59 protein-coding genes (1 of these 59 cut by a window edge) are annotated in these 54,773 nt (G+C 68.7%); 33 read left to right on the plus strand and 26 right to left on the minus strand.

What is annotated here, in order from left to right:
* Window positions 1-80 precede the first annotated feature (80 nt).
* The gene (locus ACFVM3_RS19790; RefSeq protein ID WP_378440513.1) at window positions 81-1,265 is read right to left on the minus strand and encodes an FAD-dependent monooxygenase; all 1,185 of its coding nucleotides are present in this window, start codon (window positions 1,263-1,265) and stop codon (window positions 81-83) included.
* Window positions 1,266-1,425: 160 nt separating this feature from the next.
* Between ACFVM3_RS19790 and ACFVM3_RS19795 the strand changes: the two genes are divergently transcribed.
* The 3 genes from ACFVM3_RS19795 (at window position 1,426) to ACFVM3_RS19805 (ending at window position 3,797) form a co-directional block, all read left to right on the plus strand.
* Window positions 1,426-2,328, plus strand: a complete 903-nt coding sequence (locus ACFVM3_RS19795; RefSeq protein ID WP_378440515.1) for a TetR/AcrR family transcriptional regulator C-terminal domain-containing protein — start codon at window positions 1,426-1,428, stop codon at window positions 2,326-2,328.
* 10 nt (window positions 2,329-2,338) lie between these two features.
* Window positions 2,339-3,526, plus strand: a complete 1,188-nt coding sequence (locus ACFVM3_RS19800; RefSeq protein WP_378440517.1) for a pyridoxal phosphate-dependent aminotransferase — start codon at window positions 2,339-2,341, stop codon at window positions 3,524-3,526.
* A gap of 85 nt (window positions 3,527-3,611) precedes the next feature.
* Window positions 3,612-3,797, plus strand: a complete 186-nt coding sequence (locus ACFVM3_RS19805; RefSeq protein WP_007032516.1) for a hypothetical protein — start codon at window positions 3,612-3,614, stop codon at window positions 3,795-3,797.
* Between the two features lie 10 nt (window positions 3,798-3,807).
* Here ACFVM3_RS19805 and ACFVM3_RS19810 read toward each other — a convergent pair whose 3' ends face one another.
* The 3 genes from ACFVM3_RS19810 to ACFVM3_RS19820 all read right to left on the minus strand — a co-directional run bounded on the left by ACFVM3_RS19810 (window position 3,808) and on the right by ACFVM3_RS19820 (window position 6,340).
* The gene (locus ACFVM3_RS19810) at window positions 3,808-4,629 is read right to left on the minus strand and encodes an SAM-dependent methyltransferase (protein ID WP_378440519.1); all 822 of its coding nucleotides are present in this window, start codon (window positions 4,627-4,629) and stop codon (window positions 3,808-3,810) included.
* 89 nt (window positions 4,630-4,718) lie between these two features.
* Entirely contained in the window at window positions 4,719-5,309 is a 591-nt protein-coding gene (locus ACFVM3_RS19815; protein ID WP_378440521.1) for an HAD family hydrolase, read from the minus strand.
* Window positions 5,310-5,311: 2 nt separating this feature from the next.
* Entirely contained in the window at window positions 5,312-6,340 is a 1,029-nt protein-coding gene (locus tag ACFVM3_RS19820; RefSeq protein ID WP_378440523.1) for a threonine aldolase family protein, read from the minus strand.
* A 135-nt stretch (window positions 6,341-6,475) separates the two neighbouring features.
* Here ACFVM3_RS19820 and ACFVM3_RS19825 point away from each other — a divergent pair, with 135 nt between their 5' ends.
* From ACFVM3_RS19825 to ACFVM3_RS19870, 10 genes are all read left to right on the plus strand, one after another.
* Entirely contained in the window at window positions 6,476-6,994 is a 519-nt protein-coding gene (locus ACFVM3_RS19825) for a SigE family RNA polymerase sigma factor (RefSeq protein ID WP_005152531.1), read from the plus strand.
* Window positions 6,981-7,685, plus strand: a complete 705-nt coding sequence (locus ACFVM3_RS19830; protein ID WP_378440525.1) for a hypothetical protein — start codon at window positions 6,981-6,983, stop codon at window positions 7,683-7,685. Before ACFVM3_RS19825 ends, ACFVM3_RS19830 begins: the two co-directional genes overlap by 14 nt.
* Window positions 7,686-7,708: 23 nt before the next feature.
* Window positions 7,709-8,302: a TetR/AcrR family transcriptional regulator gene (locus ACFVM3_RS19835; RefSeq protein ID WP_378440527.1), complete on the plus strand. Its 594-nt coding sequence runs from the start codon at window positions 7,709-7,711 to the stop codon at window positions 8,300-8,302.
* A 93-nt stretch (window positions 8,303-8,395) separates the two neighbouring features.
* The gene (gene purB / locus ACFVM3_RS19840; RefSeq protein WP_378440529.1) at window positions 8,396-9,826 is read left to right on the plus strand and encodes an adenylosuccinate lyase; all 1,431 of its coding nucleotides are present in this window, start codon (window positions 8,396-8,398) and stop codon (window positions 9,824-9,826) included.
* A 162-nt stretch (window positions 9,827-9,988) separates the two neighbouring features.
* Window positions 9,989-10,816, plus strand: coding sequence for a substrate-binding periplasmic protein (locus ACFVM3_RS19845; protein WP_378440531.1), 828 nt, complete (start codon window positions 9,989-9,991; stop codon window positions 10,814-10,816).
* 5 nt (window positions 10,817-10,821) lie between these two features.
* Complete coding sequence (locus ACFVM3_RS19850; RefSeq protein WP_378440533.1) at window positions 10,822-11,595, plus strand: ABC transporter substrate-binding protein; 774 nt, start codon at window positions 10,822-10,824, stop codon at window positions 11,593-11,595.
* Between the two features lie 8 nt (window positions 11,596-11,603).
* Window positions 11,604-12,386, plus strand: a complete 783-nt coding sequence (locus ACFVM3_RS19855) for an ABC transporter substrate-binding protein (RefSeq protein WP_378440535.1) — start codon at window positions 11,604-11,606, stop codon at window positions 12,384-12,386.
* Window positions 12,387-13,145 carry an amino acid ABC transporter permease gene (locus ACFVM3_RS19860; protein WP_378440537.1) on the plus strand — a complete coding sequence of 253 codons (759 nt, stop codon included), beginning with the start codon at window positions 12,387-12,389 and terminating at the stop codon, window positions 13,143-13,145. It abuts the gene before it with no gap.
* Window positions 13,142-13,882 carry an amino acid ABC transporter ATP-binding protein gene (locus ACFVM3_RS19865; RefSeq protein ID WP_037334665.1) on the plus strand — a complete coding sequence of 247 codons (741 nt, stop codon included), beginning with the start codon at window positions 13,142-13,144 and terminating at the stop codon, window positions 13,880-13,882. Before ACFVM3_RS19860 ends, ACFVM3_RS19865 begins: the two co-directional genes overlap by 4 nt.
* Window positions 13,883-14,013: 131 nt before the next feature.
* Window positions 14,014-14,901 (plus strand): MOSC domain-containing protein, encoded by an 888-nt coding sequence (locus ACFVM3_RS19870; RefSeq protein WP_378440539.1) that lies wholly within the window; start codon window positions 14,014-14,016, stop codon window positions 14,899-14,901.
* On the opposite strand, the gene ACFVM3_RS19875 is transcribed toward ACFVM3_RS19870, so the two are convergent.
* A complete protein-coding gene (locus ACFVM3_RS19875; protein WP_378440541.1) occupies window positions 14,784-15,590 on the minus strand; it encodes an S-adenosyl-l-methionine hydroxide adenosyltransferase family protein in 807 nt (268 codons plus the stop codon). The genes ACFVM3_RS19870 and ACFVM3_RS19875 overlap by 118 nt on opposite strands.
* Window positions 15,591-15,625: 35 nt before the next feature.
* Between ACFVM3_RS19875 and ACFVM3_RS19880 the strand changes: the two genes are divergently transcribed.
* The 4 genes from ACFVM3_RS19880 to ACFVM3_RS19895 all read left to right on the plus strand — a co-directional run bounded on the left by ACFVM3_RS19880 (window position 15,626) and on the right by ACFVM3_RS19895 (window position 19,239).
* Entirely contained in the window at window positions 15,626-16,507 is an 882-nt protein-coding gene (locus ACFVM3_RS19880; protein ID WP_378440543.1) for a phosphoribosylaminoimidazolesuccinocarboxamide synthase, read from the plus strand.
* A 58-nt stretch (window positions 16,508-16,565) separates the two neighbouring features.
* Window positions 16,566-17,273, plus strand: a complete 708-nt coding sequence (locus ACFVM3_RS19885; RefSeq protein WP_378440545.1) for a DUF2334 domain-containing protein — start codon at window positions 16,566-16,568, stop codon at window positions 17,271-17,273.
* Complete coding sequence (locus tag ACFVM3_RS19890) at window positions 17,270-18,007, plus strand: TetR/AcrR family transcriptional regulator (RefSeq protein ID WP_378440547.1); 738 nt, start codon at window positions 17,270-17,272, stop codon at window positions 18,005-18,007. Before ACFVM3_RS19885 ends, ACFVM3_RS19890 begins: the two co-directional genes overlap by 4 nt.
* Window positions 18,008-18,087: 80 nt before the next feature.
* A complete protein-coding gene (locus ACFVM3_RS19895) occupies window positions 18,088-19,239 on the plus strand; it encodes a DUF418 domain-containing protein (protein ID WP_378440548.1) in 1,152 nt (383 codons plus the stop codon).
* Here the strand turns inward: ACFVM3_RS19895 and ACFVM3_RS19900 are convergent.
* Both ACFVM3_RS19900 and ACFVM3_RS19905 read right to left on the minus strand, forming a co-directional pair.
* On the minus strand, window positions 19,236-19,871 hold the full coding sequence (locus ACFVM3_RS19900) for an MBL fold metallo-hydrolase (RefSeq protein ID WP_378440550.1): 636 nt from the start codon (window positions 19,869-19,871) through the stop codon (window positions 19,236-19,238). The two genes, ACFVM3_RS19895 and ACFVM3_RS19900, sit on opposite strands and share 4 nt — an antisense overlap.
* A gap of 33 nt (window positions 19,872-19,904) precedes the next feature.
* Window positions 19,905-20,849, minus strand: coding sequence for a DUF5937 family protein (locus tag ACFVM3_RS19905; RefSeq protein WP_378440552.1), 945 nt, complete (start codon window positions 20,847-20,849; stop codon window positions 19,905-19,907).
* A 61-nt stretch (window positions 20,850-20,910) separates the two neighbouring features.
* On the opposite strand from ACFVM3_RS19905, the gene ACFVM3_RS19910 reads away from it, so the two are divergent.
* Together ACFVM3_RS19910 and ACFVM3_RS19915 are read left to right on the plus strand one after the other, a co-directional pair.
* A complete protein-coding gene (locus ACFVM3_RS19910; RefSeq protein ID WP_378440554.1) occupies window positions 20,911-22,053 on the plus strand; it encodes an MFS transporter in 1,143 nt (380 codons plus the stop codon).
* Window positions 22,054-22,086: 33 nt separating this feature from the next.
* The gene (locus ACFVM3_RS19915; protein ID WP_378440556.1) at window positions 22,087-23,589 is read left to right on the plus strand and encodes an aldehyde dehydrogenase family protein; all 1,503 of its coding nucleotides are present in this window, start codon (window positions 22,087-22,089) and stop codon (window positions 23,587-23,589) included.
* A gap of 74 nt (window positions 23,590-23,663) precedes the next feature.
* On the opposite strand, the gene ACFVM3_RS19920 is transcribed toward ACFVM3_RS19915, so the two are convergent.
* Window positions 23,664-25,247 carry a GMC family oxidoreductase gene (locus tag ACFVM3_RS19920; RefSeq protein WP_378440558.1) on the minus strand — a complete coding sequence of 528 codons (1,584 nt, stop codon included), beginning with the start codon at window positions 25,245-25,247 and terminating at the stop codon, window positions 23,664-23,666.
* 102 nt (window positions 25,248-25,349) lie between these two features.
* Window positions 25,350-26,123 (minus strand): hypothetical protein, encoded by a 774-nt coding sequence (locus tag ACFVM3_RS19925; protein WP_378440560.1) that lies wholly within the window; start codon window positions 26,121-26,123, stop codon window positions 25,350-25,352.
* Window positions 26,124-26,189: 66 nt separating this feature from the next.
* On the opposite strand from ACFVM3_RS19925, the gene purS reads away from it, so the two are divergent.
* Together purS and purQ are read left to right on the plus strand one after the other, a co-directional pair.
* Window positions 26,190-26,429, plus strand: a complete 240-nt coding sequence (purS, locus tag ACFVM3_RS19930) for a phosphoribosylformylglycinamidine synthase subunit PurS (protein ID WP_007032538.1) — start codon at window positions 26,190-26,192, stop codon at window positions 26,427-26,429.
* Entirely contained in the window at window positions 26,426-27,103 is a 678-nt protein-coding gene (purQ, locus tag ACFVM3_RS19935; protein WP_007032539.1) for a phosphoribosylformylglycinamidine synthase subunit PurQ, read from the plus strand. The genes purS and purQ overlap by 4 nt, the downstream gene beginning before the upstream one ends.
* 54 nt (window positions 27,104-27,157) lie before the next feature.
* Here purQ and ACFVM3_RS19940 read toward each other — a convergent pair whose 3' ends face one another.
* Entirely contained in the window at window positions 27,158-28,885 is a 1,728-nt protein-coding gene (locus ACFVM3_RS19940; protein ID WP_378440563.1) for an ABC transporter ATP-binding protein, read from the minus strand.
* Window positions 28,882-30,507, minus strand: a complete 1,626-nt coding sequence (locus ACFVM3_RS19945) for an ABC transporter ATP-binding protein (protein WP_378440565.1) — start codon at window positions 30,505-30,507, stop codon at window positions 28,882-28,884. The genes ACFVM3_RS19940 and ACFVM3_RS19945 overlap by 4 nt, the downstream gene beginning before the upstream one ends.
* A gap of 119 nt (window positions 30,508-30,626) precedes the next feature.
* Between ACFVM3_RS19945 and purL the strand changes: the two genes are divergently transcribed.
* The gene (purL, locus tag ACFVM3_RS19950; RefSeq protein ID WP_378440567.1) at window positions 30,627-32,909 is read left to right on the plus strand and encodes a phosphoribosylformylglycinamidine synthase subunit PurL; all 2,283 of its coding nucleotides are present in this window, start codon (window positions 30,627-30,629) and stop codon (window positions 32,907-32,909) included.
* Between the two features lie 74 nt (window positions 32,910-32,983).
* On the opposite strand, the gene ACFVM3_RS19955 is transcribed toward purL, so the two are convergent.
* From ACFVM3_RS19955 to ACFVM3_RS19980, 6 genes are all read right to left on the minus strand, one after another.
* Window positions 32,984-33,814 carry a hypothetical protein gene (locus ACFVM3_RS19955; protein WP_378440569.1) on the minus strand — a complete coding sequence of 277 codons (831 nt, stop codon included), beginning with the start codon at window positions 33,812-33,814 and terminating at the stop codon, window positions 32,984-32,986.
* A complete protein-coding gene (locus ACFVM3_RS19960) occupies window positions 33,814-34,920 on the minus strand; it encodes a pentapeptide repeat-containing protein (protein ID WP_378440571.1) in 1,107 nt (368 codons plus the stop codon). The genes ACFVM3_RS19955 and ACFVM3_RS19960 overlap by 1 nt, the downstream gene beginning before the upstream one ends.
* A gap of 4 nt (window positions 34,921-34,924) precedes the next feature.
* Window positions 34,925-35,734, minus strand: a complete 810-nt coding sequence (locus ACFVM3_RS19965; RefSeq protein ID WP_378440573.1) for a Twin-arginine translocation protein TatA — start codon at window positions 35,732-35,734, stop codon at window positions 34,925-34,927.
* 187 nt (window positions 35,735-35,921) lie between these two features.
* Entirely contained in the window at window positions 35,922-36,767 is an 846-nt protein-coding gene (locus tag ACFVM3_RS19970; protein WP_378440575.1) for a lysozyme, read from the minus strand.
* A gap of 192 nt (window positions 36,768-36,959) precedes the next feature.
* On the minus strand, window positions 36,960-37,775 hold the full coding sequence (locus tag ACFVM3_RS19975) for a lysozyme (RefSeq protein ID WP_378440622.1): 816 nt from the start codon (window positions 37,773-37,775) through the stop codon (window positions 36,960-36,962).
* Between the two features lie 104 nt (window positions 37,776-37,879).
* Window positions 37,880-38,515 carry a type VII secretion system-associated protein gene (locus ACFVM3_RS19980; protein WP_378440624.1) on the minus strand — a complete coding sequence of 212 codons (636 nt, stop codon included), beginning with the start codon at window positions 38,513-38,515 and terminating at the stop codon, window positions 37,880-37,882.
* 53 nt (window positions 38,516-38,568) lie between these two features.
* Here ACFVM3_RS19980 and ACFVM3_RS19985 point away from each other — a divergent pair, with 53 nt between their 5' ends.
* Window positions 38,569-38,949, plus strand: coding sequence for a sterol carrier family protein (locus tag ACFVM3_RS19985; protein ID WP_034312575.1), 381 nt, complete (start codon window positions 38,569-38,571; stop codon window positions 38,947-38,949).
* 84 nt (window positions 38,950-39,033) lie between these two features.
* On the opposite strand, the gene ACFVM3_RS19990 is transcribed toward ACFVM3_RS19985, so the two are convergent.
* Window positions 39,034-39,831, minus strand: a complete 798-nt coding sequence (locus ACFVM3_RS19990) for an SAM-dependent methyltransferase (RefSeq protein WP_378440626.1) — start codon at window positions 39,829-39,831, stop codon at window positions 39,034-39,036.
* A gap of 202 nt (window positions 39,832-40,033) precedes the next feature.
* On the opposite strand from ACFVM3_RS19990, the gene ACFVM3_RS19995 reads away from it, so the two are divergent.
* The 6 genes from ACFVM3_RS19995 to arfB all read left to right on the plus strand — a co-directional run bounded on the left by ACFVM3_RS19995 (window position 40,034) and on the right by arfB (window position 45,193).
* The gene (locus ACFVM3_RS19995) at window positions 40,034-40,912 is read left to right on the plus strand and encodes a helix-turn-helix domain-containing protein (RefSeq protein ID WP_378440577.1); all 879 of its coding nucleotides are present in this window, start codon (window positions 40,034-40,036) and stop codon (window positions 40,910-40,912) included.
* 284 nt (window positions 40,913-41,196) lie between these two features.
* Window positions 41,197-41,436 carry a DUF397 domain-containing protein gene (locus ACFVM3_RS20000; protein WP_005152616.1) on the plus strand — a complete coding sequence of 80 codons (240 nt, stop codon included), beginning with the start codon at window positions 41,197-41,199 and terminating at the stop codon, window positions 41,434-41,436.
* The gene (locus ACFVM3_RS20005) at window positions 41,420-41,821 is read left to right on the plus strand and encodes a hypothetical protein (RefSeq protein ID WP_378440579.1); all 402 of its coding nucleotides are present in this window, start codon (window positions 41,420-41,422) and stop codon (window positions 41,819-41,821) included. Before ACFVM3_RS20000 ends, ACFVM3_RS20005 begins: the two co-directional genes overlap by 17 nt.
* Before the next feature lie 218 nt (window positions 41,822-42,039).
* Window positions 42,040-43,578 carry an amidophosphoribosyltransferase gene (gene purF, locus ACFVM3_RS20010; RefSeq protein WP_378440581.1) on the plus strand — a complete coding sequence of 513 codons (1,539 nt, stop codon included), beginning with the start codon at window positions 42,040-42,042 and terminating at the stop codon, window positions 43,576-43,578.
* A gap of 30 nt (window positions 43,579-43,608) precedes the next feature.
* The gene (gene purM / locus ACFVM3_RS20015; protein WP_126736225.1) at window positions 43,609-44,679 is read left to right on the plus strand and encodes a phosphoribosylformylglycinamidine cyclo-ligase; all 1,071 of its coding nucleotides are present in this window, start codon (window positions 43,609-43,611) and stop codon (window positions 44,677-44,679) included.
* A gap of 82 nt (window positions 44,680-44,761) precedes the next feature.
* Complete coding sequence (arfB, locus tag ACFVM3_RS20020) at window positions 44,762-45,193, plus strand: alternative ribosome rescue aminoacyl-tRNA hydrolase ArfB (RefSeq protein WP_378440583.1); 432 nt, start codon at window positions 44,762-44,764, stop codon at window positions 45,191-45,193.
* 122 nt (window positions 45,194-45,315) lie between these two features.
* Here the strand turns inward: arfB and ACFVM3_RS20025 are convergent, their stop codons facing one another.
* From ACFVM3_RS20025 to ACFVM3_RS20035, 3 genes are all read right to left on the minus strand, one after another.
* Complete coding sequence (locus ACFVM3_RS20025) at window positions 45,316-46,116, minus strand: GNAT family N-acetyltransferase (protein WP_378440585.1); 801 nt, start codon at window positions 46,114-46,116, stop codon at window positions 45,316-45,318.
* Window positions 46,117-46,293: 177 nt separating this feature from the next.
* Window positions 46,294-46,944 (minus strand): VanZ family protein, encoded by a 651-nt coding sequence (locus ACFVM3_RS20030; RefSeq protein ID WP_378440587.1) that lies wholly within the window; start codon window positions 46,942-46,944, stop codon window positions 46,294-46,296.
* 222 nt (window positions 46,945-47,166) lie between these two features.
* Window positions 47,167-48,066: a Gfo/Idh/MocA family protein gene (locus ACFVM3_RS20035; RefSeq protein ID WP_378440589.1), complete on the minus strand. Its 900-nt coding sequence runs from the start codon at window positions 48,064-48,066 to the stop codon at window positions 47,167-47,169.
* A gap of 122 nt (window positions 48,067-48,188) precedes the next feature.
* Here ACFVM3_RS20035 and ACFVM3_RS20040 point away from each other — a divergent pair, with 122 nt between their 5' ends.
* Entirely contained in the window at window positions 48,189-48,644 is a 456-nt protein-coding gene (locus tag ACFVM3_RS20040; protein ID WP_378440591.1) for an excisionase family DNA-binding protein, read from the plus strand.
* Window positions 48,645-48,928: 284 nt separating this feature from the next.
* Window positions 48,929-49,222, plus strand: a complete 294-nt coding sequence (locus ACFVM3_RS20045) for a hypothetical protein (RefSeq protein ID WP_378440593.1) — start codon at window positions 48,929-48,931, stop codon at window positions 49,220-49,222.
* Here the strand turns inward: ACFVM3_RS20045 and ACFVM3_RS20050 are convergent.
* Together ACFVM3_RS20050 and ACFVM3_RS20055 are read right to left on the minus strand one after the other, a co-directional pair.
* A complete protein-coding gene (locus tag ACFVM3_RS20050) occupies window positions 49,213-50,073 on the minus strand; it encodes a 3-hydroxybutyryl-CoA dehydrogenase (RefSeq protein ID WP_378440595.1) in 861 nt (286 codons plus the stop codon). The two genes, ACFVM3_RS20045 and ACFVM3_RS20050, sit on opposite strands and share 10 nt — an antisense overlap.
* Window positions 50,074-50,161: 88 nt before the next feature.
* Entirely contained in the window at window positions 50,162-50,347 is a 186-nt protein-coding gene (locus tag ACFVM3_RS20055) for a DUF3073 domain-containing protein (RefSeq protein WP_007032561.1), read from the minus strand.
* A gap of 207 nt (window positions 50,348-50,554) precedes the next feature.
* On the opposite strand from ACFVM3_RS20055, the gene ACFVM3_RS20060 reads away from it, so the two are divergent.
* Window positions 50,555-51,454 carry a hypothetical protein gene (locus ACFVM3_RS20060; RefSeq protein WP_378440597.1) on the plus strand — a complete coding sequence of 300 codons (900 nt, stop codon included), beginning with the start codon at window positions 50,555-50,557 and terminating at the stop codon, window positions 51,452-51,454.
* Here ACFVM3_RS20060 and ACFVM3_RS20065 read toward each other — a convergent pair.
* From ACFVM3_RS20065 to ACFVM3_RS20075, 3 genes are all read right to left on the minus strand, one after another.
* The gene (locus ACFVM3_RS20065; protein WP_378440599.1) at window positions 51,451-52,398 is read right to left on the minus strand and encodes an asparaginase; all 948 of its coding nucleotides are present in this window, start codon (window positions 52,396-52,398) and stop codon (window positions 51,451-51,453) included. The genes ACFVM3_RS20060 and ACFVM3_RS20065 overlap by 4 nt on opposite strands.
* Window positions 52,395-52,958, minus strand: coding sequence for a hypothetical protein (locus ACFVM3_RS20070; RefSeq protein ID WP_007032564.1), 564 nt, complete (start codon window positions 52,956-52,958; stop codon window positions 52,395-52,397). Before ACFVM3_RS20070 ends, ACFVM3_RS20065 begins: the two co-directional genes overlap by 4 nt.
* 499 nt (window positions 52,959-53,457) lie before the next feature.
* On the minus strand, window positions 53,458-54,585 hold the full coding sequence (locus ACFVM3_RS20075) for a YgfZ/GcvT domain-containing protein (RefSeq protein WP_378440600.1): 1,128 nt from the start codon (window positions 54,583-54,585) through the stop codon (window positions 53,458-53,460).
* Between the two features lie 30 nt (window positions 54,586-54,615).
* On the opposite strand from ACFVM3_RS20075, the gene ACFVM3_RS20080 reads away from it, so the two are divergent.
* Window positions 54,616-54,773, plus strand: partial view of an aminodeoxychorismate lyase gene (locus tag ACFVM3_RS20080; RefSeq protein ID WP_125679648.1) — the beginning only. It continues 697 nt past the right edge of the window; only the first 158 of its 855 coding nucleotides appear in the window; the start codon lies at window positions 54,616-54,618; its stop codon lies beyond the right edge, outside the window.

Here is a 54,773-nt window from a genome sequence, read left to right on the forward strand (position 1 = left end):
GGCCAACGCCCCTTTCGGTAATAGTGGGGTGCCTAATGGGGTTTCCCCGACACGCCTTCGGGGCTCGGCACCCCGAGCGGTCAGTAATCCTTGAGTGTCAGGCCATTCGCCGCTTCCGTCAGTGGCCGCATGGCCGCCTTCATCACCCGGTCCCGGAACGGCAGGTAAGGCAGCAGTCGCATCGATTGGATCTGCTTCCACTGCCGAAACCGCGTCTGCTTCTTCTGGTTCATCGAGGCCAGCGCTTGGTTCCGGAGGATGAACGGCCGCATTTCCCTTTCGTAGGAAGCAAAAGCGGCACGGTGGTCACGAGAGGCGGCCAGTGAACCGGCGAGCACGTAGGCGCCGACGAGCGCCAAACTGGTGCCCTGTCCCGAAAGCGGCGACGGGCCGTAGCCCGCGTCGCCGACCAGCGCGACGCGTCCGTCGGTGAACCGGTCCATCCGGATCTGTGTCATGGAGTCGAAGTACAGCTCACTCGACTCCATTTCCCGCAGCAGCCGCGGGATTTCCCAGCCCTGGCCCCGGAATCGGTCGGCGATCAGCTTCCGTTGCTGCTCGACGTCATGGCGGTCGAAGTCGAGTTCCGGCGACTGGAAGCCGAGCATCGCCCGCGCCTCGGTGTTCTTGCGCGCGCTGTACAGCCCGGCCAGCTTTCCCGGGGTCATGTGGAAGGTCTGCCAGCGGTCCAGATCGAGGAAGTTCGGCACGGTGAACACCGCGAGATACGTGTCCAGGTAGTGCGAAAACCGTTTCTCCGCCCCGAAAACCAGCGACCGCACGGCCGAGTGCTGGCCATCCGCGCCGACGACGAGATCGAAGTCCCGCGCCTCGCCGCGAGCGAAGGTGACCCGGACGCCGTCGGTCTCCTGCGCGATCCCGGTGATCCAGTCCCCGTAGACGTACTCGACGCCTTCCTGAGCGACCGACGCCAGTGTGTCGGTGAGGTCGTCCCGCAGGATCTCGACGTCTTCGCTGTCGGTGAGCCCGCCGGTCAGCGTGTGGTCGGTGACCTTCACGAGGGTCTTCCCCGCACCGTTCACGAACGACATCCCGCGCACGTCCGTACACAGTTCCCGGAGGCGCCCGAGCACCCCCATCCGCTCGACGACGCCGAGCGCCGTACCCCGGATGTCGACCGCGTGCCCGCCGACGCGGGGCGCGGGGGCCCGCTCGACGACCGTCGGCGCGAAACCGTGCCGCCGCAGCCAGTACGCCAGCGTCGTACCGGCGATTCCCGCCCCCGAAATCAGGACCTTCCGCATGTCCACTCCTTGTGTACGGTGTCGTGAAGCACTGCGTACAACGTATGGACACCAAACCTGGACCCCAGGAAAAGGCGCGGAAAATCTCCACTGCACTAGTACGCTTGAGCTAGTGCGGCAGTCGAGACGGGATCAGGTGCACTATGGCAGGGAGCCGACCATGACCGATCCGCCCTACCTGCGGATCGCCGCCGAGATCCGCCGCCGGATCACCTCCGGGGAGCTGCGCGAGGGCGACAAGGTCCCCTCGACGCGCCGGATCATCGCCGAGTGGGGCGTCGCGATGGCGACCGCGACGAAAGTGCTCGGCACGCTGAAGCGGGACGGCCTGGTCGTCGCCAAACCCGGCGCGGGCACGGTCGTCGCGAGCCGCACCCGGAAGCCCGCGCCGAGAACCGAGGCGGAGCTGTCACGCGAACGGGTGGTGAAGGCCGCGATCCGGATCGCGGACGCCGAGGGCATCCGCGCGCTCTCGATGCGCCGCGTCGCCTCCGGGCTCGGCGTCGCGACGATGGCGCTTTATCGCCATGTCACCGCGAAGGAGGAGCTGATCCTCGAGATGGCGGACCTGGCGCTCGGCGAAATCCGCTTCCCACCCGAACCGCCGCCCGGTTGGCGGGCGCAGCTGGAACTCATGGCGAGGGCGCAATGGGCGCTGTTCCGGCGGCATCCCTGGCTCGCGCAGGCGCTCTCGATCACCCGCCCGCAGCCGCTGCCGAATCTGCTGACCCACGCGGACTGGGCGACCCGCGCACTCGACGGCCACGGCCTCCCGGCGTCGACGATCATGTACGCGCACATCACGATCTTCAACCACGTACGCGGCATCGCCCTCAGCTTCGAGGCCGAAGCCGACACCGAATCCGGGACGGCGGTCTCCGCCGACGCCTGGCTGGCGGAGCACGAGCCGATCCTCTGGGATCTGGTCTCCGGTGGTCGTTTCCCGAACTTCGCCGGCGTCGTCTCGCGTGCCCCGTTCGACTACGACCTCGACACGCTCTTCGAGTTCGGGCTCCAACGACTCCTCGACGGGTTCTCGGTTCTCCTCGCGAAGGCAAGTTAGCCTCACCGGCATGTCCTTCCCTGGCCCAGCCGCACGTTCCGCCGTCCCGCCGTTCCACGTCATGGACGTCCTTTCGGCCGCGCAGGCGCGGCAGCGCAGTCACGGGGACCTGGTCCCGCTGCTCGCGGGGCAGCCGTCCGCGCCGGCGCCGCGGCCCGTACTCGAAGCGGCGCAGCGGGCGCTGAAGGACCACAATCTCGGCTACACCGAGCAACTCGGCATCCCGGAACTGCGCGAGGCCGTCGCGGAGCACTACAACCGCACGTACCCGGTCGACGTGAGCCCGCAGGACGTCATCATGACGACCGGTTCCTCCGGCGGCTTCCTGCTTTCGTTCCTCAGCGCGTTCGAGGCGGGTGATCGGGTCGCGATGGCGCGTCCCGGCTATCCGGCGTACCGGAACCTACTGAAGGTGCTCGGTTGCGAGGTCGTCGAGTTCGCCACCGGGGCCGAGACGAACTTCCAGCCGACCGTCGCGCTGCTCGACGAGCTGGGGCCGATCAAGGGACTCATCGTGGCCAGCCCGAGCAATCCGACCGGCACCGTCCTTCCGCCGGGTGAACTGGCGGCGATCAGCGGCTGGTGCGCGTCACACGGCGTGCAGCTGATCAGCGACGAGATCTACCACGGGATCTCCTACGGCGCCGGGCTCGACTGCGCCTGGCAGTACGGCGACGAGGCGCTCGTCCTCGGCTCGTTCTCCAAGTACTTCGCCATGACCGGCTGGCGGCTCGGCTGGATGCTCGCGCCCCAGCGGCTGCATCGCGCGATCGACGTTCTGACCGGCAACTTCACCATCTGCCCGCCCGCGGTCTCCCAGCACGCCGCGGTCGCCGCGTTCACCCCGGAGGCGTACGCGGAGGCCGACGGTCACGTCGAGCGCTACCGGGCCAACCGCGACGTGCTCTTCACCGGCCTCAAGGGCATCGGTATCGATAAGCTCGCGCCGGCCGAAGGCGCCTTCTACGCCTACGCCGACGTGTCCGCATACACGACCGACAGCCTCAGCTGGTGTCAGCGGCTCCTCGCCGACACCGGTGTCGCGATCGCTCCGGGGATCGACTTCGACCCGGTCGACGGCGGAAGGTTCGTGCGGTTCTCCTTCGCGGGCTCGCGCGAGGACATCGACGAAGGCGTCCGCAGGCTCGGCTCGTGGCTGACCGCTCAGGGGGAACCCGGAAATCACCCTGAACGTTAGGCAGAACGAAGGCGCTCGCTAGCTCCGCCTGACAACCTGGACTCACCGGGCCCGCACGGGCACGGTGAGGCAATCGGAGGATGCCATGTTCTGGAAGATCGTCGGCGGGCTGATCCTGGCTTGGGTGGCCTTCATGGTGCTCGGATCCGTGCTCGGTTTCCTCGTGAAGGCCGTCTTTTGGATCGCCGTCATCGGCGGTGCGGTCTTCCTCGGCACGGCCGCGTACGGCGCCATCAAGGGCAAGGGCACCCCGAAGCAGCTCCGCCGCTGAGCCGCCGAGGCTAGGGCTTACGCGCCACCCCGCCGAGCGACGTGAAGTTCACGGGCGAAGGCGGGGTGAAGCGCGGCCCGTCCGGCCACCACAGGTGCGGATACGTCAGGCCGGGCTCCATGAGTTCGAGTCCCTCGAAGAAGGACTCGATCTCGTCGCGTGTCCGGAACAGCGTGTCCAGCCCGGTACCGGTGAAGCGCTTCTCGAGCGCCGTCGCGATGTCGGCCGCTTCGGAGCCGTCGGCGGGATTGTGCTGGTGCAGCAGCACGACGAACGAGCCCGGCGCCAGCGCGTCGACGTAGGCGCGGACGATCTTCCGCGCCTCGTCGAGATCCTGGATGTGGTGGATGATCGCGCACAGGATCAGCCCGACCGGCCGGTCGAACTCCAGCCGGTGGGTGCGGGCGAGCCCGTCGATGACCTCGGCCGGTTCGGTCAGGTCGGCGGCCGCCATATGCGCGAAGTCGTTCGCCGCGAGCAGCGCGCGGCCGTGCGCCTGCACCACCGGATCCCGGTCGACGTAGACGACCTGGGCCTCGGGGTTGTACCGCTGCGCGACCTGGTGCGTGTTCTCCATGCTCGGGAAGCCGGAGCCGAGGTCGAGGAACTGGTCGATGCCTTCCCGGTCGGTCAGGTAGCGCACCGTCCGCACCAGCCAGTGCCGGACCTCCTTGGCCATGGCCCGCGAATCCGGTGAGATCTCCAGGATCTCGCGCAGCGCCACCCGGTCGGCCTCGTAGTTGTCCTGGCCGCCCATCAGTGCGTCGAAGACCCGCGCGATGCTCGGCCGGTCGAAATCGACGGGCACGAACGGGCGTCGGTCCGCGGACATGGGCACCTACCGGGGGTGAATCGGTTTGGACTGGTTCAGCGTAGGTCATCCGCTTCACCGCGCGTAAGCGGATGAGCGACGAGGGTGAATTATTCCTCCGAAGAGCCGAAGCCGGATTTCGCCGTGGTCACGCCGACCCAGCGTTCCGCCCGCATCCCGACCGCCCGCGCACCGTCCACATTGGACTGCCGGTCGTCGAAGAACAGGCAGTCGGCCGGTTCGGCGCCGAGTTCGGCGAGCAGGATCCGATAGATCTTCGCGTCGGGCTTCATGCAGCCGAGGTCACCCGAAAAGAGCTTCACGCGGAACAGCTTCGCCCACTCCTGCTCGCGCACCCAGCGGCCGAAGGTGGACGACGCGTTCGAGAGCAGTGCGAGCGCCGCGCCCGCTTCGTGCAGCCCTTCCAGCAGTTCGAGCACGTCGGGCTCGACGTGCGTCCAGCCCGCGACGTCGATGGCGGTCAGTTCGTCGGAGAACGCCTTGTCCACCGGGACGTCGAGCACGCGGCCGATGCTCTGCCAGTACTCGAGGTCCGTGCCGCCGGAGTCGTACCGGACCCGCTCCGCCCAGTAGTGCGGCTCGAAGTCGGCGACTTCGCGGCCGAAAGCCTTGGCCAGGGTCGGCAGCGCGTCGGTGTGCGCGCTGATGACGTCGCCGTAGTCGAAGACGATCCAGTTCACGTTCAGCCCCCGGTCTTGATGCGTTGAAGGGTTTCCTCGATGTCCGCCGCGGAAAGGTCCCGGTGTGCCACGAACCGGATCCGGCCGGAGCTGGGCAGCGTCAGGATCCCGAGCCCGGCCAGCCACGCCATCCTGCCTTCGAGGTCGGGCGCGGCCACCTGCACGATATTGGTTTCGGGCGTGTTGACCTCCCAGCCGTGCTCCGCGAGCCCGGTCGCGAGCCGGGTCGCGTTCTCGTGCGTCTCGGCGAGGTCGCCGACCCGGTCCAGCGCGACCATGCAGGCCGCGGCCAGCACGCCGCCCTGGCGGATACCGCCGCCGAGCATCTGGCGCATCCGCCGGGCCTTCTCGACGAACTCCGCGCTGCCCGCCACCACCGAGCCGACAGGTGCGCCGAGTCCCTTCGAGAAACAAGCGGAAACGGTGTCGACGCCGACCGTGAGCGCCGCGGGCGGGATCCCGAGCGCGACCGACGCGTGCCAGATGCGGGCGCCGTCGAGGTGCACGGTCAGCCCGGCCTCCTTCGCCACCGCGACCAGCTGGGCGTGCTCGTCGGGCGGGGTGACCGCGCCACCGGCCGTGTTGTGCGTGTTCTCCAGGCACAACAACGGGGTGCGCATCGCGTAGTACGGCCCGCGCGGGTTGCCGATCGCGACGGAAAGCGTTTCCGGCGTCGGGCGGCCCGGACCGGCGTCGTGTTCCAGCGGCTCCGGCATGCCGCCCGCGAGCCAGGCGGCGGACCCGAGTTCGTCGGTGATCACGTGCGCGCCGCGCGGCGCGAGGAACCGGTCACCGCGCTGGAGATGGGTGCTCAGCGCGATCAGGTTCGCCATGGTCCCGGTCGGCGTCCAGAGCGCGGCGGGCATGCCGAGCAGTTTCGCGGCGCGCTGTTCCAGTGCGCCGATGGTCGGATCGCCGTCGAGGACGTTGTCGCCGACCTCGGCCTTCGCCATGGCCTGGCGCATGACGTCGTCCGGCCGGGTCACGGTGTCGGAGCGGAAATCGATCTGCGGAAGAGAGCGCGAGGTCACGGTACGATCACATCACATCGACGGGCCCGCCATGAATCTCCTCCCCGGCTGGTCCGCCACGTCCGCTCATGCAACCGTGGACGCCCCCGGTTCCGTCCTACCCACCGACGAGGCAAGAGCGGAGACAACAACCGCGTGAACCAGCGCGACGAACAAGAGTTCGCGGAGTACTTCGCCGCGAAGCGGGACTCCGTGCGCAGGACCGCGTACATGCTCTGCGGTGACTGGCATCGTGCGGACGACCTCGCGCAGACGGCGTTCGTCGCGCTGCACCGGAGGTGGAAGAAGATCAGAGAACGGGCGGCGACCGACGCCTACGTGCGGAAGACGCTGGTCAGGGCGGCCATCGACGAGTCGAGGCGGCCGTGGCGGCGGGAGTGGCAGACCGAAGAGCTGCCAGAACCGCCGCAGGACGGCTTCGACCTCGGCGAGCAGGTCGTCACCAGGGAAGACCTGCTGGCCGCGTTGCGCGAAGTACCCCCGAAGCAGCGGGCCGTGCTGGTGCTCAGGTTCTTCGAGGGGCTGGACGTCGGTGCGGCGGCGAAGGCGCTCGGCTGCAGCGAAGGAAACGTGAAGAGCCAGACCGCGCGCGGGCTGGCGAACCTCAGGCAGGTCATGGAGAAGGAGGAGGTGGCACGGGATGGACGAGAATGACCTGAAGGCGTTGTTCCGTGACGCCCCCGGCGACGCGCCGTCGCCGACCTTCGACACCGCCGACGTGGTCCGCGCCTCGAAACGCGCCACTGCTCGACGCCGAAACGGTATCGCGGTGGCCTGTAGTGCGGTGGTTTTGGCCTTGGCCGGAGCGGGCATGTTCGGCGTGCTCGGCGGAACCGAGCTTCAGACGGGGAGCGCGGTCAAATCCGACAACGAAGCGGCTTCCGCGGGGCAACCCGGGGCGGCGTCCGCACGTCCTCTTGACAGCGGGGACCCCTCGAACTTCTCGAACCCGCCGCCTCAGCAGGGGGGCGACGGGCCAGAGAGGACCGGCCAGATGACGGCCGAAGGCACCTACGGGTGCGACCAGGTGGACCGGGAGCTCGCCACCGCCCTCGCTGGCGAGCTCCCGGTCCCCGTGGATGTCGCCAAGTCGACGCCCGGCGACCTCTGTACGACGGGAGCCAGGTCCGCGGGGTTCCAGCTGCCGGGCGGCACGGTCTCCGCCGCGGTCTTCCCGGCCGGTTCGTCCGTCCCGACGCTGCCCGCAGGGGCGTCCAGTGCCCAGCGGACCACCGCGAAGGGATCACTGGTCGTCGTGGTGAGTCTCGGTGACGGCTCGGGCAGGCCCGCCCTGCCCGAGTCCGACGTCGACAGGCTGGTCGGCGTGCTCGCCGCCCGCTACTAGCCGAGCTGGCAAAATAGCCCGTCATGACCGCAGCAGCGACCACACCGAAGGGTGAGCGACGCCGGGCCGAGCTCATCGAGGCCGCCGCGTCGCTGCTGGCCGAGGGCGGGTTCGACGCCGTGCGGCATCGTGCGGTCGCCGAACGCGCGGGGCTGCCGCTGGCTTCGACGACGTACTACTTCGACTCACTCGAAGAGCTGGTCACCGCAGCGGTGGAACATCACGCGAAGGTGGAATTGGAGACCGGGCGGCAGCGCCTCGACGAGTTGGCGACCCGCAACCGCGGTGTCGAGGCCACCGTCGACCTGGTGCTGGACATGCTCCTCGGCCCGCTCCGCCCGGATCGCGAGGCCGACGCCGAAGCGGTCCTCCTGCGCTACGAACGCCTCGTCGGGACAGGGCGCCGTCCGTACCTTCGGCCCCTGATGCGGACGCTGTCCGCGCAGCTGTACGAGCTGCTTCACGAGATCTTCGCGCGCTCCGGCACGCCTGTGGACGGCGCCGAACTGGAGCGGCTGGTCGCCCTGGTCGACGGTGCCGTGGTCAATGCGCTGATCGAGGTCGACCCGGAGCCGCGGGCCGCCGCCGCCCGGATGCTGCAGGCCGCCCTCGCCTGACCCCCTTCCGCGTTTCGTCCTCTGAATGCGGTAGTTGGCATGACGAACCACCGCGTTCAGAGGACGAAACGCGGGGCGGGTTAGTCTGGCCGCGTGACGGACAAGCCCCGCATCCCCAACGTGCTCGCCGGCCGCTACGCCTCGCCTGAGCTGGTCGAACTCTGGTCCCCGGAACGCAAGGTCGTGCTGGAGCGCGAGCTCTGGCTCGCCGTGCTCCGCGCGCAGGCCGACCTCGGCGTCGACGTGCCGGACGGTGTCGTCGCCGACTACGAACGCGTGCTGGAGCAGGTCGACCTCGACTCGATCGCCGCGCGCGAGCGCGTCACCCGGCACGACGTGAAGGCCCGCATCGAGGAGTTCAACGCGCTCGCCGGGCACGAGCACGTCCACAAGGGCATGACGTCGCGGGACCTCACCGAGAACGTCGAGCAGCTGCAGGTGCTGCGTTCGCTGGAGCTGGTGCGCGGCCGCGTCGGCGCGGTCCTGGCCCGGCTCACGGCGATCGCGGTCGAGCACGCCGACACGGTGATGGCGGGCCGCTCGCATAACGTCGCCGCGCAGGCCACGACGCTGGGCAAGCGTTTCGCGACCGCCGCGGACGAACTGCTGGTCGCCTTCGACCGGCTCGAAAACCTCATCGGCCGCTACCCGCTGCGCGGGATCAAGGGCCCGGTGGGCACCGCGCAGGACATGCTCGACCTGCTCGGCGACGAGTCCACTTTGGACGAACTGGAGTCGCGGGTCGCGGCCCACCTCGGCTTCGAGAACGTGTTCACCAGCGTCGGCCAGGTGTACCCGCGCTCGCTCGACTTCGACGTGCTGTCCACCGTCGTCCAGCTCGCGGCCGCCCCGTCGAGCCTCGCGAAGACGATCCGCCTGATGGCAGGCCACGAGCTGGTCACCGAGGGCTTCAAGCCGGGACAGGTCGGCTCGTCCGCCATGCCGCACAAGATGAACACCCGTTCGTGTGAGCGCGTCAACGGCCTCGCCGTGGTCCTGCGCGGCTACCTGTCGATGATCGGCGAGCTCGCCGGCGACCAGTGGAACGAAGGCGACGTGTCCGACTCCGTCGTCCGCCGCGTCGCGCTGCCCGACGCGTTCTTCGCGCTCGACGGCCTGCTGGAGACCTTCCTCACGGTGCTGGCCGAGTTCGGCGCGTTCCCGGCGGTCATCGGACGTGAGCTCGATCGCTATCTGCCGTTCCTCGCGACCACCAAGGTGCTCATGGCCTCGGTCCGCGCGGGGGTCGGGCGTGAAACCGCTCACGAGGCGATCAAGGAGAACGCCGTCGGCGTCGCGCTCGCGATGCGGGAGCAGGGGCTGGCGGAGAACGACCTCCTCGACCGGCTCGCCGCCGACGAGCGCATCCCGCTCGACCGCGGTGAGCTGGACAAACTCCTCGCCGACCGCATCTCGTTCACCGGTGTCGCGCCTCGTCAGGTGGCCGCTGTCGCGTCCCGCGTCGAGGGCATCCTGGAGCGTTTCCCGGAGGCGGCGAACTACACGCCCGCACCGATTCTCTGACCTGTGAGCAGCCCCACCACGGGGCGTTCACAGAGTGAGACGAAGTTACTCGATCGGGCGAAATGCCTAATCTCGATCGCTGAACCCGGAGCGCCAGGCCGCCCATGAGGCGGCCTGGCGTGTTTGTATCGCGCCTTGCGCGCCGAACCCACGGAAGAAGCGATGAGATCCACGCTGTCGAAAATCGTCGCCGTCGTCACGGCCGGAGCGGCCACCCTCGCCCTCGCCGCCTGCGGCTCCGGTGACGCGGGCGCGAGCGGCCAGAAGCTGCGGGTCGGCACCCTGACCGACGCGCCGCCGTCCATCTACCTGGAGAACGGCAACTTCACCGGCTACGACAACGAACTGCTGCGCGATATCGCGAAGCGTGAGGGCTTCGAGGTCGAGTTCGTCGGCACCGAGTTCGCCGGCCTGCTCGCCGCGGTCGCCTCCAACAAGTTCGACATCGGCAGCTCCACGATCTCCACCACCGAGGCCCGCAAGAAGACCGTCGCCTTCAGCAACGGCTACAGCACCGGGTTCACCACGATCCTCACCAAGAAGGGCGCGTCCCTCAAGGACGTCGGCGCCTTCAGCGGCAAGCGGCTCGGCGTGGTGCAGGCGTCGGTGCAGGACGACTTCGCCACCGGCAAGGTCCCGGGCGCCAACGTCGTCCGCTTCCCCGACTACAACGCCGGTTTCGCCCAGCTGAAAGCGGGCAGCCTGGACGGGTGGGTCGTACCGAAGGACATCGGGCAGAAGTACATCGATCAGAACCCGGACGTGCCGCTGGAGTTCGGCTACACCGTCGAGACCAAGGACACGCCGTCCGCGTTCGCCGTCCGCAAGGACAACAAGGAACTGCTGAAGAAGCTCAACGACGGCCTCGCGAAGGCCGTGGCGGACGGCACCGTCGCCCGCCTGCACGCTCAGTTCTTCAAGACCGAGCCGCTGCCCAAGGAACTCGAAAAGGGCGGCCCCGGCCTGCCCGTCCAGAACGCGGGGATTTGAAAACGATGAAAAAGACTTTCCTCGCCACGCTGGCCGCCGGCCTCGTCGCCGTCCTCGCCGCTTGCGGCGGTGGTGAATCCGTCACCGAGAAGACCCTGCGCGTCGGGACGCTGAGCGACGCGCCGCCGAACATCTACGTCGAGAACGGCAACTACACCGGCTTCGACAACGAGCTGCTGAAGGCCATCGCCGCCAAGCAGAACCTGAAGCTCGAGTTCGCCTCGACCGACTTCTCCTCGCTGCTGGGCCAGGTCGCGAACAACCAGTTCGACATCGGCAGCTCGGCCATCGCGCAGACCGACGAGCGCAAGAAGAACGTCGACTTCTCCAGCCCGTACAACTTCGAGGTCATGAGCATCCAGACCAAGGACGGCTCGCCGATCACCGAGGAGAAGGGCCTGTCCGGCAAGCGGGTCGCGGTCATCCAGGCGACCGTCGGCGACAAGTGGCTCACCTCGACGGTGCCCGACGCGCAGGCCGTGCGCTTCCCCGGGTACGCCCCGGCGCTGGCCGCGCTCAAGAGCGGCGCCGTCGACGCCTACATCCTCGACCAGGCGATCGCCGAGACGAACGTCAAGGACAGCGCCGACGTGAAGCTCAAGGTCGTCAAGTCCTTCACCACCGACGTGCCCCACGGCTTCGCGGTGAAGAAGGGCAACGCCGAGCTGCTCACCAAGATCAACGAGGGCCTGAAGCAGGTCATCGCCGACGGCACCTGGGTCAAGCTGCACGAGAAGTTCCTGCCGACGGCCCCGGTCCCGGACCAGTTCAAGGCGTGAGGATCACGATGAAGAAGTCACTCGCCGCCGCTGTCGGTGCAGCCCTCGTGGCAGTGCTGGCGGCGTGCGGCGGCGGTGATGGCGCGAGCGGCGACACGCTGCGCGTCGGCACGCTCAGCGACTCGAAACCCAACGCCTATCAGGAAAACGGCGTGTTCACCGGGTTCGACAACGAGCTGTTGAAGGCCATCGCCGCGCACCAGAACCTGAAACTCGAGTTCGTCTCCACGGAGTTCTCGACCCTGCTGAGCCAGGTCGCGAACGGCAAGTTCGACATCGGCAGTTCGGGGATCTCACAGACCGACGAACGCCGCAAGACCGTCGACTTCTCGGCGCCGTACAACTACCAGTCGCTCGGTATCGAGGCCCGCGAGGGCACCGGTATCACCGACGAGAAGTCCTTGGCCGGTAAGCGGATCGGGGTCGTGCAGGGCACGGTGTCGGACAGCTGGCTGGCGGCCAACGCGCCCACCGCGCAGGCCGTCAGGTTCCCGCAGGACGCCGCCGCCCTCGCCGCGCTCAAATCGGGCGCGATCGACGGCGCGATCTTCGACCAGGCGACCGCCGAGGACTACGCGGCGAAGAATCCGGACGCGAAGCTCAAGGTGGTCAAGGCGATCACCACGACCATCCCGCACGGGTTCGCGGTCAAGAAGGGCGACACCGAGCTGGCCGGCAAGATCAACGCCGGGCTCAAGGCGGTCATCGCCGACGGTACCTGGGAAAAGGTGCACCAGCGCTTCACGCCGAACGCGCCGGTGCCCGCGGAGTTCAAGGCCGGGCAGAAGTAAGTGGACGATTTCCTCAACAGCTTTCTGAACTGGGAGTACATCTGGGAGGTCTTCCCGGACCTCCTCGGGACCGGCCTGCTGAACACGCTGATCCTGTCGGTGTTCTCGGCGCTGATCGGCACCGTGCTCGGCATGGTGCTGGCCACGATGGGCCTCTCCAGCAAGGCGTGGCTGCGCTGGCCCGCCAGGGTGTACACGGATATCTTCCGCGGCCTGCCCGCGATCCTGACCATCCTGGTGATCGGGCAGGGCGGCGCGATCATCATTCCGTCGCTGTCGCGGAATCCGTACCCGCTGGGCATTCTCGCGCTGAGCCTGATCGCCGCCGCGTACATCGGCGAGATCTTCCGCGCCGGTATCCAGAGTGTCGAAAAAGGACAGATGGAGGCCAGCCGCGCGCTGGGCATGAGCTACACCAAGGCGATGACGCTCGTCGTCATCCCGCAAGGGGTGCGGCGGGTGCTGCCCGCGCTGGTGAACCAGTTCATCGCGCTGGTCAAGGACTCCAGCCTGGTGTACTTCCTCGGCTTCCTCGCCGAGCAGCGCGACCTGTTCCGCATCGGGCAGGACCTCGCGGCGAACACCGGGAACCTGTCGCCGCTGGTCGCGGCGGGCGCGGTGTACCTGGTGATCACCGTGCCGCTGACGCATCTGGTCAACTACATCGACAAGAAGCTGCGCACCGGCAAGAAGATCCGGGTCGACGACGAGGGCGGCGAGCCGGATCTCCTGAACACCGGAAAGGTGCCGATGCCATGACCGCCGCCGTACGTTCGTCGAGCGTCGAACTCCGCGACATCCACGTCTCCTTCGGCACCCTCGAAGTACTGAAGGGCGTGAACCTCAAGGTCGAGAAGGGCCGCACGACCTGCATCATCGGCCCGTCCGGCTCGGGCAAGTCGACGTTGCTGCGCTGCGTGAACCGCCTTCAGGAGCCCGATTCGGGCGACCTGCTGCTGGGCGGCGAGAGCGTCATCTCGTCCGACCCGGACGCGCTGCGCCAGCGGGTCGGGATGGTGTTCCAGCACTTCAACCTGTTCGGGCACCGCAGCGTGCTGGACAACATCACGCTGCCGCTGCGCAGCGTCCGGAAACTCGGCAAAGAGGAGGCCGCGGAGATCGCGCACGCCCGCCTCGCCGAGGTCGGCCTCGCCGACAAGGCGCCGTACCGGCCGAGCGCGCTCTCGGGCGGGCAGCAGCAGCGGGTCGCGATCGCGCGGGCGCTCGCCATGGAGCCCGAGGTCATGCTGTTCGACGAGGCGACCAGCGCGCTGGACCCGGAGCTGGTCAAGGGCGTCCTCACGCTGATGGCGGGGCTGGCCGAACGCGGCCTGACGCTGCTCGTGGTCACCCACGAGATGGGTTTCGCGCGCGGCGTCGCCGACGAGGTCGCGTTCATGGACGACGGGAAGATCGTCGAACAGGGCGCTCCGGAGGCGATCTTCGACGCTCCGCGGAGCGAGCGGCTGCAGCGATTCCTGTCGCAGGTGTTGTGAGCCCTTCCCGCAGTACATGAAGGACCCCTTCCTTGCGCCTAGGTACAGGAAGGGGTCCTTCATGTACTTCAGCCTGAGATCACGCGAACCGTCCTTACCACTCACGAAGCCTGACTCGCTAACCTGCGGTCATGGCGAGAGTGGCGAAGCTGGTCTATTACCCGGTCAAGGGCTGCGCCGGGACGTCGGTCGAAACGGCCGACGTCACCCCGGCGGGCCTGCGGTTCGACCGTGCCTGGATGGTCGTCTCCCCGGAGGGCGAGTTCCGCAGCCAGCGCAAGCATCCGGTGATGGCCGCGATCCGGGCCGAGGTGCTCGACGACGGCGCCCGGCTGCGGCTCGCCGCTCCCGGCGTCGAAGATCTCCTGGTCGAGACGGTCACGGACGGGCCGCGGCACCCCGCCGCGACGTTCACCTGGCAGGGCAAGGGCGTCCACCAGGGTGACGACGCCGCCGACTGGTTCTCCACCGTGCTGGGCCTCCCGTCGGTGTTCGTCGGGCTCGCGCCGGAGCACGAGCGCGTCACCAACGGCGAGATCCCGGGTACCGCGGCCTTCGCCGACGCGCACGCGATACTCCTGACCTCCGAGTCCTCTTTGGACGGTCTGAACGAGCGTATCGCGTCGCGCGGCGCCGAGGCCGTGCCGATGGACCGCTTCCGGCCCAACATCGTCGTCTCGGGGTGGCCCGAACCGCATCGCGAGGACGACGTCCGCTCGCTCACCGCCGGTGGCCTCGAACTGGGGTACGCCAAGGTCTGCGTCCGCTGCACCGTGCCGATGGTGGATCAGGAGACCGGCAAGAAGGCCGGTCCCGAGCCGATCCGTTCGCTCGCCGACTACCGCCGCGAGCCCGAGGGCGGTGTCTCGTTCGGGATCAAGATGGCGGTGACCGGTCCGGGTCAGGTGTCCGTCGGCGACGAGGTGATCGTGCACTCCTGGGCAGGCCCCAGCCGGAGCACCTCCGACGCCGAGCCGCCGTTCACGGCGACCGCGAGCCGTCCCGCGGAATCGGTGTAGAGCACGTTCCGGCCCGGCGGCACCGTGCCGAAGGTGTCGCCGACCAGCGCTTTCACCAGAACGTGTTCGCTGCTGACGGAGACCGTGCCGGACAGCCCGGCCAGTTCGAGGTCGGCGGGGCTCGCGGCGAGCTGGACGTTGCCGAAGTGGTCGACCGTGAGCACCTCGGCCACCAGCTTGCCGGGGAACACCGCGACGAACGGATCCGGCAGGCGCACGAGATCGTCGACGCGCGGACCGAACTCCTCGGGAGCGACGCCGAGCGCGAGATGCGCCGCCGCGGGGGCGAAGACGTCGCGTCCGTGGAACGTCGACGAAGTCACCGGAAGGCGGTACTCCGGGGCCGCGAGTTCGTACGCCGCTATCACCCCGCTGAGTGTTTCGGCGGCGGGAATGAGAAGTCCGTTGTCCGGGCCGACGAGCATTCCGCGCCCGGTGACCACCACGACACCGCGTCGCGCCGTGCCGACGCCGGGGTCCACGACGGCGAGATGGACCGACTCCGGCAGATACGGCACGGTCTGGGCGAGTACCTCGGCGCCGGTCCTGACCTGCTGCGGAGGGATCTCGTGGCTTACGTCGATCACCCGTACGGACGGCGCGATCCTCGCGATCACGCCGTGGCACGCGGCCACGAAACCGTCTTTCAGCCCGTAGTCGGTCGTGAACGAAACGCAGTGGATCGCCATGATCAGCCATCATCCTTGATCGCTAGGGTGCAGCCGTGACGACGCTCGAATACCCGAAGATCGCCGCCGGCAAGGTCCGTGAGCTCTACGCCGTCGATGACGAGCATCTGCTGCTCGTCACTTCGGATCGGATCTCCGCCTACGACGTCGTCTTCGACACGCCCATCCCGGACAAGGGTCGGGTGCTCACCGCGATGAGCGTGTTCTGGTTCTCCCTGCTCTCCGATGTCCTCCCCAACCACCTGGTCTCCTACGAAGACGAACGCATCCCCGCCGAGGTCCGCGGCCGCGCGCTGCTGGTGCGGCGCCTGGCGATGCTGCCGCTCGAAGCCGTCGCCCGCGGGTATCTCACCGGTACCGGTCTCGCCGATTATCGCGCTTGCGGCAGGGTTTGCGGCGTCGAACTTCCCCCTGGCCTGACCGAGTCGTCCCGGCTCCCCGAACCGATCTTCACTCCCGCGACGAAGGCCGATCGCGGCTCGCACGACGAGAACATCGCCTTCTCCGACGTCGTCGGGCAGCTCGGCCGCGAACGGGCAGAGGAGGTCCGCGAGGCGACGCTGGCGGTGTACCGCCGCGGCGCGGAATTCGCCGCCGAACGCGGCATCCTGCTCGCGGACACGAAGCTCGAATTCGGCATCGACCGCGAGGGCAACCTCGTGCTCGCCGACGAGGTCCTGACCCCGGATTCCTCGCGCTACTGGCCCGCCGGTGGTTACGCGCCGGACAGCCCGCAGCCGTCGTTCGACAAGCAGCCGTTGCGGGACTGGCTCACCAGCCCGGCGTCCGGCTGGCATCGCCGGGACAGACCGGGGTCACCACCCCTGCCCGAGGACATCGTCGCCGCCACGCGGGCGAGGTACATCGAGTCGTACGAACGCATCACGGGCCGGTCGCTGCAGGATTGGCCCGCCTGACCTGCGGAGTTCACTCCGACGTCAGTCCGCCGAAAGCCCGGGCTGGCTCACTGGTGGGGTGGATGCACGTTTGCTGGTTTCCCTGTCCGGCGTGACCACCCGGACGTTGCACCGCTGTGCCGATCTCGCGGCCGAACTCGACCGGCGCAGGGTCCCGTTGTCGGTGCTCTACGCCGCTCGCACCGGCGAGGGCCCCGTGACCGAATGGGTCCGGACGCGCCGTGCCCACGGCGACTCCGTCCTCCTGCACGGGTACGACCACCAGGTCCCGCCCACCCATCGTGCCGTCTACCTGGGCAAACGTGCCGAGTTCGCGGCTCTTCCCGCGCACGAGGCGCGGCTGCGGCTCATCGCGGCGAAGGCGGCCCTCGATGCCAACGGCATGGCCGTCGACGGTTTCGCGCCACCGCGCTGGATCGCGTCGGAGGGCACTCTGCAGGCCCTGCGCGAGCACGGGTTCAGGCTGTGCGCGGACCTGGTCTCGGTGCGGGACCTGGTGTCCGGCGAGGTCCGGCGTGCCAGGGTGCAGGAGTTCGGCGGGCCGTCGCACCGGACGGAGACCGTCCGCTGTTTCGCGCTGGTACTGGCCGCCGCCAGGGCCGCCCGGCGCGGCGGGCTCGTCCGGCTCGGCATCGACGCCGCGGACCTCGCCCGGCCAGGGCTGCGGCAGGCGTTCCTCGACGCCGTCGACGTCTCGCTGGAGAACCGCGCTTTCGGAACCACCTACGGCTCGCTCTCGCGAACGCGGGTTAAATTGTCGGGATGACCGACGAGGGGGACGCACCGGCGACGCTGATGCGGCTCTGGCGGCGAGCTGAGCGCCCGACGCGAGGCAGGCCGTCAGTACTCGACATCGACCGTGTCGTGGCGGCCGCGGTGGACCTCGCTGATCGCGAAGGCATCGCGAACGTGACGCTGGCGAGCGTGGCGAAAGACCTCGGCGTCACGAAGATGTCCCTGTACCGCCACATCGGTTCGAAGGCGGAACTGCTGGAGCTGATGGCAGACTTCGCCATCGGCGATCCGCCGCCGGTCGAGTCCACCGGTGCCTGGCGGGCCGAGCTGACCACGTTGGCCGAGGCCAACCGCGATGTCCTGATGAAGCACCCGTGGCTGGTCGAGCTGCCGCTCACCGGCCCTCCGGCCGGGCCGCACGCGGTGGCGTGGATGGACGCGATCCTGCGCACGCTGCGCGACACGGGTCTCGACTGGGGCACCAAGGGCGGGGTCCTGGTCCTGATCAGCGGTTTCGTCCGTCTCGCGTGCGCGCAGGCCATCCAGCTCGCCGAGGGCAGGCAGCAGAGCGGGCTGAGTCAGGCGCAGGCCGAACAGGCCTATGGCAAGGGGCTCGCCGAGCTGATCGACCCGGAGCGTTTCCCCGACGCGGTGGGTTTTCTGACCTCCGGGCTGGGCGCGCCCGACCAGGAGGAAGACCCCGAATTCGCCTTCGGTCTCAACGTCGTCCTCGACGGTGTCGCCGCCCTCATCGACGCGAACTGACTGGCCCCGCCCCCTATTTCGTATCCGTCGGACACTAATTAGTGTACGTTGGATACTAATGAGGTTCGAAGGGGGAACAAATGGAGTCGTTGCCGACCAGTGAGCGGGTACTCGCACCGGATCTGGCCAGGGGTTTCGCGCTGCTGCTGGTGGCGCTTGCGCATACCGCGAGCATCTTCCTCGGCAACTCACCGGGGGTCGATCACACGCCGCAGGGCCTGGAACGGCCGTACTTCGTGCTGCTGTTCGTCTTCGTGCACGCGTGCGCGTTGCCGCTGTTCGGCATGATGCTCGGCTACGGGATGGTGCAGTTCGCGGATCGGCAGCAGGCGCTGGGAGAGTCGTGGCCGCGGACGCGCGGCGTCCTGCTTCGAAGGCACGCTTGGCTGCTGGTCTTCGGTGCCGTCGACGGGGTGCTGTTCTTCTCCGGTGACGTGCTCGGCGCGTACGGCGTCATCGGTGTCGTTTTCACTCTGCTGCTCCTGCGGCGCGGCAAGGGCTTCTACCGGATTCCGGCGCTGTACCTGGGTTTCGCCCTTTGCTACCTCGCCGTGCTGATGTACCTGGTGCTCACCGGGAACTCCGGTGACGCGCCCGTCCCGTCACCCGACGACACGTCCTCCCTGGCTCCGACGTACGGCGAAGCCCTGCGAGGGCGACTGGTGGAATGGCCGTCCATCACGATGGTCCTGCTGCCGTCGATCCTCTTCGTCTGGGTGGGCGCTTGGGCCGCGAAGAAGCGCTTGCTGGAGGAGCCGAACCGGAAACTGCTGCTCGTCGGCCTGTTCGGAGGATTCGGCGTCGCGATCGCGGGCGCCTTGCCGATGGGGCTTTTCGCCGGCGACTACCTCGGCTTCGACGCCGAGACGGCCGGGCTCGCCAAAGTGCTGTACGAGGGAGCCGGCGTGTTCGGCGCGATCGGCTACCTCAGCCTGTTCGGCCTCGTCGGCATGGCGGTCGGCAAGAAGCGCCGCGGTGTCGTGGTCACCGCGATCTCCGCGCTCGGTCAGCGCACGCTGAGCGCCTACCTGTTCCAGTCGGTGGCGTGGCTGATCCTGGCGCCGCCGTTCCTGCTCGGACTGGGCGGGCAGGCGGGCGACCCGACGTTCGTGGCGGCCGCGTGCGGGCTCGGCGTGTGGCTGCTGACGGTCGTCGTCGCCTACCTGATGCACCGCAAGGGTTATCGGGGACCGGCGGAGATCCTGGTGCGGAAACTGGCTTATCGGGGCTAAAGCTTCACCGGCTCCCCGACGTCGAGCACCTTCACCTCGGTCCCTTCCGGGGCGAGGTTGGCGAACAGGCCGTAGTGCATCTGCGGCCGTGCGAGGACGGCTTCGTGGATCGGGACGGCGAGGCGTGGCGACACCGCACGCAGGTAGTCGACGGCTTCGCCTGCCTTGAGCCACGGGGCGCCGGTGGGCAGACCGAGGACGTCGATCTTCTGCTCCGGCACGAAGAACGAGTCGCCGGGGTGGTAGAACGCGCCGTGGTCGACGATGTACCCGACGTTCGGGATCACGGGGATCTCCTCGTGGATCACCGCGTGCTCGCCGCCGACGACGTTGATGCCGCTGGACCCGATTTCGAAGGCGTCGCCGGGGTTCGCGATCTGGAACTCGGCGCCGATCTTCCCCACCGCTTCGGCGGAACCCGGATCGACGATCAGCCGCACGCCGGGATTCGCCGCCAGCAACGCGGGCAACCTGTCCATGTCGAGGTGGTCGAAATGCTGGTGGGTGATCAGGACGGCGTCCAGTTCACGCTCGCCTTCGAAGCCCGCCGAGAAGGTGCCGGGGTCGATCAGGATTCGCGCGCCCTCGGTCTCCAGAAGGGTGCAAGCGTGTCCAAAATGGACGATACGCATCGGTGTTCTCCTTCGCGGTAGCTCGATTCCAGCCTATGCCCGGAGCAGGGCGTCGCCAAGTTCGGTGCGCCGGTAGCGCACTTCGCGGCCGCGCCGACGGGTCTCGAGCAGGCCAGCCGCGCGCATCGCGGTCAGATGTTGCGAGACAGTCGGTGCCGAGAAACCCAGCCTGCGCGCCAGTTCGGTGGTGCTCGCGGGTTCGTTGAGCGCCGTGAGCAGAGCGGCCTTCGTCCGGCCGAGAATCCCGGCGAGCGCGCCGGGCGGACGTTCGGGGTCCGACCAGAGTTCGGCCACCCCGCGAGCCGGGTACAGCAGCGAAGGCTGCCACGGCTCCATCGTGATCACCCCGACCGAAGGCCACGCGAAGACGCCGGGGATCAGCAGCAAACCGCGCCGGTCGAGGTGGACGCGGCCGCGTTCCTTCATCTCGATCACCAGAACGTCGTCGACGAGCCGCACGCGCGGGTGGATGTCCTCGAGTACCAGCGCGATACCGCCGGCGGCCAGACGTCGCGAGCGTTCCTCGATGTCGGCGACCAGGAATCGGCGCATCCGGGGCCAATGCGGCTCGACCAGTTCGGTCCAGGCGATCTCCATCTGGTCCGCCAGCAGCTCCCTTGCCTCGGCGGGATCTTCCGGCAGTCCGCTCAGGTCGGCGTCTACTTTGGACAGTTCATACGCGACCTGCGCCGGCGCCGTACGGCGGATTTCGGCGAGCTGGGCGGACGCGGTGGTCTCCGGGCCGCTCGGCGGCGGGCTGAGGAAATCGGTGATGTAGTGCCGCGCGCTCATCACCTTCGCGAAGCCGTCGATGGGCAGGTCGGGCAGTTTCGCGGCGGCCTCGCGCAGCCACGACAGGTGACTCGGATGCCCGCGCCGACCGAGCAGCGTCTGCATCGCGCCCATGGTCTCGTCGAGCGGGGAGATGCCGAAGCGGACGCGGTTGGCGCTTTCGGCGGTCAGGACCAGCTCGATCATCCGATTAGGCTATTCCCGAATCAATGGTTCCCGCCAGGCCGGGTCCGGCAGTGTTCGTGACATGACGTTGCTGCGAAATTCCGGGTATTGGCGCTGGTCGGCGGGGGTGCAGCTGAACCGGCTGCCCGCCACGATGGCGCCGCTGGCCTTCACCGTGCTGACCACCGCGGCGACCGGTTCGTACCGGCTCGGCGGGATCATGATGGCCGTTTTCGTCGCCGCCGAGATGGTCGGCGCCGTGCCGACCGGACGGCTGCTCGACCGTGTCGGCCCCGCCCGCGGTCTCGTCGTGCTGCTTCCGCTGGTCGCGGCGGGGCTGTTCCTGCTGGCAGCGGTCGCTTCGGCCGGAGCCCCGGACTGGGTGCTGCTCGCGCTGGCGGTCCCGCCCGGCCTCGTCGCGGGCGGGTTGAACGGCGGTTTCCGGACGCTGCTGGCCGGGACGGTCACCGAGGACGAACTGCCCAGGGCCGTATCGGTCGACGCGATGATCCTCGAAGGCGTCATCGTCGGCGGTCCGCTGCTGGTGGCGCTCCTGGCGACGTCCGGTCCGGTCGTCCCGGTCCTCGCGATGGCCGTCGTCGCCCTGCTCGCGGCCCTGCTCGTGCCGCGGCGCACTGTTCGCGTTGCTCCACAAAGGACGGTCGAGCGTCAGCGGATCCCCGTCGCCGCCTGTGTGCCCTGGCTGGCGGGGCTGTTCACCGTGGGGCTGCTGCTGTCGACCATCGAGGTCGGGCTGCTGCCGCTCGTCCAGCGCCTCGGCGCCCCCGATTCGGCGACGGCGATCGTCATCGTCGTGCTGTGCGCCGCGAGCGTCACCGGGAGCGCGGTGTACGCGGCGCGGGGGAAGGAAGGCGATCCGCGGCTGTTCCTCGCCGGTTTCGTGCTCGGTGGGATCGTGGTTTCGGCGGGTTTCGGCTGGGCCGGGCTGCTCGGCGGCGTCGCGCTGATCGGGCTCTGCACCGGTCCGCTGATGGCGGTCTCGTCGGTCAACCTGCAGAAGCTGTTGCCGGAACGCCGCCGGTCGGAGGGTTTCTCGCTGGCCTTCACCGTGCAGGCGTCGGGCTTCGGGCTGGGCTCGCTGGCGATCGGGGTACTGCCGATGTGGATGGCCCCGCTTCTCGGTGTCCTTGCGGCCGTCGTCTCCTGTGCGATGCTGGTGGCACGCCCCAGGCGAGCTATTGGCACGCCGTCAGTAACGTCGTAGCCTGGGCTTTGAGCCGAGACACGGGAGAAGTCGATGACCGCAGTCCAGCCGAAGCCGACCGCGCACAGCGTGGGGGAGACCTTCGATTCCCTCAGCCCGGCGACCGACGAGGTCGTCGGCACCTACCCGGTGCACACCAGGGAGGACGTCCGCGCCGCCATCGCCCGCGCGAAGGACGCCGCCGAATGGTGGGCCGGGCTCGGCTACGACGGCCGCGCCGAACGTCTGCGCCGCTGGAAGGGCGTCATCACCCGCAGGCTGCCGCAGCTGTGCCAGGTCGTCCGCGACGAGACCGGGAAGCCGATCGCCGACGCGCAGCTGGAGAGCGTCCTCGCCATCGAGCACATCGCGTGGGCTGGCAAGCACGCGCGCAAGATCCTCGGCAAGCAGCGCCGCGCGGCCGGGCTGATGATGTCGAACCAGGCGGCGACGGTCGAGTACCAGCCGCTCGGCGTCGTGGGCGTGATCGGCCCGTGGAACTACCCTGTCTTCACGCCGCTCGGCTCCATCGCCTATGCCCTCGCCGCCGGCAACACCGTCGTCTTCAAGCCGAGCGAGTACACGCCGGGCGTCGGGAAATGGCTGGTCGACGCGTTCGCCGAGGTCGTCCCGGAGTGGCCGGTGCTGCAGCTGATCACCGGTTTCGGTGAGACCGGCGCTTCGCTCGTCACGGGCGGCGTCGACAAGATCGCCTTCACCGGTTCGACCGGCACGGGCAAGAAGATCATGGCCGCGGCCGCCGAAACGCTGACGCCGGTCATCATCGAGGCGGGCGGCAAGGACGCCGTCCTGGTCGACGCGGACGCCGACCTCGAAGCCGCCGCCGACGCGACCGTCTGGGGCGCGTTCTCCAACTCGGGACAGACCTGCATCGGCGTCGAACGCGTGTACGTCCACGAGCGTGTGCACGACGAGTTCGTCGCGAAGGTCGTCGAGAAGTCGAAGGACGTTCGGGCCGGTTCGGACGCGGCCGCGCAGTACGGCCCGGTGACGATGCCTTCGCAGCTCGCGGTGATCAAGCGCCACATCACGGACGCCATCGAGCGCGGTGGGAAGGCACTGGTCGGTGGCGTCGACGCGGTCGGCGACCGCTACGTGCAGCCGACGGTGCTCGTCGACGTGCCGGAGGACTCCGCGGCGGTCCAGGAGGAGACGTTCGGCCCGACCGTCACCATCGCCAAGGTCCGCGACATGGACGAAGCCGTCGAGAAGGCCAACGACACGAAGTACGGCCTCGGTTCGACCGTGTTCTCGAAGTCGCGCGGCCTCGAACTCGCCGGACGGCTGCGCACCGGCATGACGTCGATCAACGCGCCGCTTTCCTTCGCCGGTATCGCTTCGCTGCCCTTCGGCGGCGTCGGCGACTCGGGCTTCGGCCGGATCCACGGCCCCGAAGGCCTGCGCGAGTTCGCCCGCCCGAAGGCCGTCGCGCGCCAGCGGTTCACCGCGCCGATCGTGCTGACCTCGTTCTCCCGCAAGGAAAAGACCGACGCGCTGGTGGCGAAGCTGATCACGGTGCTGCACGGAAAGCGCTGAGCTGAAGGGCGCTTTCCCCGCATGAGATGCACGGAAAGCGCCCTTCACCGCGTCTGATGCGGGGAAAGCGTCCTTCAGCCGCGGCCCCGGATGAGATCCGCGGCCTTCTCCGCCACCATGATCGTCGGCGCGTTCGTGTTCCCACGCGGCACCACGGGCATCACCGACGCGTCCACCACCCGCAGCCCGTCCACCCCGCGCACCTTCAGCGACGGATCGACGACGGCGTTCTCGCCCGTTCCCATCGAGCAGGTCCCGACGGGGTGGTACAGCGTCTGCGTCTTCTCGCGCACGTAGTCGGCCAGTTCGCCGTCGGTCAGGTCGTGCCGCTCCGGCAGGAACGGCTTGTCCAGATACCGCGCCAGCGGCCCGGACTTCCCGATCTCCACCAGTGCCCGCATCCCGGCGAGCATCTTCTCCATGTCCACGGACTCGGCGTAGTAGGCCGGGTCGATTTCCGGCTTCCACAACGGATTCGACGACTTCAGCCGCAGACGCCCCCGGCTCGCGACGTCCACCAGGGTCGCCGCCGAAGTGAAGCCCGGCACCGTCGGCTCGCGCATCCCGTTGTCGTAGAACAACGTCGGCGCGACGTGGATCTGCATGTCCGGCGGCGAGACACCGTCCGCGGCCGGGAAGAACGCGCCGGCCTCGCCGATGTTCGAGGCCAGTGGGCCGCGTTTGGTGAGCTGGTACCGCACCAGGCCGCCCGGCGTCGCCGCGTCCACGAGGTCGGTGGTACCGCGGGTCGACCAGATGATCCCGCAGGCGGGATGGTCGTGCAGGTTGTCGCCGACCCCGGGAAGCGCGGCCACGACGTCGATCCCGTGTTCCCGCAGGTGTTCCGCCGGGCCGACCCCGGAGAGCATCAGCAGCTGCGGCGAGTTCACCGCGCCACCGCTCAGCAAGACCTCCGTCGACGCGCGCGCCGTCGTCTCGACACCCTTGTCCAAATAGGACACACCCACGGCGCGCGTGCCTTCGAAGACGACGCGGGTCGCTTGGGCGTTGGTCCGCACGGTGAGGTTCGGCCGCGACAGGGCGGGCCGCAGATACGCGTCGGCCGTCGACCAGCGGCGCCCCTTCTTGCACGTCACCTGGTAGACGCCGGCGCCTTCCTGTGACTCGCCGTTGAAGTCGTCGGTGCGTTTGAGGCCCCAGGCGACCGCGGAATCCACCCAGGCGAGGGACAGTTCGTGCGTGAAGCGCCGGTCCTCGACGTTCAACGGGCCGTCGGTGCCGTGCAGTGGCCCGCCGAGCCGCTGGTTCCCCTCCGCCCGTTTGAAGTACGGCAGGACGTCGTCGAAACCCCATCCCTCGGCGCCGTGCCCGTCACGCCAGCCGTCGTAGTCCGCGCGGTTGCCGCGGATGTAGATCATCGCGTTGATCGACGAACAGCCGCCGAGCGTCTTCCCGCGTGGCCAGTACAGCGTCTTGCCGGTGTGCTTCTGCTCGGCCGTCTCGTAGTTCCAGTCCCATTTGGTCTTGAACAGGCCGGGGAACGCGGCGGGGATGTGGATCTCGTCGGCGTCGTCCTCGCCGCCCGCTTCGAGCAGGAGCACCCGCGCCGACGGATCCTCGCTCAGCCGGTTCGCCAGTACGCATCCCGCGCTGCCCGCGCCGACGATCACGTAGTCGAAGGAGTCCTGATCGGCCACGGTGCCTCCTGCTGCTCGCCCGGTGTTGACGCCCCGCCAATGGGCTCATCTTGGCCCAGCGCCGCGCTCCGAGCATCCCCCAGACGAAGGATCGGTGCGAGCTCAGTCCGAGTCGGGTGAAAAAGAAGCCACGCAGGGGCCGCCCTCGGCGTCGTCCTCGGTCTCGATCCGGCCGGGCTTCCGGACGCCGTCGACGTCGCCGCTGAGGTGCAGGATCGTCTGCTTCGCGACGGTCAGCACGTCGGCGGTGTCGACGGTGTACCTGCCCTCGCCGTGGATGATCTGCTGCACGCCGTCGCGGGTCGTGTCGGGCACCTTCTCGCACAGCACGGACAGCGCCGCCGGGATGTCGCGCGCGTTGATCGCGTCGACGAACTTGTTCCCCGCCTCTTCCCCCGTCTTGACGTCGGGCCGCGGCGACGGCTTCGTCTCGATACCCGGCAGTGGCTCGGGCTCGCCGCCGATCTTGGCGTCGCGCACGCACCAGCCGCCCTCGCCGGGGATCATCGCGATCCCGACGGTCTGGCCACCGGCGGTGAGCGCGGCCGAATACTCCTGTGGCGCACGCTGACGCGCGGGCGTGCTGAGCTGTGCGCCTTCTGAGGCGGCCATGACCTGCTCGAAGGTATAGGACCGCTTCGAGCGGATCGGGCACCAGAGCGAGCTGAGGCGATCTTCGCCGACGCCGTTCACGAACGACTGAGTCAGTTGCTCCGGCGTCGCGCGCGAGGTGGTGTCGGCCTTGGCCTTGAAGAACCCCGGCGTCACGAAGCCGGTGAACGCGACACCGCCCGCGATCAGGACGAAGACCAGCGCCAGCGTGATCCAGAGCCAGGCCTTCGACTTCTTCGGCGGTGTGTACTGCCCGTAGGTCATGCGGCAACCGTAGTGAAGTAGGCTCTGGCGGTACCCACGACCTGCGTGAATAAGGAGCAGCCTGCCGTGGCCCGAGTCGTCGTCGACGTCATGCCCAAGCCCGAAATCCTCGACCCGCAGGGCCAAGCCGCGCTCGGCGCCGCCGGCCGTCTCGGCTTCACCGGGATCGCCGAGATCCGTCAGGGCAAGCACTTCGAGATCGAGGTCGACGACTCCGTCGACGACGCGACGCTCGAAAAGATCGCCGAGGGTTTCCTCGCGAACCCCGTCATCGAGCAGTGGACCATCAAGCGGGTGGACGCGTGAGCGCCCGCATCGGGGTCATCACGTTCCCCGGCACGCTCGACGACGGTGACGCGGCCCGCGCGGTCCGCTACGCCGACGCCGAAGCCGTGCCGCTGTGGCACGCGGACGAGGACCTGAAGGGCGTCGACGCCGTCGTCGTCCCCGGTGGCTTCTCGTACGGCGACTACCTGCGCGCCGGCGTCATCGCCCGGTTCGCGCCGGTGATGTCGTCGGTGATCGAGGCCGCCCACAAGGGCATGCCGGTGCTGGGTATCTGCAACGGCTTCCAGATCCTGTGCGAGGCCGGGCTGCTGCCGGGCGCGATGATCCGCAACGCGGGCCTGCACTTCATCTGCCGTGACCAGTGGCTGCGCGTCGAGAACAACGACACCGCGTGGACCACCCGGTACGACAAGGACGCCGAGATCCTCATCCCGATGAAGAACATCGACGGCTGCTTCGTCGCCGAGCAGGCCACCCTCGACGAGCTCGAGGGTGAGGGCCGCGTGGTGTTCCGCTACGTCGGCGGCAACCCGAACGGCTCGCGCAACGACATCGCCGGGATCCGCAGCGAGAACGGCCGCGTCGTCGGGCTCATGCCGCACCCGGAGCACGCCATCGACGCCCTCACCGGCCCGTCCGACGACGGGCTCGGCATGTTCTACAGCGCCGTGGACGCCCTCGTCTCCGCCTGACGCCCCGCATTTGGTCCTCTAAATGCGTGAACCGCATTTAGAGGACTAAATGCGTCAGGAGGCGGCGGCCACCAACGCCGCGTAAGGCCCACCCGCCGCCAGCAGCTCCGCGTGCGAACCCAGCTCGGTCACCCGGCCGCCCTCGATGACGGCGACCCGGTCCGCCGCGGCCGCGGTGTGCAGCCGGTGCGCGATCGCGATCACCGTGCGCCCTTCGAGCACCGCGCTCAACGACCGCTCCAGCTCCCGCGCCGAACCCGTGTCCAGCAGCGACGTCGCCTCGTCCAGCACGAGCGTGTGCGGGTCGGCCAGCACCACCCTCGCCAGCGCGAGCTGCTGCGCCATCGCCGCCGGGACGGCGACCGCGCCGGCCCCGACCTTCGTGTCCAGCCCGTCCGGCAGGCTCGCCACCCACTCCGAAGCGCCGACCGAGGCCAGCGCGGCCAGCAGCCGGTCGTCGGTCCAGTCCCCGGCGGGCAGCGTGAGGTTGTCCCGCAGCGTCCCCGCGAAGACGTGCTGCTCCTGGGTCAGCAACAGGACCTCGCCGCGCAGGACGTCGTCCGGCAGCGTCGACACCTCGGCGCCGCCGATCCGCACCGAGCCCGACGTCGGCGCCGACATCCCGGCCAGCAGCCGTCCCAGGGTCGACTTGCCGGCACCGGACGGGCCGACGATCGCCAGCCGTTCACCGGCGGGCACCCGCAGGTCGATCCCGTGCAGCACTTCGCGGTCCGCGTTGTAGCCGAAGCGCACGTCGCGCACCTCGATGTCCTGGCCGCGCGGAGTCTCCGAGGCCGTTTCGGAAGACGGAGCGGGCCGCACGCCCAGCAGTCGTCGCAGCGAGGCCCCGGCGACCTGCATGTCCGCGAGCCAGAACAACGCCTCGTTCAGCGGACCCGTCATGACCTGCGAGTACAGGAGCATCGCGGTGATCGTGCCGAGCCCTTCCCAGCCGTTCGAGTAGGCGAGCAGACCCAGCCCGAGCATCACCGGCACCGGCAGCACATAACTGATCTCCAGCGACGGAATCCACCGCATCTGCAGTGCCCGGATCTCGCGTTCGCCCAGCATCGAGGCGTCGAGGCCGTCGTGCCCGGTCCGGATCCGGCGGCCGGTCAGGCTCAGCGCCTCCGCCGTCCGCGCGCCCTCCGCGGTCTCGTGCGTGGTGGACTGCAACTCGGACCACTTGTCGAGCATCCGCCGCATCACGCCGGGGATCCGCCGCTGGTACCAGATGTTCACCGGCACCAGCAGCGGCAGCGCGACCAGCAGGCCCAGCGCGAGGAACGGCGACGTGATCACCATCGCCACCACCGTGAACACCACCGTCACCGCGGCGATCAGGATCTCCGGCGCGCCGTGGCGCACCGCGTGGTCGATGCGGCTGACGTCGGTGGTCGCGCGGCTGAGCAGGTCACCGGTGCCCGCCGCTTCGACCGTGCCGAGCGGCAGGTCCAGCGCGTTCCCGACGAATTCCTCGCGGTTGAGCGCCAGGATCCGCTCACCGAACACCCGCGCGCGGAGCCTGGCCAGTCCCTTGAACCAGGCCTGCGCGCCCAGCACGACCACGAACGCGACCGCGAGCCAGGTGATCGTGGTGGTCGTCGTGCCCTCGACGACCTCGTCCACCAGCGCGCCCAGCAGCCTCGGCCCGGCCAGCCCGATCGCGGTCGCGACGCAGAACAGGCCGAGCATCACGGAGAATTCGCGCTTGTTCGCCCGCGCGGTCTCCTTGATCCAACGTCTTACGTCCTTCTTGTCTGCCAGCGGCAGCTTTTTCATGCCGGTACTTTCGTACTCACGACCACATCGGCCACATGTGTCCACAGTGGACTCTGACTGAACACGACGGTGGTCTTGCCGCGCCGCAGCTTCGCGACGCGTTCGGTTATGCGGGCTTCGGTATGCGCGTCGACGGCCGAGGTCGGCTCGTCGAGCAGCAGGACGTCGGCGTCGGTCGCCAGCGCGCGGGCCAGATTCAGCCGCTGCCGCTGACCACCGGAGACCTCACGTCCGCGTTCGCCGATCACCTCGTCGACGCCGTGGGGCAGCGCGTCCACGATGTCCTCGGCGTCCGCCGCGTAAAGCGCTTCGGTGATGTCGACGTCGCCGGGCTCGGCGGGGGTGACCTGTTCGCGCAGCACACCGGAGAACCAGATGTCCTGGTTGTGCGCGAACACGACCCGCCGACGCAGCTCGTCGAGGGAGACCTGGTCCACCGGAACCCCGCCGACGAGCGCGGGTTCACTCTGATCGGTGAACCGCGCCATCCGCGAAGCCACCGCTTCGGCGTCGGCCCCGACATCGATGACGGTCAGCTTCCCGGCCTCGGCCTTGATCCCGGACGTCTCGTCGTACAGGTCCAGCGGGCCTTCGGGTAGCGGCACCGGATGCTCCGGCTCGGTGAGCGTGCGTTCGGTGGTCAGCAGTTTGCACACCTTCCGCGCCGAAACCAGCGCGGCGCTCAGCACGCCCGCGAACTCGGTCGCCGTCGTCACCGGGATCACCAGGAACACCGAGACGCCGTAGAACGTGATCAGTTCGCCGACGCCGATGGTGCCGTTGATCGCCAGCTGCGCGCCCAGCCAGGTGATGACCACCGTGACCAGGCCCGGCAGCGCGACCTCGGCCGCCGCGAGCCACGCGTCGCTGCGCCCGACCTGGACACCGGCCGCGCGGACCCGCTGGCTGGAGCGGCGGAAGCGGTCGAGGAACTGCTTCTCACCGCCGACACCGCGAAGGATCCGCAGACCGGAGACGATGTCCGCGGCCAGCGCGTTGACGTCGGTCTTCTCCTCGCGCTGCTTCGTCTGACGCTTTTCCAGCGGCTTCAGCAGCGGCCCGATGCCGACCACCGCCAGCGGGACACCGATCAGCGCGACCATGCCGAGCAGCGGGGACGTCGACAACAGCGCCGTCGCGCACACGACGAACGCGATCAGCGAACCGAAGGCCCGCCCGAGCACTTCGAAGGAGTCACCGATCGGGTTGATGTCGCTGGTGGTGATCGCGACCACGTCACCCGTGGTGGTCGTGTCGCGCAGGTTCGCGCCCAGCTTCGCCGCGTGTTCGGTGGCGAGGCGCTGCGTCACCCCGGCGCCGTGGATCCAGCAGCCGTAGGACGCGAAGTGCTGCACCGTGCCCGCGATCGTCTGCGCGATCCCGAGCCCGGCGGCCGCGAGCCCCCACAGCCAGACGGAATCGCCGTCGCCGCGGCCGATCGCGTCGATACCCCGGCCGATCGCGACCGGCAGCAGGGCGATCGGCAGCGACCACAGCGCACCGCTGATCGCCGAGACGGCGAGCAGTCCCGGACGCGCGAGCATCATCCTGACCAGGTACCGCCAGGCGGTCGGCTTGGCGGGCAGGCGTAGTCGCGGAAGCGGATATGTGGCGGAAAGCACGATTACCGACGTTAAGCGGATCACCGTCGCGGGCGCGACCGATTTATCCGTGGGCGACCGCGAGTGGCCTTAAACACTCGCCTATTCTCAAGGCCGTGGCGAACCCTGAGGTTGACACCGTGACCAGCACCGTTGACACCACTCAACGCGCCGAGGCGACCCCCGAACTGACCCAGCCGTACGTCGAGCTCGGCCTCGCCGACGACGAGTACGCCCGGATCCGGGAGATCCTCGGCCGCCGTCCGACCGACGCCGAACTGGCGATGTATTCGGTGATGTGGAGCGAGCACTGCTCGTACAAGTCCTCGAAGAAGCACCTGCGCTACTTCGGCGAGACCGCCACTCCCGAAATGAAGGAGAAGATGCTCGCCGGCATCGGCGAGAACGCGGGTGTCGTCGACATCGGCGAGGGCTGGGCGGTCACCTTCAAGGTCGAGAGCCACAACCACCCGTCCTACGTGGAGCCGTACCAGGGTGCCGCGACCGGCGTCGGCGGCATCGTGCGCGACATCATGGCGATGGGCGCGCGCCCGCTCGCCGTGGCGGACGCGCTGCGCTTCGGCCCGGCGGACGCCCCCGACACGCGGCGCGTGCTGCCCGGTGTGGTCGCCGGCGTCGGCGGCTACGGCAACTGCCTCGGCCTGCCGAACATCGGCGGCGAGCTGGTGTTCGACCCCAGCTACTCGGGCAACCCGCTGGTCAACGCCCTGTGCGTCGGTGCGATGCGCGTCGAGGACCTGCACTTGGCGTTCGCCTCGGGCAAGGGCAACAAGATCATCCTGTTCGGCGCGCGCACCGGCCTCGACGGCATCGGCGGCGTGTCCGTTCTCGCCAGCGACACCTTCTCGGGTGACGAGTCCTCGGGCGGCCGCAAGAAGCTCCCGAGCGTCCAGGTCGGCGACCCGTTCACCGAGAAGGTGCTCATCGAGTGCTGCCTCGAACTGTTCGCCCAGAAGCTCGTCGTCGGCATCCAGGACCTCGGCGGCGCCGGGCTTTCCTGCGCGACGTCGGAGCTCGCGGCCGCCGGTGACGGCGGTATGCACATCTACCTCGACCGGGTTCCGTTGCGCGCCACCGGGATGACCCCGGCGGAGGTGCTGTCCAGCGAGTCGCAGGAACGGATGTGCGCGGTCGTCTCGCCGGAGAACGTCGAGGCGTTCATGAAGGTCTGCGAGAAGTGGGACGTCATCGCCACCGACATCGGCGAGGTCACCGACGGCGAGCACCTGGTCATCACCTGGAACGACGAGGTCGTCGTCGACGTGCCGGCGCACACCGTGGCACACCAGGGCCCGGTGTACGACCGCCCGATCCAGCGTCCGTCCACACAGGACGCCCTGCAGGCCGACACCTCGGCGAAGCTGCCGCGTCCGTCCACTTCGGACGAGCTGCGGGCCGACATCCTCAAGCTGATCTCGTCGCCGAACCAGGCGTCGAAGGAATGGGTGACCTCCCAGTACGACCGCTACGTGCGCGGCAACACCGTGCTCGCGCAGCCGTCGGACTCCGGCGTCATCCGGATCGACGAGTCCACCGGCCGCGGCGTCGCCGTCTCGACCGACTGCAACAGCAAGTTCGTCTACCTCGACCCGTACGAGGGCGCGAAGCTCGCGCTGGCCGAGGCGTACCGCAACGTCGCCACCAGCGGCGCGAAGCCGGTCGCGGTGTCGGACTGCCTGAACTTCGGCGCGCCGACCGACCCGGGCGTGATGTGGCAGTTCGAGCAGGCCGTGCACGGTCTCGCCGACGGCTGTGTCGAGCTCGGCATCCCGGTCACCGGCGGCAACGTCAGCTTCTTCAACCAGACCGGTGACACGGCCATCCTGCCGACCCCGGTGGTCGGCGTGCTCGGCGTGATCGACGACGTCACCCGCCGCATCCCCACCGGAATCGGCGCCGAGGCCGGGGAAACCCTGCTGCTGCTCGGCGAGACCCACGACGAGCTGGACGGTTCCGCCTGGGCGCGCGAACTGCACGGCCACCTCGGCGGCCGCCCGCCCAAGGTCGACCTGGCGCGCGAGAAGCTGCTCGCCGACATCCTCATCGCCGGTTCCCGCGACGGCATGATCTCCGCCGCGCACGACATCTCCGACGGCGGCCTGATCCAGACGCTCGTCGAGACCGTCCTCATCGGACAGTGCGGTGCCCGCGTCTTCCTCGACGCGGAGCAGGACCCGTTCGTGCAGCTGTTCTCCGAGTCCGCGGGCCGGGTGCTGGTCGCCGTGCCGCGCACCGAGGAACTGCGGTTCACCGAGATGCTGACCGCGCGCGGTCTGCCGTGGCGCAAGACCGGTGTGGTGGACCCGGAGTCGGGCTCGCTCGAACTCCAGGACATCACGGAGTTCACGCTGGACGAGCTCCGGGAGACCTGGGAGCGCACGCTCCCGGCGCTCTTCGACTGAGCTGAAGGGGACTTTCCCCGCATGGGACGCAGCGAAGGGCGCTTTCACCGCATGTGATGTGGGGAAAGCGCCCTTCAGCCCTCTTTGGACAGGACCGCGCCCTCAAGCGACGGAGGCTCCGCGAAGGTCGCCACGCTCAAGTCGACGGGCGCTTCGACGACCAGGCCGTCCAGCGACACCTTCCGTTCGAAGCTAGCCCTGGCGACCTCGAACCTGCCGCGGATGGTCGCGTTCTCCAGCAGGAACTTCCCGGACAGCTGAGCGTCGGTGAGGTCGAGATAGGACAGCACCTCGCACCGATCCGCGCCGAACCAGCCGATCCGCCTGCCGAGCAGCCCCAGCTTGTCGAGCCGGGCGTCGCTGAGGTTGAGCGAAAGCGTCGGCCCGGTCGTCCCGGCGTGGGGGAGGATGTCGCGGATCAGCCGTTCGGCCGCGCGCCGGACCAGCCGTTCCCGTTCCGCCGCCGCCCGCTTTTCCTTGTCTTCCCAGTCGAGGTCCGGATCGAAACTCGGATGCTCGAACGGCCGCCGCAGGTAGGCGCACAACACGTCGAGCACGGTCTGCCGGTACTCCGGACGGGTCCTGGCCAGCCCCGCGAGCGAATGCATCGCCCCGATCCGGACCTGATCTGCGTCGTTGCCCAGCAGTTCGATCGACTTGGCGAAGCGCTCGTCGGAGATCCGGCTGCGCTCGATCTCGTGCCGGTCCTCTTCGGTACGCCTTCGCCGGTCGTTGAGCCAGAGTCCGTAGAGCGCGGCGACCGCCCCGCCCGCCAGAGCGCCGGTCTTGAGCGCGTCGCCGCGACTGGTCGCGCGATCCATGAGCAGCCAGGCGGTGACCCCGACGAGCACCACGATCGAGGACGACAACGTCCAGAACAGCGGCGACCTGAGCAGCCGCCTCATCAGTCCTTCACCGTGAGCCGGGCGCGGCCGTCCGGCAGGGTCTCGACGGCCCAGCCCGCCGGGAGTTCGTGGTCCCTCGCCGGTTCCACCGACGTGTTGTAGAGCGACACCGTGCCGGGCGTCTCGCGGAAGCTCAGATCCCCGAAGCCCTCGAACCGGGCGCGGCGCAGATCCAGCGTCTTCTTGAACCCGGCGTCGGCGAAGACGGCGTCCTTCGCGAAGACACTGTCCTTGAAGGACGTCTCGCCCGCGAACACGGTGCCGCGGAACTCGACGTCCTCGGAGAACCGGACCCCGCTGAACCACGCCCGCTGTTCGAACCTGGCGTCACTGCACCGGAAGAAACCGATGCGCTTCTTCTCTTTCGTTCCCGCGCCCGTCAGGTACACCGGCCCGAGGAACACACAGCCGGACAGGTTGGTGCTGCTGTACAAGCCCGCGTAGCGCAGCAACAGCTTGCCGATCTTCCGTTCCGAAAGATCGAAGTACTCCAGTACCGCGCCGGTCAGGTCGAGGTCGTACCCCGGCGTGCCCTCGGAATCCGCGGCCGGGAGGAGTTCCCCGATCAGCCGTTGCGCGGTCTGCCGCACCTGGAGTTCTTGGTCCTCCTCCGCGGAGCCCTCCGCCGGTGCGGTGTTCCCGTCCCGTTTCGCCGTGTCCTGATACCGCGGATGCTCGAACGGCCGCCGCAGGTACGAGCACAGGATGTCCAGCACGGTCTGCTTGTAGATCTCGCGGCCGCGAGCCAGCCCCGCCAGCGCGTGCAGCGCCCCCACCCGCACCTGGTCGGCCTCGTGGCCGAGCAGTTCGACGGCCTTGGCGAACCGTTCGTCCGAGATCCGGTCCCGGTCCTGGTCGGCCCGCCGCAGCTCGAGCTCCTGCCGCTGCCGTTCGACCTCCTGCCGCCGCTCCTCGACCCGGCGCCGCCTGTCGTTGAGCCACAACGCGTACAACGCGACGATGGCGCCCCCGGCGATGCCGCCGGTCTTCAGCGCCTCGCTGCGGCTGGTCGCCGGATCGGTCAGCAACCAGCCGCCGACCGCGACCAGCAGTACGAGCGAGGCGACGAAGGTCCAGAGCAGCGGGGAGCGGAGAAACCGCTTCATCCGCTCAGAATACGAAGAAGTTGCGGACACAGAAGGACTTGTCCGGGTTGTCGTCCGAGGAGATCCCCGACCCGCTCACCTTCTTGCCCTTGACCGTGCCCTCGATGTCACCGGTGATGAACCCGTCACCGATACCGGAGGTCGAGGTGACCTCCAGCTGCGACGGCGCCGGGGCCATGATGTCGATCGAGTCGCCCATGGTCGCCTTCATGTCCTGGCACACCAGCGCGAGCGCGCCGGCCTTGTCCCCGGCGCTCACCTTGGCCAGGAAGTCCTTCAGGTTCTGGATGCCCTTCGGGTTGCCCTCGGAGCCCGTGCCACCGCTTTCGGTGCTCCTCGGGCTGCTCCTGGGCGAGCTCGACTTCGGGCTGCTCTTCGGCGCGGAGGTCGGCGCCTGCTCGGACGACGACGCGGGCGGCGGCGCGGCCGTGTTGTTCCCCTCGTCCTTGCTGAGCAGGAAGCCCGGCGCGACGAACCCGGTGACACCGAACGCGATCAGCACGACGAGGCCGATCACGATCCCGATGATCAGACCGGTCTTGCTCTTCGACGGCGGTGCGGGCGGGCCGCCGAAGCCCTGCTGGTAGCCCTGGTTGTTCGGGTCCCAGCCCTGCTGGGGCTGCTGCGGGTACTGCTGGGTCTGGTCCCAGCCCTGCTGCGGCTGCTGCTGGTACTGCTGCGTCTGGTCCCAGCCCTGCTGCTGTCCGTACTGCTGCGGCTGACCGTACTGCTGGGTCTGGTCCCAACCCTGCTGCGGCTGCTGTCCCTGGGGGTCCTGGCCATAGGGCTGGCCTGGCTGGGGTGGGTAGGTCATCGGTCTCGCCTTCCGTACTGGGGCCTGAGGCTTCTGATCAGACGACCGGCGGTCAGCGCTGGTTCCGGATCCGCCCGTGCCAGGGATTTCAGGGGCATTCTGCCCGGAAGGTACCGTGCGTCGAAACCGGCGCGCGAAAGCGGCTCCCGGCCGAGGCCGGGAGCCGCCTGTTCACGGAATGCGCAGCTCAGCCGTTGGCCAGTGCCTGCAAGCGGTCGTAAGCGCCGTTGAAGGTGTTCTGGTCGAGCGGGCTGGAGGTGTACTGCCACACGGTGTAGTAGCCCCAGCCGTAGGGCAGCGCGCCCACGGTGGACGCGTACCGCGCGATCCACAGCGGGACCGTGCCGCCGAAGTTCTGCGACGTGCCGACACAGGTGCTCCACCAGCTCGTCGAGGTGTAGATGACGGGCCAGCGGCCGGTGCGCGCCTTGTAGCGGTCGTGGAACGCCCGGATCCACGACCCCATGGCGGACTGGCTCAGGCCGTAGCAGGTGGCGCCGTACGGGTTGTACTCCATGTCCAGCGCGCCCGGCAGGGTCTTGCCGTCCTTGGACCAGCCGCCGCCGTTGTTGACGAAGAAGTCGGCCTGCGCCGCGCCGCTCGAGACGTTCGGCAGGGCGAAGTGGTACGCGCCGCGGATGAAGCCCTTGTTGTAGGAACCGTTGTACTGCTGGGCGAAGTACGGGTTCTTGTAGCTGGTGCCTTCGGTGGCCTTCGCCCACACGAAGCGCTTGCCCTGGTTCCACCAGTAGTTCCAGTCGACGTTGCCCTGATAGCTGGCCACGTCCATCCCCGCGACCGTCGCGAGCACACCGACCTCGGGCTGCGGCTGGGCGGCCTTGGCCTTGGAGTCCGGCGTGGAGGTGTCGCCTTCCACGCGCCGGATCTGCGATCCGATCGTGTGGTCGTTCCGCTGGAGATCCTGTTCGATCGACGTGATCTCGGGGGACGGGGCGGCCGACGCCTGGACCGTGCTGCTGAGCAGGAGCAGCGCGGAGCCGACGGCGATGGCGATTCTTCGGGAAGTGCGCATTACGACAATCCCTTCACGGATAACCCTCGCTGAGGACGGCGACCTTGCAGGTGGTAGCCGTCCGGGCACGATTGTTGACGACGAGTGCCGGGTTTGTCACTAACTTCCGTGAAATTGGTACTACGCGTGGGTGATTTTCATTTCCAAGTAGGCCTGGTTATGTGATCTTGTAACGCCCACTCGGGTGAGCGTTCATCCGAGCGACAGCGCGCGTACGCGATCGACCGTGCCGTTGAACCAGTTCTGGTCGCCGGGCAGACTGCCTTTGTTCGAGAACTGCCAGATGGTGTGGGTCTTCCAGCTAGCGGGCAGCTCGCCGATCTCCGTGTTGTAACGCGCGATCCACAGCGGGTTCTGCCAGAACACGGCGCTGTTCCCGGTGCAGCGCTTCCACCAGCTGGTCGACGTGTAGATCGCCGGATGCCGTCCGGTGCGGTGCAGATAAGTCGTCGCGAACGACGCCATCCACGCGACCATCTGCGCCGGCGTCTTGCCGTAACAGGTTTCGCCGTACGGGTTGTACTCGACGTCGAGCGCGCCCGGCAGCGTCTTGCCGTCCTTGGACCAGCCGCCGCCGTGGTCGACGAAGTAGTGCGCCTGCGCGGCGCCGTCCGAGATGTCGGGGCGAGCGAAGTGATACGCGCCGCGGACCAGGCCGACGCCGTAGGAACCGTTGTACTGCTGGGCGAAGCGGGGGTTGACGAAGCCGGTGCCCTCGGTCGCCTTCACGTAGACGAACTTCGCGCCGGTCCGGGCGGCGGCCGGCCAGTCGACCTCGCCCTGGTGACCACTGACGTCGTGGCCGAGCGTCTGGGCTTCACCGCCGTACAGCGGCCCCACCGACACGTTGACGCCTTCGTGCAGCGCGATCTGTGAACCGGCGTAGTGCTCCTCGGCCCCGTCGTAACGAGGCCCGCTTTCCCGTGCGACGGCGGGGGTCTGCGCAAGCAGCAAAACCCCCGCCGCGAGGACGGCCCCCCAGCCTTTTGAACACACTCTGCGACTCATCACGTCGTCACGATCCCCCGCGGAAAGGGAATCAGCGACTCGAACATCACCCGAAAGAGTTGCTTTGACCCTGAATATATTGGGCCGAGTGGGTTAATCGGGCCCTATCGACGCTCGTCCATAAGGGCTTTGTCGAGGTGCTCCGAGGGGATGATCGCGGTGAGCCGGTCGTGGGGGTTGATCGTCACGGGGTGCCCGGCGAGCAGCGGGACCATGTCCCGGCCCAGCACCGCCCTGGCGTGCGGCCATTCGCGCGGTACCAGCGACTTGGCCGTGTACGCGGGAACGAGCACCTTGCCGTCGGTGTTGTGGAAGCCGATCACCGTGCGCTGCACCGGCGAAAGGGCGTAGACGAACAGCGTCGAGTCGAGGATGACCCGCGGCAGGTCGGCGGCCGGACGGTGGTTCGTGCGCACCAGCTGGAGCAGCTGCTCGAGTTCGTTGCGCGGCTCGGGGAAACCGAGCGCCTTGGGCGAGGGACGGTAACGGTCGTTGGGGTGGAAGTCCTCGACGATCTCGCCCCCGCCGTTCACCGGGTACGCGCCGACGACCGCCCAGGACGGCACCGGGCCGTCGGGGTCGAAGGCCTCGTCGATGACGTACAGCCAGCTGTTGGGGTTGGCCTTTGCGTTGGCGCGCATCTCTTCGGTGATCTTCGGCTTGGCCTGTTTCCGCTTGCCCGCCTTGCCCGCCGGGCTCGACGCCAACCGATCCGCCTCGTCCCGCTGCGCCATCGCCATCCCCACGTTCCGGGTGCCTGAAGGTTTGTTCGCGCTCACTCTACTGTTCTCCCATGGCCTCTTCGCGTTCGGTCGACCCCGCTGAGTTACGAGCCGCGATCGCGGCGATTTCCCCCTGGTTGAGCGGATCCGGTCCGGAACCGGCCCGTCCCGAGCTGGCCGCCGCGGTGCGGCTGAGCCTGCGGACGCTGGCCGGGGACGCCCCGGGGAAGAGTGTCGAAGTGCGGGTGCCGCCGTTCGCGGCGGTGCAGTGTGTCGAAGGATTGCGCCATACCCGCGGGACGCCGCCGAACGTCGTCGAAACGGATCCGCGCACGTGGCTGGAACTGGCGACCGGGCTGCTCGGCTGGGCCGACGCCGTCGAGTCGGGGCGGGTCACCGCCTCCGGGAGCAGGGCTGATCTGGCCCGCTGGCTGCCGCTGGTCCGCCTCTGAACCCGCTCCCGGCAATGCTATGAAAGGTCCTTTCCTTGCAAAATTTGCAAGGAAAGGACCTTTCATAGCAGCCAGAAGGCGGTCTCAGGCCTTACGGCCGATGCCGCCCGAGATCGTCCGCTGGGCCGCGTTCAGCTCCTTGATCCGCGGGCCGTCCGGCCACCAGTCGGCGCACAGCTGGACGCCGGGCTCGACCATCTCGAGGTCGTGGAACAGCTCCTCGATCTCGGCCTTGGTGCGGAAGGTGCCCGAGCCCATCGGGCTGTGGATGAAGAACTCCTCCATCTTGCGGGCGGTCTCGGACAGCTCGTCCTCCGGGTCGGAGAAGTGCGAGATCGCCACGTACGAACCCGACGGCAGCGCGTCGATGTACTTCTTCATGATCTTGGCGGGCTCGTCGTGCGGCCCGTTGTAGTGGTGCAGGGTCCCGAGCTGCAGCAACGCGATCGGCCGCGAGAAGTCGATGTGCCGCCGGATGTCCGGGTTCTCCATGATCCGCTCCGGCTCGAAGATGTCGTCCGAGACGAAGTGCGTGTTCTCGTTCTCTTCGAGCAGCGCGCGCCCGTGGGCGAGCACGACCGGGTCGTTGTCGACGTAGACGACCTTGATCTCCGGGTTGATGCGCTGCACGACCTGGTGCGTGTTCTCGGCCGTCGGCAGGCCGGATCCGAGGTCGAGGAACTGGGTGATGCCCGTCTGGCTGGCGAGGAACCGGCACGCGCGGATCAGGAAGCCGCGGTTCTCGGTCGCCAGGTCCTGCGCCTCGGGGGCCGCCTGCTGGACCTTGCGCAGCACCTCCCGGTCGATCTCGTAGTTGTCCTTGCCGAGCAGGAAGGCGTCGTACACCCGGGCGATGCTGGCCCGGGTCGGGTCGACACCCACGGGCACTCGTTCCGTCCGGGTCGGGGCGTCGGGCATCTTGAACCTCACAAAACTGTGTCGGAAGTCTCGGGCTCTACGTAGAGTAGAACCACGTACGCGACCGGTAAACCGAGCCATCCCTGTCGTGTCGAGGTCCAAACGTGTACTTTCAGTAATCGGCTTGTTCTCCTGTGAGTGTCGTCTTGCGAAAGGTCCCCGGTCGATGAACGCGGTCACCCCGCCTGGCGGTGAGCAGTCCCTGGGTCCCACCGCGCGGCGGATGATCCTCGGCTCTCAGCTCCGCCGGATGCGCGAGGACGCGGGCATCACACGCCAGGAGGCCGGCTACAGCATCCGGGGATCCGAGTCGAAGATCAGCCGTCTCGAGCTGGGCCGCGTCGGCTTCAAGGAACGCGACGTCGCCGATCTGCTGACCATGTACGGGATGACCGATCCCGGCGAGCGGCAGCAGTTCCTCGACATGGTCAAGGAGTCGAACGAGCCGGGTTGGTGGCGCCGCTACGGCGACCTGATGCCGAGCTGGTTCAACGACCTCGTCGGGCTCGAAGAGGCCGCGGCCCGGATCCAGGTGTGGGAACCGCTGTACGTCACGGGTCTGCTGCAGACCGAGGACTACGCGCGGGCGATCATGAGCCACGGCCGCAGGGACATGGTCAACGAACAGGTCGACCGCCGGGTCGCGCTGCGGATGCGGCGGCAGAAGATGCTGTCGCGGCCGGACGCGCCGCGCTTGTGGCTCGTGCTCGACGAGTCGGTGCTCTACCGGCCGATCGGCGACCGCGAGGTGCTGAAGGGCCAGATCGACCACCTGCTGGAGATGATCCAGCAGCCGAACATCTCGGTGCAAGTCCTCCCGTACGACCGGAGCGGCTACTCCGCGGACAGCGCGTTCTCGCTGCTCAGATTCGCGGAAGAGGAATTGCCGAACATCGCCTACACCGAGTACCTGACCGGCGCGCACTACATCGACAAACGCGACGAGATCGAGCGGTACAGCCGGGCGCTGGACATGCTCGCGGTCGACGCGGAGACGCCGGACCGCAGCCGCCAGATGCTGATGAAGCGCCGCGCCGAAATCTGAGCCGCTCACCGTTGTGGGGCTGCCCGCCGTCCCGGCTGCCGCCGGGGTTTCCTTGCCTGTCCCCGAAAATTCGGCCACAGGTGGTAGCTGTTCACCCATTGGGGGCGGCACCCGTCACGCTTTAGTGGGGCGCCCGAGGGCTTGAGTCATCACCCCTTGCGAATTCTGCAAAAACTTCTGCACGTGCATTTACCGCTGCAGTCACACGTGCTAACTTTGGGATCACAGGCAGATGCACATGCAGATGCATCGCCCGAAGTCTTCTGTCGGGGAAGGTGGGGACCATGGCTGAACAGTTCGACAACGGCATCCCGGCCGATCGTCTTACCGGCGCCCAATGGCGCAAAGCCAGTTACAGCAACGCGATCGGCAATTGTGTCGAGGTCGCGCCGCTCGCTTCCGGCGAGATCGCGATGCGCAACTCGCGCTTTCCGACCGGGCCGGCCCTGATCTACACCCAGGCCGAGATGGCCGCGTTCCTCGCGGGTGCCAAGGACGGCGAATTCGATGACGTCCTCGGGTGACACCATCACCGCGGAGATCACCGATATCGAAAGCGGCCTTCAGGAACTGATCCACCGCGGGTACCAGTTCGTGCACCCGTGCGACGCGAACGGCGAGGTACTGGCCGTGGTCGGCGTGCGGGTCCACGACAACGTGGTCGACGTGGTCCGGCTCAACGCCGAGGACGACGTCGTCGCCACCCGTATGCCCGGGACCGAAGAGGACATCCTCGAGCCCGAGGTCTGGCTGTGGCGGTTCGCCGGCGACGCGGCGACGGTGCTGACGGCACTGCTCGCGCTTCCGGACGAGCGGACCCCCGGCTCGCTGTACGTCCCGGAGACCGCGGCCAAGGGCTGCTGGGTCCCCGGCCGCGGCGGCACGTCCAAGTGGCTGGCTGCTGGTTGAAAGCGGCCGGCTGAACGCGTCCTAAGCACAGTCGACCGCCTCTGTCGAGGGGGAGCGGTCGGCTGGTCGGGGGTCGTGAGTGCCGGGCCTTGACACCCGCTCGTCACTCACGGTCATCACCCGAAGCGTGTCCAGTGCCACGTCGCGCGACGCGTTGATCTCCTGCTCACCGTTTACACTGGTGGCGGCCTGCCCTCTTTCTCCCTGGGAGCACCTCGGTGGTTTCCGACCCGTCCGTCGCCGGACAGCCCGTGACCGACCAGCCAGATCCGGAACCCCGCGAGGAATGCGGCGTCTTCGGTGTCTGGGCGCCCGGAGAAGAGGTCGCGAAGCTGACCTACTACGGGCTCTACGCACTTCAGCACCGCGGCCAGGAAGCGGCCGGCATCTCGGTCTCCGACGGTTCGCAGATCGTCGTCTTCAAGGATCTCGGCCTGGTCAGCCAGGTGTTCGACGAGCAGGTCCTGCAGTCGCTGCAAGGACATATCGCCGTCGGCCACTGCCGCTACTCGACCACCGGCGCGACCATCTGGGAGAACGCGCAGCCGATCTTCCGCACCACCGCCACCGGCAGCGGGTTGTCCTTCGCGCACAACGGAAACCTCGTCAACACCGCCGAACTGCGGGATCGCACGGTCGAGGCCGGGCTCAAACCGCACGCGGGCCTGACCGGTTCGTCCAGCGACTCCGACCTGGTGTGCGGGCTGCTCGCGGCCAACGCCGCCGACAAGGGCATCGAAGCCGCCGCGCTGGAACTCCTGCCCACCCTCAAGGGCGCGTTCTGCCTGGTCTTCGCCGACGAGTCCACCCTGTACGCCGCGCGTGACCCGCACGGTGTGCACCCGCTGGTACTCGGCAGGCTCGAACGCGGCTGGGTCGTCGCGAGCGAGACGGCCGCGCTGGACATCTGCGGCGCGTCGTTCGTCCGCGAGGTCGAGCCCGGTGAGCTCATCGCGATCGACGCCGAGGGCCTGCGCTCCTCGCGGTTCGCGAACCCCGAGCCCAAGGGCTGTGTCTTCGAGTACGTGTACCTCGCCCGCCCCGACACCTCGATCGCAGGCCGCAGCGTGCACGCCACCCGCGTCGAGATCGGCCGCAAACTCGCCGCCGAGCACCCGGCCGACGCCGACCTGGTCATGCCGGTGCCCGAATCCGGCACCCCGGCCGCCATCGGTTACGCGCAGGGCTCCGGCATCCCCTACGGCACCGGCCTGGTGAAGAACGCCTACGTCGGCCGCACCTTCATCCAGCCGTCGCAGACCATCCGCCAGCTGGGCATCCGCCTCAAGCTGAACCCGCTGCGCGATGTCATCCGCGGCAAGCGGCTCGTGGTGGTCGACGACTCCATCGTCCGCGGCAACACCCAGCGCGCCCTGGTCCGCATGCTGCGTGAGGCGGGCGCGCTCGAGGTACACGTCCGGATCGCGTCGCCGCCGGTGCGCTGGCCGTGTTTCTACGGGATCGACTTCGCTTCGCGCGCCGAACTGGTGGCCAACGGCGTCGACCTCGACGGCATCCGCCGCTCCATCGGCGCGGACACCTTGGGCTACATCTCCTTGGACGGGCTGGTCGCGGCTTCGGAGCAGCCGAAGTCGCGGTTGTGCACCGCGTGCTTTTCCGGCGAGTACCCGATCGCGCTGCCAGAAGACGCGCTGATCGGGAAGCACCTGCTGGAGAGCCTGGACTCGGTCAATGGCGCGGCGAAGCCCGTCAGCCCTGCCGGGTACGGTGCTGAGGACGCCATCCGGCGTCCCTAGACCTCACTTCCAGAGTTGGAGTCCGCTTCCGTGAGCGAGTCCACGAGCGCCACGTACGCCGCCGCCGGCGTCAGCATCGACGCCGGTGACAAAGCCGTCGAGCTGCTCAAACCGCACGCCGAGAGGGCCACCAGGCCCGAGGTGATGGGCGGGGTCGGCGGTTTCGCCGGGCTGTTCTCCCTGAAGCTGGACAAGTGGAAAGAGCCGGTGCTGGCCTCGTCGACCGACGGCGTCGGCACCAAGATCGCCGTCGCGCAGGCGCTCGACAAGCACGACACGGTCGGCATCGACCTGGTCGCGATGGTCGTCGACGATCTGGTCGTCACCGGTGCCGAGCCGCTGTTCATGCAGGACTACATCGCCGTCGGCAAGGTCGTCCCGGAGAAGATCGCGGCACTGGTCGGCGGCATCGCCGAGGGCTGTGTCCAGGCGGGTTGCGCGCTGCTCGGCGGCGAGACCGCCGAGCACCCCGGCCTGATGGGCGAGCACGACTACGACCTTTCGGGCACCGGTATCGGCGTCGTCGAGGCGTCGAACGTGCTCGGCCCGGAGCGGGTCCGCCCCGGTGACGTCGTCCTCGCGCTCGGCTCGTCCGGCCTGCACTCCAACGGCTACTCGCTCGCCCGGCACGTGCTGCTGGACATCGCGCGCATGCCGCTCGATGGGCACGTCGAGGAGTTCGGCCGCTCGCTGGGCGAGGAGATGCTGGAGCCGACCAGGATCTACGCGAAGGACTGCCTCGCGCTGGCGGCCGAGGCCGACGTCCGCACGTTCGCGCACATCACCGGCGGTGGCCTGGAGCAGAACCTCGCCCGCGTCATGCCGCGCGGACTGGTCGCCCGGCTCGAACGCGGCACCTGGACCCCGGCGCCGGTGTTCGCGCTGATCGGCCACCGCGGCAAGGTCGAGCGCGCCGAGCTGGAGAAGACGTTCAACATGGGCGTCGGCATGGTCGCGATCGTCGGCGCCGACGACGTCGACCGGGCGCTGGCGATGCTGACCGCGCGGCACGTGCCGGCGTGGATCCTCGGCGACGTGCAGCCCGCGGAGGACCCGGACGGCCCGCGCGCCGTGCTCTCCGGTGACCACCCGCGCTTCTGAGTGTCCGTTGGTGAACCCGCGCCGCGATCGACGCACCAACAGGCACTGAATATTCTCTTGGCCCTGGTGGAACACTGGGTCCGTGGCTGATGACGTGGTGGTCGGCACCCGGTTCGTGATCCAGGGTGCCGAATTGAGCGAACGGTTCTCCCGGTCGTCGGGTCCGGGTGGGCAGGGCGTGAACACCACGGACTCGCGGGTCGAACTGTCCTTCGACGTGGCCGGTTCGGCGTCCGTCCCGGAACATCTCCGGGCGCGGATGCTGGACCGGCTTTCGTCGCGGCTGGTCGACGGGGTCGTCACGATCACCGCTTCCGAACACCGCTCCCAGCTGATGAACCGGGAGGCCGCGCGGGCGCGGCTGGTGATGTTGCTGCTGGACGCGTCGGCGCCCCCGGCCGCCAAGCGGCGTCCCACCAAACCTTCGCGAGGTTCGAAGGAACGCCGCCTGGCCTCGAAGAAGCGCCGCGGCGAGGTCAAGAAATCCCGCCGCGGCGGTTTCTCAGACGACTGAGTCCACAGTGGTGAACCCGCGACCGCGATCGACGTCGGCAGGGCGCTCGTCGGCGATGCCGGTCAAGCCGGATCGAGAAGGCGCCCTGCCACCGCGATAGCGGGGCCTTCGGCCGGGCGGGTTCACGCGTGTGGTTCCCCGTCGCGGTCAGCTCCAGCTCCGCTGACCGGCACTGACAGGTGCACGCACTCGGCCGCGGTCTTGAAGCCGACCCGGCCGTAGACGCGTTCCGCCTGCCCGGCGCCCGGCGTCAAGAACACCGAGTGGCCACCGCGCGCGTGGGCTTCGCGCGTCAGGTACTCCGTCATCGCCGCGGCGATCCCGCGGCTCCGGTACCCGTCGATCACCCCGATCCCGGCGATCTCGGTCGCGCCGTCGAGGATCGCGGTCGCGACCCCGCCGCCGACGACGTCGCCGGTTTCGGCCACGGCCATCACCGACAGGGTCTCGCCGCTCAGCTGATCCGGTGACGGGTCGAGGTGCTGATCGGGATCTTCCTCCCCGAACGCCACGTTCTGCGCCCGGATCATCTGCCGGAGTTCGCCCTCGGTTTTCGGGGTGACCAGGCTGATCCCGGCCGGTTCCGGTTGTGCGACGACCTGCCCCGGGGAGCAGATCATCAGCGGGACCCGCCGCTCCAGCGTGTAACCGCACTCGACGAGCACGGCCTCGGCGGCCGGAACCGCTTCGGTGAGGAATTCCAGACGCGGCACGAGCCCGCGCTCACGGAACGCCTCGGTGAGGGCGGCGACGTCTTCATTGGTGGGGACGGCGCCGTCGTCGGGGATCGCGTAGTTGAGGAAGGGGCTGTCGGCCTCGAGGTAGTACGTGGCCAGGAACGGCCCGATCCGCTCGGTCTCCCGGAACTTCGCCGCGGTGAGGCGAATGTAGGACTGCAAAGCACGAATCGTCTCGGAAAGCACTGGTGGAAAGCCTTTCGGGCAGAAGAAAGAGACGCACGGGAGATCCGCGTGCGTGGTGGAGCTGGCGTGTGCGCCGGCTAGCTCGTGCCGACGCCACCGAAGGCGTCAGGCATGAGGCATCCCTCTTTCTCGTTACGCAGGGCTTTCGTGATCACTCTCGCACGACGGTCAACCGATTTACCTCCGCTGCGGATGCGCGATACTCGAATACCGCTCGTCCCACACCGATCTCGGGACCCGCAGCCGGACGGGGGCGTCGCACACCCGACGGACCTGGACCGGGATCCGCACCGGCGGCCGGACGTCCAGGCGATCCCACAGGCGTTTGCTCAGCGCGGCGCCCGCCACGGCGCCCAGCGTGTTCAGCAGGATGTCGTCGGCCGAGGTCACCCTGCCCGCCTGGATCAGATATTGCGTGCCTTCCACCAGTACCGAGAGGGCCAGCGCGCCCAGCGCGATCCGGCCCAGCGACCGCAGGCGGCGGGACCGCACGGGGAACAGGGCGCCGAGCGGACTCAGCATGAGGACGTTGCCCAGGGCCTGCCAGAGATGGGCGCCGTCGGACAGGGCGAGCCGCAGGTCGGTGCCGGGTTCGAGGTTCAGCCTGCTGGCCTGCACGCCGGTCACCGGCATCGTGACCAGGCACAACACCAGGAAACAGGCCAGTGCGAGTGTCATGTCGACAGCGGCGGTCGCCGACGCGGAGAAGAGGTCGGCCCGTCTTCGCCGTCGATGAGCCGCGAGGAGCGGCCACCCGAGCAATGCGTACGGAATCGCGATGATCGTCAACGGGATCATCCCGCCGAAAGCGCGGAGCAGCTCACCCATGGCCTTCCTTTCCGGAGCGCCCAAGATCACCTTCGCATCGCGAGATCGACTCGGCACGGCGGAGCGAACGCACTAAGAGGTGATCTTTTCCGGTGGCGGAAAAGGTTTTCCCATGCTGCTGACCGTCCACAAAGGAACCTGTGGACAAACCTGTGGATGACTGCGGACGCTTCGGAAGAAGGCCTTATCGCACAAGGAAAAGCCTTGTGGGTGACCTGTGTACTACTTGCCGTGTCCGGCGAGTTCCCGCGCGTGTTCGAGCAGCTTCTGCAGGTGCAGTCCGCGACGCACGTCACACGGGTGCGAGGTCGTCCCGCTCGCTGCCATCGCGGCGAAATCGTCCAGGAGCGCGGTGTACGACTCGCCGGCCGAGCCCGGCTTGCGGCCCAAGGTGCGGTAGCCGTGCTCGCCGTAAACGGCCACTTCGACGACCGTCGGCTGGATCGGCAGCCGCAGCGACAGGGTCGCCGTACTGGTCGCGCCACCCTCGTGGGCTAACAGCAACTGCCACAGATCGTCATCGGTCCGGTTCGCGGCGAGCACCTCGGTGATCTCACCGAGAGCCGCGTCCAGCAGATCGAGGGCGTGCGGGCCGATGTCGGCGAGCGCGCCGGAGTCGTGCCGCCACGCCGAGGACTGGTACTGGCCGCCGAGCAGCGCGCCCGAAAGCCACCGCGCCCCGCCGCCGCGCCAGCCGCCCGCCTCCTTGATGCCGTCGAGCCACTCGCGGGTCATCGGCGAAAACCGCAGGATGAGGACCACGAGGGCGGCGACGCCGGCGGCTTCCACCGCGTCCGCGAGCCGCCGTGCGCCGTCGAGGTCGGCGGCGATCGGCTTCTCCAGGATCAGGTGCTTGCCCGCTTCGGCCGCCTTGACCGCCAGCTCCGCCTGGACGGCGGGCGGCACCGCGAACGCGACCGCGTCCACCTGGTCGAGCAACTCGTCGAAACTGTCGACGGCTTGGGCGCCGTGCGCCTCGGCCAGCACCTTCGCGGCCTCGGGACGCCTGGCCCAGACCGCGCGCAACGTCATCCCGGGGTGATCGGCGAGACCTGGCGCGTGCACCGTTTTCGCCCACGGACCGGCACCGATCAGACCCGCGCGCAGCTGTCCCTGTCCCACGCCCCCGAGTCTAGGTGTGCCGCCACGCAAGCTGAACGCACCATCGAGTTGCGTTTATTGCGTTCGTTGCGAATAATTCGTTGAGAGCCGATACTGGGACCACGTTGAACACGGGAGCAGTGATGACTGCGTTGACCATCGACCAGATCGTCCCGGGACGCCACGACATCGATGTGGCGATCGAGGCACTTCCGCACGTCGAGGCCTATCTGGCCAGGCGCCATGAACAGGACACGGTGCGCGTCGTCGTCGATGAGAACGAAGAGTCCGTGGTCGTTCCCCGGGGAATCGTCGAACTGATGGCACGGGTGCTGGCCTTGGTGGCGGCAGGCGAGAGCGTGTCCATCGTCCCGTCACACGCGGAACTGACCACACAGCAGGCGGCCGACCTGCTCAACGTTTCCCGGCCGTTCCTCATCGGACTGCTCGAAGCGGGGCGGATCGAATACCGCACGGTCGGTAAACATCGCCGGGTGAAGGCCGGGTCCCTCCACGAGTACATGCGAGAAGACGACCGACGGCGCCGCGACGCGGCGGATGAGCTTTCCGCCCTGAATCAGGAGATGGGGCTGACCTAGCGAGTGGCCTTCGTGGTCCTTTTCGACGCCAACGTGCTCTACCCCCAACGTTCTGCGTGATCTCTTGCTCCGGATCGCGCAGAGCGGGTTCGTGCAGGCGAAGTGGACGGACGAAATCCTCGACGAGGTCTTCCGGAATCTCCGGAAGAACCGGCCCGATCTCGACCCGCGCAAGCTCGACAGGACGCGAAGCCTGATGAACGCCTCTGTCCGGGACTGCCTGGTCACCGGCTACGAGCCCGCTCGTCACCACGCTCGAACTGCCCGACCTGGACGATCGGCACGTGCTCGCGGCGGCCATCAAGGCGCGGGCGCGGGTCATCGTGACCGAGAACCTGCGGGATTTCCCTGAACGGGTTCTCGGCCGCTGGAACGTCGAGGCCCAGAGCGCCGACGACTTCGTCCTCGGCAGGATCGAGCTCAGTGAGCGTGTGGTCGTGGAAGCGGTGCGGCGCATAGTCGACGCGCGCCGCGCTCCGCCCACCAGTGTCGCCGAAGTTCTCGATGCCTTGGAGCGCTGCGGCCTACGGAAGTCGGTCGCAGCGCTCCGTCGCTGTGAAGAGGCCGGTCAGGAGTAGCTGTAGAACCCGCGGCCGGACTTCTTGCCGAGCAGGCCGGCGTCGACCATGCGCAGCAGCAGCGGCGGCGAGGAGTACAGCGGCTCCTTGAACTCGGCGTACATCGAGTCCGCGATCGCCTTGATGGTGTCCAGGCCGATCAGGTCCGACAGCCGCAGCGGGCCCATCGGGTGCGCGGTGCCGAGCTCCATACCGCGGTCGATGTCCTCCGCCGACGCGAAACCCGACTCGATCATCCGGATCGCCGAAAGCAGGTACGGCACGAGCAGTGAGTTCACGATGAACCCGGCGCGGTCCTGCGACCGGATCACCGTCTTGTGCAACGCCGTGGTCGCGTGCTCCTCGGCACGGCGGGCGGTGTCGTCGCTGGTCAGCAGCGAGGGCACCAGCTCGACGAGCGGCAGCACCGGGACCGGGTTGAAGAAGTGGATGCCGACCACCTGCTGCGGGCGGCCGGTGGCCATCCCGAGCTTCATGATCGGGATCGACGAGGTGTTGGACGCGAACACCGCGTCCTCCCGCTCGACGATCTTGTCCAGCGACCGGAACACCTCGACCTTGGCCTGCTCCTGTTCCAGGATGGCTTCGATGACGAGGTCGCGGTCGGCGAACTCGCCGATCTCGGTGGTGAAGCGGAGCCGTCCGAGCGCCGCGTCGGCGTCTTCCTGCGAGAGCTTCCCGTTCTTGACGCCGCGTTGCAGCGACTTCTCGATCCGCGCCCGCCCGGAGTCCAGCGCCGGCTGGTTGACCTCGGTGACGATCACGTCCAGCCCGGCCCGCGCGTGCACCTCGGCGATGCCCGAGCCCATGAGCCCGGCCCCGACGACACCTACTCGCGCTACGTCAGACATGGCACCTCCTCATATTTTGGGCAGCACGCGACACGCGAGGGTGGTCTACCGGGCAAGCCCGGATCCACCCTCGCGTGTCACGCGTTGCTCAGCGGCGGTATTCGTCGTACCCGTCGTACGGGTCGTCGTCATACCGCTTGTCGTCCTCGTGCCTGTCTTCCGAGGAACTACTGGACAGCTCGCGCTGCAAAGCATCGAAGTCGGTTTCGTGCGAGCTGTACTTGAGCTCGCGCGCCACCTTCGTCTGCTTGGCCTTAGCCCGGCCGCGCCCCATGGCTCGACCCCCTCGCACAGGGGCGGGGCGGCCGGGGGAATCGGCGGCCCCGCATCGTCTCGACAATTCTTTCCTGCTGACACCGTACCGTGTCCGGGGGGTTGGATGCGACGTGGCACGGTGTGCCGGTGGCGACAGTGTTCACGGAACGCCGGTTACCGGCCGGTCGGTGGCGATAGTCGCAGGTCGGCGTGCCACGATGCTCGTGTGCCCCGTCCGTTCGCGGCTTATCTCCGCGTCTATGAGCCCCTGCTCGCGCTGGGGGATCCACCGGACGAACGCCTGCTCGAGGCCGTCGAAGCGGCCCGGCTCGATCGTTCGGCCGCTGGGACGCGCGAGCAGGCATTGTGGCTCAAGTCACAGCACGTCGGCCGGTTGCTGCCCGCCGAGCTCGCGGACGGCAGGGCCGCGCCCAGTCTCGTCACCGATGTCCTCGTCCTCGATCCCGAAGACGTGCCGGAGGGTGAGCACGGCGACGCGGGCCCGGGGCCGCTGATCTGTCCGATGGAGATCCGCGCGCGCTCGGCCGCGGCACTGGTGACCTTCCTCGGCGACGCGCACCCCGCGTTGAAGAGCGCGGTGCTCGACGCGGGCGGCGCGTCACTCGACACGATCCGCTCGCGGGCGAAGTCCGCCATCGGTGATCTGTCCGCCTCGGCTTCGCACACGCTGTCGACGACGTGGACCGTCCCGCTTCCGTGGTTCGTGCTGTTCGATCCCGGGATGCGCCGGGTCAAACTCGGCAAGGGCCGCGACGATCCCGAACGTGAGGTGTCGTGGCGGGTCTCCATCGCCGACGCGCGGCATCGCGCCCGCGAGGTCGGCGACCTGCTCGAAGCGACCTTCGGCGACTCGGGGCCGGGCCGGGTGCTGCTCGAGACGCGACGCTGGCTCGACAGCTTCCACCCCGGCTCCGCGGTCGAGCTCGACTACGGCGGCCTCGTGCAGCTCTTCGCCGACTCGATCCTCCAGGCCGACACGACCGCCGAAGAAGTGCACGACATCCTCGACGCGCTCCGCACGGGCAATGTCGACGAGCTGGCGGAACTGTTCGCCGACCTGCGGGACTTCTGGGGCGACCTGGCCGCGCGGGAACGCGCGAACTAGCCGTAGAGGCCTTCGGCGACCCTCAGTTCGCCGACCGGTTTCCCGCCGCCGAGTACCGCGCCGCGCGCGAGGTCGCCTGCCTCGTCACCAGGGTCGATGCCGAGATGGCGCAGCGTCGCGAGCAGCAGCGGGAGCCGGGCACGGGCCGCGCCGTCGTCGATCTTCAGTGCCAGCGCGGTGCCGTCCGGGAGGGCGAACGCGTGCACTCCCTCGGCGCCGCCCTTCGAAAGCAGGCCCTCGATGGTCCGCATCAGCACGGTGTCCTCACGGCCGGTGCCCGCGACCTGCCACGGGTGCGCGCGGACCGCGTCGGCGACCCTGCGTTCCGGCCCGCCGATGGCCGTGACCAGCCTGCCGAAGGAGCGGGCGAGGCCGGTGAGGGAGAACGCGAACAGCGGCGCCCCGCAGCCGTCGACGCCGACCGTTTCGATCGTCTCGCTGGTGAGGTCGGCGACGGTGGCCTGGATGATCTTCTGCAGCGGATGGATCTCGGCTTCGTAGTCCTTGGTCGGCCAGCCGAGCTGCGCGCAGGTCATGAGCATCGCGGCGTGTTTGCCGGAGCAGTTCATGGCGGCGCGGCGTTTCCCGGCCGAGGCCACGGCCAGCATGCTGGGCTCGTGCAGCGGGAAGGCGGGCGGGCAGGCGAGCGCGTCCTCGCTCAGCCCCGCGCGGGAAAGCATCGAGAGGGCGCCCTCGACGTGGCCGGGCTCGCCGTTGTGCGATCCGCAACCCAGCGCGAGCTCTTCGTCGCCGATCGTGAGACCGGCGCGGAGCATCCCGACGGCTTGCAGGGGTTTGTTGGACGAGCGCGGATAGACCGGCCGCTCGATGTCGCCCGCGGCGAACCGCACCGAGCCGTCCGGGGCGGTGATCACGAGCGCGCCGCGGTGCACGCTCTCCACGAAACCGGAGCGGACGACCTCGACCAGGACCGGGTTCGTCACTCGGATCCGCCGCGTTCGGTGTCGAGCAGGTCGTCGACCGACGCCGTGCCCTTGCGATAGCGGGTCGCGATCTCGGCGTTGATGGTGTCCATCACGCTCTGGACCTCGCGACGGTACGAGGAGACCGAAACCTCCTCGTCGGCGTACCGATTGAGGGCGTTGACCAGCTTCTCGTCCGAAAGTGTGCTGACGTCGGAAAGGTCCGTGTCACCGATGAGCGCCTCGGCGAACCGGCGGTGCTCACCCGCGCGCGACGGCTCCAGCCGCTGGTGCCTGCCCGAACCCGTCGCCGGGCCGATCGCGTTGTCCGCCAGGATCGCGGCCAGCCGTTCGACGACGCTGCTCTCACCGCCCGAACTCCTGCGCTCCTGCTCGGCCCGCACGATGTCGATCCGCGCGTGCAGCAGGCGCCGCAGGTACGACAGGTCGGTCTCCTCCTGCGCGGCCTCGTCACGGCGCTCGCGCAGCACGGAAAGGGTCAGCTCGCCGAGGTCGCTGAGATACCCAGGGCCGAGCACGCGGTCGATACGACGGCGACCACCGGGCCGGACTTCGATCACCCGCGTAGCTTATCGCGCTCCAGCGAAAATGTTCCGCAGGGAGCGATACCACAAAGATCTCCGCTCCTCACGACACCCTCCGCCGGACCGCCGCTCTTTCGGTTCCTTCCAGAGCGCGCCCCCCACCCGTCCCGGGGGCGGCCCCAGGTCCAGTCTACCGGGGGTGGAGGCGGAAAAGTGCTGGTCGGCGGAGTTGTCCACAGGTGGGCAACGTTGTGGACAACTTGTGGATGGCTGAGGTGGGAGTACATCAAGGGGGCCTTCATGGCGTTAGGCGCCGTGAAGGGGGCCTTCACGTACTTGGTTCGTGAGTGAAGGACGAGTTTTCAGCGCTCAGCCGAGGGAAGGGGTCCTTCACGCGCGGTCGCCTGTGGCCAGTGACAGGTGAGGCGGAAGTGACCCACTTGCAGGTAGTGAAGGCCTCCTTGAGGGACCCAGAGTCCTCAAGGAGGCCTTCACGGAACTCCGAAGGCACCGGAGCGCAAGCCGGAAACCCTGCCTACCCCCGCAACCGCTGAGCCGCTTCCCGCCCGGGCGCCGGCGCCTCACCGGGCACCGAGTCCGGATCGATGGCCGCCTGCACCACGCGGTCCTCGGCGCCCACCAGCAGTTCCGCGCCCGGCTGAATCGAGCGTTTGACCAGTGCCAGCGCGATCGGCCCCAGTTCGTGGTGCTGCACCACGCTGCCGACCCGGCCGACCGTCCGCTCGCCCACCACCACCGGATCGCCGGTTTCCGGCGTGATCTCCGGCGAACCGTCCAGGTGCAGCAGCGCCATGTACCGCGGCGGCCGCCCGACGTTGTGGACCTTCGCGACGGTCTCCTGCCCGCGGTAGCAGCCCTTCGCCACGTGCGCGGCGGAGTCGACCCAGTTCACTTCGTGCGGGATCGTGCGCTCGTCGGTGTCGAGGCCCAGCCGCGGCCGCAGCGACTCGACCCGCAGCGCGTCGAACGCCCAGCTGCCCGCGGGGCGCGCGCCCGTGTCGGTCAGGCGCCGCCACCAGTCGGCGAGTTCGGCGCGCGGGACGGCGAGGTCGACGCTGTGGCGTCCCGGCCACGGCATCCGCCGCGCGAAACCGCCGGGGATCGCCACGACCGAGTACGGGTCCGAGCCCACGGAGACGCCAACGGAATCCAGCACGCGGTCCGCTTCGGGACCGAGAACGGTCAGCAGCGCCAGCTCGTCCGAGACATCGCGGATGTCCACTTTGGACCAGAACTTCATCGCTTCGAGGTACTCGCGCAAAGTCTGCTTGCCGCCGGACGGCAGCGCGCTGGTGGCCACCGCGCCCCTGTCGCTGTCCAGCCACACCGTGCCGTCCGCGTGCGCGACGACCATATGCGTGTCGACGCGGCCAAGGCTGTCCAGGACGAGCGCCTCGGTGCCGGTGCCTTCGGCGAGCCCGGTCACGTGCTGCGAGATCACCAAATGCAGCCAGGACAACCGTTCTTCCCCGGTCACGGCCAGGATCTCGCGGTGGGAACGATCGATCACGACCGCGCCGCGCGCGGCCGTCCGCTGCTCGGCGAAGGGATCACCCCAATGCCACGGGACACCCTCTTCCGGATGCCCGTCGGGTGCCGCGATCGGTCCGGGAAGGTCGAGCAGGGGGGAGCGGTAGGGCATGAAACCCATGCTAGTGAGTACCGTGTCCCCATGCGCGTGCTTGCCTTCCTCGACGGGACCCTGGCCGACCCCGAAGCCGCTCACCTGCGGGTGGACGATCTCGGACTGCTTCGCGGAGACGGCGTGTTCGAGACGATCCTCGTCGTCGACGGACGGCCCCGCGAGCTCCGCCCGCACCTCGAGCGGCT

Source organism: Amycolatopsis sp. NPDC057786 (assembly GCF_042797905.1).
Lineage (GTDB): Bacteria > Actinomycetota > Actinomycetes > Mycobacteriales > Pseudonocardiaceae > Amycolatopsis.

Bases quoted from the DNA above. Each gene is read 5' to 3' on its own strand.
- ACFVM3_RS20040 (WP_378440591.1), top strand. From the start codon at position 48,189: ATGACTGCGTTGACCATCGACCAGATCGTCCCGGGACGCCACGACATC.
- ACFVM3_RS19790 (WP_378440513.1), bottom strand. From the start codon at position 1,265: ATGCGGAAGGTCCTGATTTCGGGGGCGGGAATCGCCGGTACGACGCTG.
- ACFVM3_RS19795 (WP_378440515.1), top strand. From the start codon at position 1,426: ATGACCGATCCGCCCTACCTGCGGATCGCCGCCGAGATCCGCCGCCGG.
- ACFVM3_RS20030 (WP_378440587.1), bottom strand. From the start codon at position 46,944: ATGGGTGAGCTGCTCCGCGCTTTCGGCGGGATGATCCCGTTGACGATC.
- ACFVM3_RS20075 (WP_378440600.1), bottom strand. From the start codon at position 54,585: ATGCCCTACCGCTCCCCCCTGCTCGACCTTCCCGGACCGATCGCGGCA.
- ACFVM3_RS19865 (WP_037334665.1), top strand. From the start codon at position 13,142: ATGACCGCCGCCGTACGTTCGTCGAGCGTCGAACTCCGCGACATCCAC.
- ACFVM3_RS19890 (WP_378440547.1), top strand. From the start codon at position 17,270: ATGACCGACGAGGGGGACGCACCGGCGACGCTGATGCGGCTCTGGCGG.
- ACFVM3_RS19915 (WP_378440556.1), top strand. From the start codon at position 22,087: ATGACCGCAGTCCAGCCGAAGCCGACCGCGCACAGCGTGGGGGAGACC.
- ACFVM3_RS19980 (WP_378440624.1), bottom strand. From the start codon at position 38,515: ATGGCGATGGCGCAGCGGGACGAGGCGGATCGGTTGGCGTCGAGCCCG.
- ACFVM3_RS20005 (WP_378440579.1), top strand. From the start codon at position 41,420: ATGACGTCCTCGGGTGACACCATCACCGCGGAGATCACCGATATCGAA.
- ACFVM3_RS19800 (WP_378440517.1), top strand. From the start codon at position 2,339: ATGTCCTTCCCTGGCCCAGCCGCACGTTCCGCCGTCCCGCCGTTCCAC.
- ACFVM3_RS20000 (WP_005152616.1), top strand. From the start codon at position 41,197: ATGGCTGAACAGTTCGACAACGGCATCCCGGCCGATCGTCTTACCGGC.
- ACFVM3_RS19835 (WP_378440527.1), top strand. From the start codon at position 7,709: ATGACCGCAGCAGCGACCACACCGAAGGGTGAGCGACGCCGGGCCGAG.
- ACFVM3_RS19995 (WP_378440577.1), top strand. From the start codon at position 40,034: ATGAACGCGGTCACCCCGCCTGGCGGTGAGCAGTCCCTGGGTCCCACC.
- ACFVM3_RS19845 (WP_378440531.1), top strand. From the start codon at position 9,989: ATGAGATCCACGCTGTCGAAAATCGTCGCCGTCGTCACGGCCGGAGCG.
- ACFVM3_RS19960 (WP_378440571.1), bottom strand. From the start codon at position 34,920: ATGAAGCGGTTTCTCCGCTCCCCGCTGCTCTGGACCTTCGTCGCCTCG.
- ACFVM3_RS19805 (WP_007032516.1), top strand. From the start codon at position 3,612: ATGTTCTGGAAGATCGTCGGCGGGCTGATCCTGGCTTGGGTGGCCTTC.
- ACFVM3_RS19830 (WP_378440525.1), top strand. From the start codon at position 6,981: ATGGACGAGAATGACCTGAAGGCGTTGTTCCGTGACGCCCCCGGCGAC.
- ACFVM3_RS19870 (WP_378440539.1), top strand. From the start codon at position 14,014: ATGGCGAGAGTGGCGAAGCTGGTCTATTACCCGGTCAAGGGCTGCGCC.
- ACFVM3_RS19970 (WP_378440575.1), bottom strand. From the start codon at position 36,767: ATGCGCACTTCCCGAAGAATCGCCATCGCCGTCGGCTCCGCGCTGCTC.
- ACFVM3_RS20055 (WP_007032561.1), bottom strand. From the start codon at position 50,347: ATGGGGCGCGGCCGGGCTAAGGCCAAGCAGACGAAGGTGGCGCGCGAG.
- ACFVM3_RS19940 (WP_378440563.1), bottom strand. From the start codon at position 28,885: ATGAAAAAGCTGCCGCTGGCAGACAAGAAGGACGTAAGACGTTGGATC.
- ACFVM3_RS19850 (WP_378440533.1), top strand. From the start codon at position 10,822: ATGAAAAAGACTTTCCTCGCCACGCTGGCCGCCGGCCTCGTCGCCGTC.
- ACFVM3_RS19855 (WP_378440535.1), top strand. From the start codon at position 11,604: ATGAAGAAGTCACTCGCCGCCGCTGTCGGTGCAGCCCTCGTGGCAGTG.
- ACFVM3_RS19955 (WP_378440569.1), bottom strand. From the start codon at position 33,814: ATGAGGCGGCTGCTCAGGTCGCCGCTGTTCTGGACGTTGTCGTCCTCG.
- ACFVM3_RS19910 (WP_378440554.1), top strand. From the start codon at position 20,911: ATGACGTTGCTGCGAAATTCCGGGTATTGGCGCTGGTCGGCGGGGGTG.
- ACFVM3_RS19895 (WP_378440548.1), top strand. From the start codon at position 18,088: ATGGAGTCGTTGCCGACCAGTGAGCGGGTACTCGCACCGGATCTGGCC.
- ACFVM3_RS19875 (WP_378440541.1), bottom strand. From the start codon at position 15,590: ATGGCGATCCACTGCGTTTCGTTCACGACCGACTACGGGCTGAAAGAC.
- ACFVM3_RS19905 (WP_378440552.1), bottom strand. From the start codon at position 20,849: ATGATCGAGCTGGTCCTGACCGCCGAAAGCGCCAACCGCGTCCGCTTC.
- ACFVM3_RS19925 (WP_378440560.1), bottom strand. From the start codon at position 26,123: ATGACCTACGGGCAGTACACACCGCCGAAGAAGTCGAAGGCCTGGCTC.
- ACFVM3_RS19810 (WP_378440519.1), bottom strand. From the start codon at position 4,629: ATGTCCGCGGACCGACGCCCGTTCGTGCCCGTCGATTTCGACCGGCCG.
- ACFVM3_RS19965 (WP_378440573.1), bottom strand. From the start codon at position 35,734: ATGACCTACCCACCCCAGCCAGGCCAGCCCTATGGCCAGGACCCCCAG.
- ACFVM3_RS19900 (WP_378440550.1), bottom strand. From the start codon at position 19,871: ATGCGTATCGTCCATTTTGGACACGCTTGCACCCTTCTGGAGACCGAG.
- ACFVM3_RS19975 (WP_378440622.1), bottom strand. From the start codon at position 37,775: ATGAGTCGCAGAGTGTGTTCAAAAGGCTGGGGGGCCGTCCTCGCGGCG.
- ACFVM3_RS19985 (WP_034312575.1), top strand. From the start codon at position 38,569: ATGGCCTCTTCGCGTTCGGTCGACCCCGCTGAGTTACGAGCCGCGATC.
- ACFVM3_RS20050 (WP_378440595.1), bottom strand. From the start codon at position 50,073: ATGTCTGACGTAGCGCGAGTAGGTGTCGTCGGGGCCGGGCTCATGGGC.